This window comes from Sorangium sp. So ce406, from assembly GCF_051474675.1.
GTDB lineage: Bacteria > Myxococcota_A > Polyangia > Polyangiales > Polyangiaceae > Sorangium > Sorangium cellulosum_G.
In genome coordinates this window covers 7,472,567-7,530,237 of sequence record NZ_CP150340.1, presented here as the reverse complement: position 1 = coordinate 7,530,237, position 57,671 = coordinate 7,472,567, and the positions used below count along the sequence as shown (strand labels likewise).

Genomic DNA, 57,671 nt, shown 5'->3' with positions numbered 1-57,671 from the left:
ACCGATCGGCCTGGATCGCGACCGACGGCACCTCGACCATCACGCCGAGCTCCACCGGGGGCGACCCGGCGCGCCGGCGCTCCTCCTCGAGCACCTGCTTCGCCTCCAGGAGCTCGTCGAGGCTCGAGACCATGGGCAGGAGGACGCGGTGCGCGCCCCGGGCCCGGGCCGCGAGGATCGCGCGGAGCTGGCTGCGCAGGATCGTCGGGTGGAGCGCGCCGATGCGCAGGCCGCGGATGCCGAGGAGCGGGTTGTCCTCGGCGGGCAGCGGCATGTACGAGAGCGGCTTGTCGCCGCCGACGTCGAGCGTGCGGATGGTGAGCGGGCGATCGCCCAGCGCGTCGGCGATCGCCTGGTACGCGGCGGTCTGGTCGGCCTCGGTCGGCGCGGTGGCGCGATCGAAGAACATCAGCTCGGTGCGCAGGAGGCCCACGCCCTCGGCCCCGAGCCGGACGGCCGTGCGCGCGTCGTCGGCGCTCGCGATGTTGGCGAGCACCGCGACGTGGACGCCGTCGCGGGTCACCGCGCGCTCCGCCGCGGCCGCCTCCTGCCGCGCGCGCAGGGCCCGGCGCGCCCCGAGCCGGTCGCGGTAGGTGTCGAGCTCGGCGTCGGTCGGGCGGAGCAGCAGCGCCGCCTCGTCGGCGTCGAGCGTGTCGAGCACGGCCGTCGCGCCCGCCTCGAGATCGAGCAGCGCCCCCGGGGCGCCGACGAGGTACGGCACGCCGAGCGAGCGCGCCAGGATCGCCGCGTGCGAGGTGGTGCCGCCGAGCACGCTGACGAGGCCGGCGACCCCCTGGTCCGCGAGCCGCACGACCTCGGAGGGCGTCAGGGTCTCCGCGACGACGACGCTGCCCGCCGGCGCGGCCTGCGCCTCGTCGCCGCCGGCGAGGTGCCGCAGCGCGCGGCCGCCCACGTCGCGCAGATCGTTGGCGCGCGCGGCGAGCAGGGGGTTCGACTGGCCCGCGAGCTCCCGGTACGACGACATCACCGCCTCGCGCCACGCGAACGCGGCCGACTTGCCCTCCACGATGGCGACCTCGGCGCGCGTGATCACGTCCGGATCGTCGAGCATCGTGAGGTGCGCGCTGAAGATCTCGGCCTGCTCGGCGCGCTTGCCCGACCCGGCGACGAGCTGCTTCAGCTCGAGCCGGGTGTGCGAGAGCGCCTTCTGCAGGCGCGCGAGCTCCGCCTCCGTGTCGGTCGCGTGCTCCTCGACCTCGACGGCGAGCGGGTCGATCTTGCAGACCGGGCCGATGGCGAGGCCGGGCGCGGCGCTCACGCCGTGGAAGCGCCGCGGGTCGTCGGTAGAGCGTGGCGCGCGCGGCGCGGGGGCAGGGGAGGCGGGGGCGGCGCGCTCGGGCGCGGTCGGGGCGGCGGAGAGGTCCTCGCCGAGCCCGCTGCGGACGAGCTCGACGAGGCGCGCCACGGCCCGGGCCGCCTCGCTGCCGCTCGCGACGATGCGCAGCTCGGCGCCCGGGCCCGCGCCCAGGTTCAGCAGCGCGACGACGCTCTTCGCGTTCGCGTTGCGGCCGGCGAGCTCCACGCTGATGGCGGCGGCGAACGACCTCGCCTCGCTGGCGAGCACCGCGGCCGGCCGCGCGTGCAGCCCGTGCGGGTTGGGCACCGCGACGACGGCGGACGTGACGCCGACCGTGGCCCGCGGCGGCGGCCTGGACGCGCCGGCCTCGCCCGCGCTCGACGCCCGCTGCGCGTCGTCCGCGGCCTTGCGCCGGGGCCCCACGCTCATGAGGCGGCTCGCGCCGGCCGTGGCCACGCCGCTCGCGCGCTCGACGATCGCGCTCGTCTCGCCGCTCAGGAGGATGATCTGCGTGAGCAGGCTGGGCGCGTTGCGGAGGATGTGATCGGCGTCGAACTCGAGGAGCGCCTGGCCCGCGGACACCCTGTCCCCTTGGCTCACCAGCGCCGTGAAGCCCTCGCCCTTCAGGCCGACGGTGTCGATCCCCACGTGGATCATGATCTCGACGCCGCCCGCGGCGCTCAGGGTGATCGCGTGCCGCGCCGCGTGGAGCTGGGTCACCGTCGCGTCGCAGGGGGCGAGCAACGTGCGGGTGGTCGGATCGATCGAGATGCCGTCGCCGACCACCTTGTCGGCGAAGACAGGGTCGGGGACCGACTCGATGGGCACGATGGGACCGGAGAGCGGTGCGAGGAGCGTCAGGAATTCGCCGGGGTGCATTTCGGCGGCGATCCTACCCCGATGCGCCTCGGTCGGTTCCTGGCTGGGGAGCACGATGGTTCCGTCCACGGATCCGCAGAAGAGCAAGCGTCGTGCCCCGGATCTCGATCGCGCGCCGCTGGCGGGATGACCGAGGAAGAGCGCTGAACCGGGCCGTCGCCGCGCGATCGTCGGGATCGCTGGGGGGCGATCCGGCGGCTCTCCCGCGATCGGGGCGATCGCACGGTGATCTCCGGGATCGCCCCCCTTGCTGGCCGGGGTGGCCGGGCGCGATCGCGGCGCGCCTCCTCATGGCGGCGCTCGAAACGGGGGTGCCGCGGGGCCGTGGCGCCGAGCGTCGGTGTCACCGCCAGGACCGGTACGCCAGTTGCTCATCACGTTTGCAACGTTTGCAACAACCGGAGACCGGGACACCGGCACACCCAAGGAGATCAGCCATGAAGCTTTCCTCGCTCACGACCCTGCCGATCTTTGCTGTCATGGCCCTGGCCGCCTGCGGCGGACTCGATGGCGGAGATGGCCTTGGCCCCGATGGAGCCGAGATCGACGCGACGGAGCAGGCCGCTACTGCCGCCTGGGCGCCGTACACCGCGTATGCGGTCAATTCCCAGGTGACCTACGGCGGTGTCACCTATAGCTGCATCCAGGCGCACACCTCTCTTCCGGGGTGGGAGCCGCCGATCGTCCCGGCGCTCTGGAAGGTGGTCAGTGGTGGCACCAGCACGAGCGCCAGCACGACCAGCGCTGGCGCTGGCGGCAGCGGCGGTTCGGGCGGCAGCGGCGGCTCGGGCGGCAGCGGCGGCTCGGGAGGCAGCGGCGGTTCGGGCGGCGGCGGCGGCGCGGGCGGCGGCGGCGGCGCGGGCGGCGGCGGCGGCGCGGGCGGCGGCGGCGGCTCGGGCGGCGGCGACAGCGGCGGCAAGAAGGTGATCGGCTACTTCGCGGAGTGGGGCGTCTACGGCCGCAACTACCACGTCAAGAACATCGACACGAGCGGGTCGGCCGCCAAGCTCACGCACATCAACTACGCGTTCGGCAACGTGGTGGGCAACCGCTGCCAGCTCGGCGACACCTACGCTGATTACGACAAGGCCTACAGCGCCGCCGACAGCGTCGACGGCGTCGCCGACACCTGGGACGCGGGCGCGCTCCGCGGCAGCTTCAACCAGCTGCGCAAGCTGAAGCGGAAGCACCCGCACCTCAAGGTGCTGATCTCGCTCGGCGGCTGGACCTGGTCGGCCGGCTTCTCCGACGCGGCCCTGCCCGCGAACCGCGCCGCGTTCGTCTCGTCCTGCGTCGATCTCTTCATCAAGGATCCCCGCTGGGCCGGCGTGTTCGACGGCATCGACATCGACTGGGAGTACCCGGCCGCCTGCGGCAGCACCTGCAACCAGCGCCCCGAGGACACCCAGAACTTCACGGCGCTGCTCGGCGAGTTCCGCAATCAGCTCAACGCGGTGCGCCCCGGGCTGCTGCTCACCATCGCGGCGCCCGCTGGCATCGACAAGATCGACAAGATCCAGGTCGGCGAGATCCACCGGCACCTCGATTTCATCAACCTGATGACGTACGACATGCACGGCGCCTGGGAGAGCACGACGAACTTCCATTCGCCGCTGTTCAACTCCGGCTCGAACCCCGCGAAGGCGCTGAAGTACAGCACCGATGAGGCGGTCGCGGCGTGGCTGAACGGCGGGACGCCGGCGAGCAAGCTGGTGGTCGGGGTGCCCTTCTACGGTCGCGGCTGGACCGGCGTCGCCAACGTGAACCAGGGCGTGTGGCAGTCGGCCGCCGGCGCGGCCCCGGGCACGTACGAGGCGGGCATCGAGGACTACAAGGTCCTGAAGGCCAAGGGCCACCCCGGCTTCACCCACCCGGACACGAAGGCTTTCTACACCTTCAACGGGACGGAGTTCTGGAGCTACGACAACCCGGCGTCGCTCGGGGTCAAGATGCGCTACATCAAGGACAAGGGGCTCGGCGGCGCGATGTTCTGGGAGCTGAGCGGCGACACCTCGAACGGCGAGCTCATCTCCGCGGTGAAGAGCGGCCTGCGCTGACGGCCGGCGCCGCGCCCGGCAGCGGGCCCGGCGCGCGCTGAAGCCAGCTCACCCCCGCCGGCGCGCCCTGCGCCGGCGGCCGGCGGGGAGCAAGCGACGATCTGCCGCTCGCCCGGAATTTAACGCCAAGGCGCGAAGGCGCAAAGACGCAAAAAGGCAAGGGAGAGGGTCAATCGCCTCTTCGTGGACGGTTTCGAGGAGCCCCGGACCTCCAAGGCTGCGATGCACCTCGATCGCCGCGTCGACGACGAGCTTGGTTATCTCATTCTCATTCATTTCTCCTCCGTGGTTTTGCGCCTTTGCGCCTTTGCGCCTTTGCGTTGAATTCTCCCTGCTCCGCAGGGTATGTGTCGTACGCTCCGGAACCTGCCGGAGCCCGACTGGCTCACCCACAAATTCTTCTGAGGAGGCACAAAGACGGGCTCATTCAACCAGCGCGTGCAGCATGGCTGTACGGTGAGACGGCCACCACGAGGAGATTGACTTCAGGATCGCGTTTGGATTTCCTGGCCCGCCATGGGAAGCATGGTCGAGGCCGCGGTGAAGACCTACATCGACGCGGCGAGCGAGCGGGATCCAGAAAAGCGGGCAGCGATGCTCGAGGCATGCTTTGCGGCGGACGGGCGCGTCGTTTCACGCAGTCGCGAGATCCGAGGGCGAGCAGCGGTCGCTGACGAGATCGCGAAGCTGCTTGCGGACCCGCTGCTGGTGCGCATCCGCATGCTCAGCGTCATCGAGACGGGGAACACCACATTTCGATTCCGCTCGGTCGTCGAGCGTCGTGATGGCAAGAATTTCGAGTTCTTCGACGCTGGTGAGGTAGACGCTACCGGCCAGATCTCGCTCCTGCTCACGTTCGCCGGCCCTCTACATGAAGCCGCTGACCCCTGACGACGGGTCGGCAGGAACGCTGCTGGCAGCCGTACCACGACGATTCATCCCACGTCGCGCTGAGTTGTTGATACAGTCTCACTTATCCCGCGGGCCGGTCGATCGGAGTCAGGGCGCTCCCGCGCTGCCTCGCAGCCAGAGCCCGACCGTCAGCGCGGCGGCGGCCAGGAGCGCGGCGGCGGTCCGCACGTGGTTCCCTGCGGTCCAGCTCGTGATGTAGTCCGCCCATAGCCTCGCGCTCTCGGCGCTCGCCGGGTCGACCGCGGCGAGCGCGTTGTTGCGCGGCACATGGAACGTGAGCGTCTCGATGAACGTGCCGCACACATAGAGCAGGCCGCCGGCGAGCGCCCAGCCGGCGCCTGGCTTCGCCCACGTCAGGAGCGCCGCGATCGCGAGGAGGACGCATATCGCGGCGGTCCCCGTGAACACGCCGAGGAAGACGGGGTTGAGCACCACGACGTTGATGGATTGCATCGCGGCGATGCCCTGCGCGGGCGGCAGGCGGGCCAGCGCGCCCATGACGAAAGTCGAGAAGGCGAAGAAGGTGCCGGCGATCAGGCCGCTGCCGAGCGCCGAGACGAGGGTCAACGTGAAGAAGATGCTGTCCGGCATGAATCCTCCCGCGCGAAGCTTTGGTGCCGTCGGACGCCAGGGGCCAGGCACGCGCTCTTACGCTCGCTCGCCGCGATGGTGACGCACGCCGCCGGGGCGGGGATCGCGCGGATCGGCGTACCGCGCGTGGGCGCCGGCTCTCCTTGCTGCAATCGCAATTGCCGCATCAGGGGACGGGACGCTGGCGATTCCCCTCGCCCGAGTCGAAGAGGACCGCGAACCCGCCCCAGATCATGCGCTTGCCGTCGAACGGCGCGTTGTCCATCTTCATGCGCGGGTCGTTCTGCATCTTCGCGTTCGCCTGGTCGCGCACCTCCTTCGATGGCCACTCGATCCAGGAGAACACGATGGTCTCACCGGGCTCGGCCTTCACTGCGCCCTTGAAGTCGGTGATCTTGCCGTCCGGGACATCATCGCCCCAGCACTCGACCACGCGCGTCGCGCCATACTCCCTGAAGAGATCGGCGGCCTGCGAGCAGACCTCGCGATAGGCTGCCTTGTTGCCCGCGGGGACCGGAACCACGAATCCGTCGATGTAGCTCATGGGCGCGATTATGCGGATTGGTCGCGAGCGACGTCAAGGAGGAGGCGCGGGGCCCCGCCGCTGGAACCTCGCCAACGCACGCGGGCACACGTCTACAGCCGCCCGCCCCCGAAGCTCCGCGAGCAGCACGGGCGCGCGCCAGGAACGATGGAAATCGCGCGTTGCAAAATGCAATGCGAGCATGGTTGTCTCTCTGTGCTAGCCGCTGCCGGGTATGCATTTCCGCTTCGATCAGCTCGGCAAGAACATCCTCCGTGATTTCTTCGGGCTCGTCGGCGCTGCCGAGACCGAGGTGGAGGTCCCGGCCGGCGATGCGCAGCGGATCGACGTCTGGCACGTCCCCGATCCCGCGCTGCTGGTGGCCCACCCGGAGATCGAGCCGGGGCTGTTGCGCGCGATGGCGGTCGAGCCCGGGATGGTGGAGGTCTTCAGTCAGGCCCTCGACGCGGCCGAGCTGCACGAGTGCCTGCGCAAGCGCTACCAGTGGCATCACACGCTCGAGCTGCGGGCGGAGCGGCGGCTGCCGCTTCCGGCCGCGTGGCTGCTGAGCGCCGGGCGGCCGGACAGCGTGCTGCGCGGCTTCGGGTTCGCGCCGGATGCTGCCGGCCGGGCGGGCCTGTACGCCCCGGCGGCGGAGTGGCGGGTGCAGGTCGTGGTGATCGGCGAGCTGCCGCGCGAGCGCGGCACGGTGCTGTTGCGCCTGCTCGGCGCGCCGCGGGTGCGCCGGATGGCGCTCCGGGACCTGACCGAGCTGCCGGGGGACGCGTGGGAGCGGCGGGTGGCGCTGCCGTGGCTGGTCCGGCTAAGCTTCGAGGTGCCGGCGGAGCTGCTTGCGGGGCTGCCGTCCGAGGAGAGGGATTTCATCATGGAAACCCGGGAGTGGTACGAGCAAACGCTGAAGCAAGCGGAGGAACGCGGGATCGAGCGCGGGATCGAGCGTGGAATCGAGCGCGGGATCGAGCGCGGGATCGAGCGCGGGCAGCTCCGGATGACGGCTCGGCTGTGCGCGCTGCGCCTCGGGCGGCCGCTCGCCGAGGCGGAGCAGGCGGCGCTCGCGGCGCTGCTGGATCGGCTCGGGGAGGAGAGGGTGGGTGAGGCGGTGCTCTCCTTCTCCGCCGAAGCCCTGGCTGCGTGGCTGGCGAATCCGAACGCGCGATGAGTAGCGCGCGCGACGCTCGCTTCGATCGTCGCGTCAGGACCGCCGACGCGCAGACCCGGAGGGACTGCACGCCGCGGCGGCGGAGCGGGAGGCGGCGGAGCGGGAGATAGAGAGCGTCGTGCACTTCCCGGCACTCGCTCGGGCCTCGCGCGCGCCGCGAGCCCGAAGGGACCACCTGGGAGGCGCTCCGGGGCCAGCCCTCGTGCGCGTGGAGGCCTGTCGAGCGCGAGGTGGCCTCAGCGTCCCGTGCTGGCGGCCTCGAGCACGCCCCGGTACACCTCGTCCACGGCGATGTCGCACCCCACCGACGACAGCGCAGCGCGATCGCCGGGGCCGTAGACCCGGAGCACCCAGCTCCCGTCGGCCTGGCGCGCGAAGACCTCGACGCGAGGCGCCTTCTGCGACGCCAGGACGACCTCCCGGATCGACGCCACGGTCTGGTAATGCGCAAACCTGTCGCCGCGATCGTACGCCTCGCTCGAATCGGAGAGCACCTCGAGCACGAGGACCGGGTTCAGGAGCGTGTCGCGCCGCTCATCCTCGAACTCGGGGCGGCCGCAGACGATCGAGCCGTCCGGGTAGACGTAGCGATCCGCGGAGGGGATCTTGATGCGCATGTCGGAGTTCAGCGCCATGCACCCGCGCTCGCCGAGCGCGTTGCCGAGCAGCCGGCCGATGTTCGCGGCGATGGCGCTGTGCTCGAACGTGCCGCCGGACATCGCGAAGAGCTCGCCGCCAGCGTACTCGTGCCTCACCTCCGATGCGCGCTCGAGCTCGAGATACTCCCCTGGCGAGAGCTTCCGTCGCGGTGCCGCCACGCCCATGCGCGACAGTGTCGCGCGCCGGGCTGGAGATGTCCACGCGCAGGCAGGCGAGGTGCCGCGAGCGCGCGTGGCGCGCCCGCGTCGGGGGCGCACGGGGCCGCGTGGCGGGAGAGGGGAGAGATGCGACCGGGCGCTCCTGCCGCTGTCTCGGCCGGTCGATGCCGCACGGCAGCGGCCATGGTACCTTCGACAGCAGGCCATGTCAGCCATCGAGCCCACGGTCCGCCCGCCCGCCGCACCTCGCCGGCCGACGCGGCCCCATGTCTACAGCCGCCCGCCCGAGCCGGTGTACTTCCCGGAGTCCGAAGAAGTGCCCGAGACGAATCGCCACCTGGAGCTCCGCACCGCGCTGTACCTGATCCTCAAGCGCGAGCTCGCGCACACGGCGACGCTCGGCTCCGATCAGTTCGTCTACTGGGACCCGCGTACCTCGAAGAAGCGCCTCGCCCCCGACGCCTTCGTCCGCCTGGGCGTTCCGCATCGGACCTTCCGCACGTGGAAGACCTGGCTGCACGGGGCGCCTGACCTCGGGGTCGAGATCGTGAGCGACTCGGACGAGGGGGAGCCCGACTGGGACGAGAAGCTCGAGCGCTACCGCGCCGCGGGCATCCGCGAGATCGTGCGCTTTCATCCCGAGGATCGCGAGCGACAGATCCGCATCTGGGACGCCCTGGATGGCGATCTCGTGGAGCGGGCGCCCGATGACCCGGATCTCCGCGCGTGCGAGACGCTCGGCCTCTGGTGGACCGTCGTGGAAGACCGAGCGCTCGGCCCGATGCTCCGGCTGGCGCGCGACCGCGAAGGCCGTGACCTGCTGCCGACACCGGACGAGGCGGAGGCCAAGGTACGCAAGGCGAACGAGAAGCTGGAGGCGGCGAACGAGAAGCTGGAGGCCGAGGTGCAGGCGCTGCGGGCGGAGCTGGCGCAGGCCAAAGGGAAGCGGCGGCCGCGGCGACGATCACCGGGGTGAGCCCGGGAGCGCCGGGAGCGCTGCTGGCGCCGCAGCGGTGGACGCGCGCGGGTCAGCGGCCCGTCCTGTCGTTCGCCCTCGCGCCAGGGCGCAGCGCGCCCGGCAGGGAGGCCGCGGTCCGAAAGGACGACGGACGGACCGCCCACCTCTCCCCGCGCCGGTGATACCGTCGTCCCGCGATGGATCGCACGCTCGTCGACGAGGGCAGCTCCTCCCGCGACCCGGGCGCGGTGCCGCTCCCCCCGGGCGGCCTCGGGCACGCGTCCGGCGACGTGCTCGACCGCCGCTATCGCCTGCGCGTGCGCCTCGGCCGCGGCGGCTTCGGCGACGTGTGGCGCGCCGAGGAGCTCCTGCCCGACGGCGCCCCGTTCCGCGAGGTCGCCCTCAAGCTCCTCTGCTCCGACTTCGCGAACGCCGCGGACTGGGCCGACGAGGCCAAGCTCCTCGCCTCGTTCCGCCACCCCTCGCTCGTCACGATCTACGCCGCCGGCATCCTCCACGGCGCCCCGAGGACCCCGTTCGTCTCGATGGAGCTCCTCGAGGGCCGGAACCTCGCCGACCTGATCCGCTACCGGCGCCGCATCCCCTGGCGCCGCGTCGTGGCCTGGGCCCGCGACGTCGCCGGCGCGCTCGACGTCATCCACGCGCGCGGCGTCGTCCACCTCGACCTCAAGCCCGCCAACCTGTTCCTCACCCAGGACGGCGCCCTCAAGGTCCTCGACTTCGGCATCTCCCGGCGCGCCGGCGGCCCGCCCGGCGGCCCCGTCTCGCGCGCCCCCGGCGCGCCCCCGGCCGTCAGCCTCGGCGCCGGCAGCGGCGACGCCGGCAGCGGCAGCGGCCTCGCCGCCGGCAGCGGCGACGCCGGCAGCGCCAGCGGCCCCGCCGCCGCCAGCAACGACCTCGGCACCGCCGCCTTCCTCGCCGAGCGCGACGTCTACGCCTCCACCCGCCGCGCCTTCGCCGGCGCGGACAGCCCCGCCGCCGCGCGCAACGTCATCGGCACCCCCGGCTTCATGGCCCCCGAGGTGCTCGAGATGGCCGAGCCCACCGCCGCCACCGACGCCTACGCGCTCGCCGTCTGCATCGCGCAGCTCACCACCGGTCGCCTCCCGCACGACGTCCCCGACGAGCCCGACGACTGCTCCGACCCCTCGAGCGTCACCGCCTGGTGGACCGAGCTCCGCAGCGCCACCCTGCGCGGCGCCATGCGCGACCTCGGGCGCGACCCCGCGCGCCTCCCGCGCGGCCTCGTCGCCCTCCTCACCCGCCTGCTCTCCGTCGACCCCGCGCACCGCCGCGTGGCCCCGGGGCGGCTCAAGCAGCTCCTCGACGAGGTCTGGGAGCGCCCCCACGGCGTCCCCGACCGCCCGTACCGCGGCCTCGCCCCGCTCTCGTCCACCGACGAGGGCCTCCTGTTCGCGCGCGACGACGACACGGCGCGCCTCGGGCGCGAGCTCGAGTTCGAGCCGTGCGTCATCCTCCAGGGGCCGCGCGGCTCCGGCAAATCCTCGCTCGCCTCCGCCGGCCTCGTCCCCCACCTCGCGCGCCGCCACGCCGACCACAAGGACGACTGGATCGAGGCGCGCCTCACCCCGGGGGACGACCCCGACCGCGCCCTCGCCCGCGCGCTCGCCGCCGTCTCGCCCGACCTCGAGACAGCCGACCTCGACGCCCTCACCCGGTTCTGCATGGCGTCCGCCGTCGGCGTCGCGCTCGTCGTCGACCCCATCGCCCCCCTCGGCGGCGGCCGGCTCGCCGCCCTCGTGGGCGCGCTCGCCACCGGCGAGGCGCGCCGGGGGCTCCGCCTCATCGGCGTGCTCGACGAGGCCGACGAGCGCGCCGCCGCGCTGCTCGCCACGCCCGCCGGCGAGGGCCTCCGCGCCGCGCTGCGCTACGTCGGCCTCCCCGCCGCCGCCGCCGTGAAGGACCTCGTCGCCGGCCCCGCCCGGCTCGCCGGCGTCGAGGTCCGCGGCCTCGCCCAGGTCGCCGCCGAGGTGCAGCGCGAGCTCCGGGGCGGCGGCGCCGCGCTCTCGTTCGTGGCGCTCGCCCTCGCCGACTGGTGGCAGGCGCGCTCCAGCGACGCGCGCGGCGCGCTGCGCGGCGAGGTCTGGCAGGAGCTCGGCGGCGTGCGCGGCGCCCTCGCGCGGCACGCCGACGCCGCGCTCGCCGCCCTCGCCCCGGACGACCGCCCCATCGCCGACGAGGCGCTCCTCCGCCTCGCCGCCGTCGACGGCTCGCGCGTCCGCTGGGTCGAGGCCGAGCTCGTCGAGGCCGTCGCCGCCCCGCCCGCCGACGTCGAGCGCGTCCTCGGCGCCCTCGAGCGCGCGCGCCTCCTGAGCCGCCGCGACGGCGCCGTCGAGCTCGCCCACGAGGCGCTCGCCTCGAGCTGGCCCCACCTCGCGTCCACCCGCGCGCGGCACATGGACCGGCTCATCCTGCTCGAGCGGCTCCGCGAGGCCGCCGACGTCTGGGACCGCTCCGGCGAGCACCCCGACTTCCTCCTGCGGCGCGACCTGCTCGATCAGATCAGCGCCGGCGCGACCGACGTCGCGCGGCTGCCCCGGCGCGAGCAGGCCCTCGTCCGCGAGAGCCTCCGGCGCGCCCGCGCCCAGCGCGCCCGCAAGCTCGGCGCCGCCGCGGCGCTCGGCCTCGCTGTCGGCGCGGCGTTCGCGGCGGAGCGGTGGGTCGCCGCGCGCCAGGCCAGCGCCGAGGCGGCGCGCCGCGCGGCCGAGGAGCGCGCCGACCTCGCGGAGCTCACCGGCAAGGCGCGCCGCACCGAGGACCCGTACCACCGCGCCGCGTGGATCACCGCGGCCCTCGCGCGGCGCGCCGACGACGCCGCGCTGCCGCTCGACCTCGCGACCGCGGTCCTCGACCTGCCGCGCGCGCACTTCCTGACCGTCGACAGCGTGGTGGGCCCGGCGCTGCCGTGGGACGACCGCTGGGTCATCGCGGGCGGCCCCGGCGGCGCCCTGCTCGTCGCCGACCTGCGCCCGCCCGATCCGCAGGTCATCGACGACGTCCCCCTCGACGCCGACCCCGACAGCGTGACGCGCGCCAGGTCCCCGCGCGTGCTCGCCCTCCGGCCCCACGACGCCCCGCACGTCGAGCGGGTGCCGTTCGCGTTCGACACGGCGCTGGCCACGCGCTCGGTCACGGGCGAGGTCCGCGTCTTCCGGCTGCGGGAGGGCGGCACCGTCGCGCTGGCCGCTGTCGCGCCCGTGCGCTGCAGCAGCGCCGTGCACGCGGCCGAGGCCGCGCCCGTCCTCGCCTGCTCGACCGACGGCGGCATCGCGCGCTGGGACATGCGCCGCGGCGCCGGCGCCGATGCCGTCGACAGGCACCCCTTCCGCGGCAACGTGCTCGGCGTCTCCCCCGACGGCGCGCGCGTCGCGGCGGTCCTCGGCCGCCGGGCGCTGCTCTGGGGGCCGGACGCGGGCGCGGGCGCCGAGATCACCCTCGCCGTGCCCGCCGTGCTCGGGCGCTTCAGCCCGCGCGACCCCGTGATCGCGCTCGTCCAGCAGGGCAGGACGTCGATCTACGCCTTCGACCGGCCCGACGCGCCGCTGTTCGAGCTCGACACCGACCCGGCGCCCGCCTCCGCGCGCTGGGACGCGGGCGGCCTCGATCTCGGCGTCTGCGGCGGCGGCGCCGGCGCCGGCGGCGTCTGGCACTACCTCCGCAAGGGCGGGCGCGCCGCGGCCGACCCGCCGCCCGAGGGCTCGCCGTGCGCGCCGCCCCCGGCCCAGCGCGCGCCGCGGACGCTGCGCGCGCGCGGCGAGGCGTCCGACGTCGCCGAGCGCGACGTCGGCCCGCACGTCCTCCTCGGCGCGTGGCGGCTCCCCGACCGCCGCGTGCTCACGCGCGACCTCGTCCTGTTCAACCCGGGCCCGCCCGCCGCCGAGCGCCTCCTCCGGTTCGAGGGGCTCGATCCGCAGGGCGGACCGGAGATCCGCGACGCGAGCGCCTCGGCCGCCGCCGTGCTGCGCAGCGGCGACACGGTCGCCGTCCAGCTCGGCGCCGAGGTGCGCCTCTACAGCGAGGCCTCGCGGCGCCGCACCGCCGCGCGGCGCGGTCATCTCCTGCGCGCCTGCGACGACGGCCGCCTCCTCTCGTACCGCCGCGACCAGGGCATCTGGGCGCTGTTCGACGCGGCGACCGACCAGCTCGTCGAGGCGGTGCCGAGGGCGCCCGCGTTCGTGCTCGGCGTCGACGCGGCCTGCCGCACGCTGTTCACGCAGGAGCTCGACGGCAACCTGCTCGCCACGTCGCTCCGCGACCTCTCGTCGCGCACCATCGCGGTGACCGACGGCTACGTCTACGAGGCGCGCCCGAGCCCCGCGCGCGGCGACGTCGGGCCCGGGCTGCTCCTCGCGTTCAGCTCGGGCGCGGTGGCGCGCATCGACGAGGCGCGCGGCGAGGTGCGCGTCCTCGGGTACGCCACGCCGCGCGCGACCGCGATCGCGGACGGCCCCCTGCCGGGCGACGTCGCCTTCGCCGACGCGACGGGCGTCGTCGTGGTCCGCCGCGCCGGCGTCGCCGAGCGGGTGCTCGACGGCGTGACCGGGGCCGAGTGGGAGGACATCGCCGCCGCGCCCGACGGCGAGACCCTGCTGCTCTCGTCGGCCGACCGGCTCGCCGTGCTCGACCTGGAGCGGCGCGAGATCGTCGGCGCCATGCCGTCCGAGGGCCGCGAGCGGCTCGCCCCCTGGGACGCCGAGGGCTCGGCGCTCTCGTGGTCGTTCGGCCGCGTGGGCGGGCCGAGCGGCCTCGTCGTCCCCCGCGGCCTGCCGCTCGCGCAGCGGGTCGGAGAGGCCGTGTCGAACCTGAGGGCCGACGGCAAGCGGCTCGTCGCGCGCCAGTGAGCTCAACGCGGATTGTTGTAGGGCGCCCGCTCACCTGCGCGATCGCGGGCGGGTCGAGGGGATTGGATCCGCCCGCGAAACGCCGTACGCTGCTTCAATCGTGTCAGCGCCTGAACCGAGCCAGAATGCCTCATTGTTCTTGTGCATCACGTTCTTCCCGAGCGAGCGGCTGGCCACCGCGGTGCTGCGGCTCGTCTCCAGCTTCTGCGGGATGGTGCTGGACGACGCGAACGTGAGCTCGAGGTTCTACATGGCCGCGCACGAGCTCGCCGAGAATATCACCAAGTATTCGGCCGGCCCCAAGGTCAGCCTGGAGCTCGCGCTCGAGGAGGGCGAGAGCTCCTGTATCATGAAGATCCGCGCCCGGAACGAGGCGTCTCCGGAGCGGCTGCGCGAGGTGGAGCGGCGCCTCCTCGAGCTGAAGACGGCGGCCGATCCGGTGAAGCATTACGACGATCTCATCACCGAGACGGCGATGGTAGAGGGGGTGTCCGGGCTCGGCCTCGCGCGGGTGCGCGCCGAGGGCGGGCTCGACGTGGACTACAAGATCGAGGGAAACGAGCTGACGATCATCGCGCACGCGCCGGTTGGGAGGTGGAGGGTAGATGAGAAGCTTGAGGGTTGAGCCCGTCGTCACGGAGAGCTTCGGGATCGAGCCGGCCCTGAGGGACGACTCCCTCGGCGTCAAGCTCACCGGCACGGGCGACATGTCGGCGGTCGCGCCGCTCGGCCTGTTCCTCAAGGACCTTCAGGCCGAGGCGGCGCGCCTGCGCGTGAGCGCCATCGAGTTCGACGTGAGGGCTCTTTACTTCCTGAACTCGAGCTGCCTGAAGGCGTTCATCAGCTTCATCTGCGGCCTGCCGGGCCTCGGGCTGCGGTGCAAGGTCCAGTTCGTGACGGACGCGCGGCTCGGCTGGCAGCGGCGGAGCCTGACGGCGCTCGAGCGCATGTCTCCGGATCTCGTCTCGATCACCGAAAGTTGACCCGAGAGCCGCAGGCCATGACGAAGAAGCGCCGGACGATCGCCCTCCTGATGGACTACGTACGAGGCGAGTACCAGTCCGAGGTGCGCTTCGGGGTCGAGCGCGCCGCCGAGACGCACGACGTCAATCTCCTCGTCGCCTTCGGAGAGACGCTCGCGCTCCCCGGATCGAACGCGTCGGCGCAGAACAGCATCTATCACCTCATCGGCCCGGAGACGGTCGACGGCGTGATCGTCGCCTCGACGACCCTCTGCCATCACGTCGGCATCGAGGGCATGCAGCGGTTTTGCCGCGCCTACGCTCCGCTGCCCGTCTGCAGCGTCGGGATGGCGATCGACGGCATCCCGAGCCTCGTCGTCGACAACGCCCTCGGGATCGAGATCTCCCTCAGGCACCTGGTCGACGATCACGGGCGCCGGCGCGTCGCGTACATCGGCGGGCCGGCCAACAACGAGGAGGCGGACGCGCGCGCCACCGCGTACTGGCGGGCGCTCGCGGAGCGATCTCTGCCCTTCGACGAGCGGCTCTTCGCGTTCGGCGCGTTCACCCTCGACACAGGGCGCATCGCGATGCGCGAGATCCTCGAGCGCGGGGTCGAGTTCGACGCCGTGGTCGCCGCGAGCGACACCATGGCCCTCGGGGCGATCGAGGTGCTGGAGGCGCGCGGCATCAGCGTCCCGAAGGACGTCCTCGTGTGCGGCTTCGACGACGTGGCCATCGCGCGCTTCACGAAGCCGTCCTTGACGACCATCTGCCAGCCCATCAAGCGGCTCGGCGCGCGCGCCATGGACACGATCCTGCGCATGATCGACGGCGCCCCCGTCGCGGAGCGCAGCCTGTTCCCTGTCGAGCTCGCGCTGCGCGAGTCCTGCGGCTGCGGCTACCAGGCCGAGACCGCGGGCGCGCCCTCCAGCATGGCGCGGCGCGCGCCGCTCCCGCCCCCGGGCCAGCGGGCCGACCTCGAGCGCCTCCTCGAGAAGAGCGTCGCGATCCCGGCCGGCTCGCTCCGCGGCTGGGCCGGCGCGCTCCTGTCGGCGCTCGAGGAGGAGCTCGCCGGCGGAGAGGCGGCCGAGGGCACTTTCCTGCGCGCGCTCGAGGCGCTCCTCGACGCGGCGGGGCGCGAGGGCGCGACCCTCGAGCACTTCCAGGTCGTGATCACGCTGCTGCGCGAGCGGTTCCACCCCGGGCCCGGGGAGCGGCGGGACGCCGCGCTGGACGAGGCGCTCGAGCGGATCTGGCACGGGGCGCGCGTCGTCATCGGCGGCGCGTCCGTGCGCGCCGAGGGGCAGAAGCGGCTCAACGTGGAGCTCGCGTCGCTCTACCTGAGCTGGAGCGCGCGGAGCTTCTCGACCTGCCTGAGCCTGCCCATCCTGCGGCGCATGATGGCGTCGGAGCTGCCGAGGATGCAGTTCTCGCGCGTCGCGGTGTCGCTCTACGACGACGCGCAACGCGCCGTGCTGAAGCCCCTCTTCCTCCTCGAGGACGGCCTCGAGGTGGATCCCCCTTCGGTCCGCTTCCCGGCGCGCTGCCTCGCGCCCCCGGGGTTCCTGGAGGACGGCGAGCGCTGGAGCATGATCGCGCTCCCGGTCGCCTTCGGCGACACGGAGAAGTTCGGCGTCGGGGTGCTCAACAGCGGCGCGAACGAGCTTGTCTATGACGCGCTCCGCCTCCAGCTCGGCTCCGCGGTCAAGGCCGCGGCGCTGCACTGGGAGGTCGTGCGGCAGGTGGAGCTGCGCGAGCGGCTCGAGCAGGAGAAGGTCCGCCAGGAGAGCGTCGTCGCGGCGCGCATCCAGACGACGCTGGTGCCGCCGCTGCTCTCGGTCGAGGGCCTCGAGCTCTGCGCGGTCATGAGGCCGGCCGCCGAGGTGGGCGGCGACTACTACGATGTGCTCGCGACCCCCCGGGGCGGGTGGCTCGGGATCGGCGACGTCGCGGGGCACGGCCTCGCCGCGGGGCTCGTGATGCTGATGATCCAGAGCATGATCTCGGCCCTCACGCGCAGCGATCCGGACGCCAGCCCGGGCGAGCTCGTCTCCGCCGTCAACGCGGCGGTGTACGAGAACGTGCGCAGCCGCCTGAAGCGGGACGAGCACGCGACGCTGCTGCTCCTTCGGTACGAGCGCAGCGGCCGCGTGACGTTCGCGGGGGCGCACGACGACATCATCGTATGTCGCGCGCGCACGCGGCGTTGCGTGTGCATCCAGAGCTCCGGCGTCTGGATCGGCGCGCTGCCCGTCATCGACGCGATGACGCGAGACGCCGAGTTCCTCCTCGAGGACGGAGACGTGCTCGTGCTGTACAGCGACGGTGTCACCGAAGCGCGTAACGCGCACCGCGAGCAGTTCGGCCTCGAGCGGCTCTGCGCCACGATCGAGTCCGCGCAGGCGTCGCCCGTCGAGGCGATCCGCGACCGCATCCTGAGGGACGTCGACGGCTGGTGCCCGAGCCCCGATGACGACATCACGGTCGTCGTGGCGAGGTACAGCGCCCCGCGCCCGTTGTAATGCGGCGCCGCCAGCTCTCCTACATGAGCGCCATGTTCCGTCCCGCGCGCAGAAGGGATTGGATCCGGATCGAGAAAGCCGTACGCTGATCCAATCGTGCCAGCGTCCGAACCGAGTCAGAACGGCTCACTCTTCTTGTGTATCACGTTCTATCCGACCGAGCGGATGGCCAACAGCGTGCTTCGGCTGGTGTCCAGCTTCTGTAGCATGGTGCTGGACGACGCGAATGTGAGCTCGAGGTTCTACATGGCCGCGCACGAGCTCGCGGAGAACATCATCAAATATTCCAGCGGCCCCAGGGTCAGCCTCGAGCTCGCGCTCGAGGAGCGCGATAGCTCGTGCGTCATGAAGATCTGCGCGCGGAACGAGGCGTCTCCGGAGCGGCTTCGCGAGGTGGAGCGGCGCCTCTTCGAGCTGAAGACGGCGTCCGATCCGGTGAAGCACTACGACGATCTCATCATCGAGACGGCGATGGTAGAGGGGGTGTCGGGGCTCGGCCTCGCGCGGGTGCGCGCCGAGGGCGGGCTCGACGTGGACTACAAGATCGAGGGCAACGAGCTCACGATCATCGCGCACGCGCCGGTCGGGAGATGGAGGGTAGATGAACAGCTTGAGGGTTGAGCCGGTCGTCACGGAGAGCTTCGGGATCGAGCCGGCGCTGAGGGAAGACGCCCTCAGCGTCAAGCTCACCGGCACGGGCGACATGGCGGCGGTCGCGCCGCTCGGCAGCCTCCTCAAGGAACTGCAGTGGGAGGCGGTGCGCCTGCGCGTGAGCGCCGTCGAGTTCGACGTGAGGGCCCTTTACTTCCTGAACTCGAGCTGCCTGAAGGCGTTCATCAGCTTCATCTGCGGCCTCGCGGGCCAGGGGCTGAAGTGCAAGGTCCAGTTCGTGACGGACGCGCGGCTCGGCTGGCAGCGGCGGAGCCTGACGGCGCTCGAGCGCATGTCGCCGGAGCTCGTCTCGATCACCGACACCTGACCCGAGAGCCGCAGGCCATGACGAAGAAGCGCCGGACGATCGCCCTCCTGATGGACTACGTGGGAGGAGACTACCAGTCCGACCTGCGGTTCGGGGTGGAGCGGGCCGCCGAGGCGCACGACGTCAATCTACTCATCGCCTTCGGCGAGACGCTCGCGCTCCCCGGGACGACCGCGTCGGCGCAGAACAGCATCTATCACCTCATCGGCTCGGAGACGGTCGACGGCGTCATCGTCGCTGCGGCCACGCTCTGCCACCATGTCGGCGTCGAGGGCATGCGGGAGTTCTTCCGCGCTTACCCGCCGCTGCCCGTCTTCAGCATCGGGATGGCGATCCCGGGGATCCCGTGCGTCATCGTCGACAACGCCCTCGGGATCGAGCTCGCGGTCGGCCACATGGTCGATGTCCACGGGCGCCAGCGCGTCGCGTACATCGGCGGGCCGGCCAACAACGAGGAGGCGAAGGCGCGCGCCGACGCCTACTGGAGGGCGCTCGCGCAGCGATCTCTCCCGCTCGACGAGCGGCTCTTCGCGTTCGGCGCGTTCTCGATCGACTCGGGCCGCCTCGGGGTGCGCGAGTTGCTCGACCGCGGCGTCGAGTTCGACGCGCTGGTCGCCGCCAACGACAAGATGGCGCTCGGCGCGATGGAGGAGCTCGCGGAGCGGGGGCTCCGCGTCCCGGACGACATCCTCATCGCCGGCTTCGACGACGCCGCCATCGCGCGCTTCTCCAGGCCGTCGCTGACCACCGTCCGCCAGCCCATCAAGCGGCTCGGGTCGATGGCGGCGGACGTGATGATCCGCATGCTCGACGGGGAGCACGTCGACGGGACGACGCTCCTCGGGGTCGAGCTCACCTGCCGCGAGTCCTGCGGCTGCGGGACCCAGGCGAGCGCCTCGCTCGCGCCCCCGGGCCCGCCGACGCGGGGCGGGGCGCTCTACCTCGCCGGACAGCGCGAGTCGCTGGAGCGCGCGCTCAGGAGGAGCGTGATGATCCCGACCAGCATGCTCGACGGCTGGCCGGGCAAGCTCCTGTCGGCGCTCGAGGAGGAGCTGTCGGGAGAGGCGGCCGCGGGCCGCTTCCTGCGCACGCTCGAGGCCATCCTCGACGCGGCGAGGCGCGAGGGCGCGATCGTCGAGCACTTCCAGGGCGCGATCTCGCTGCTCCGCGAGCGGCTCCGCCGGCCGCCCGAGGACGGCAAGGACAGGGAGCTCCAGGACGCCCTCGAGCGGATCTGGCACGCGGCGCGCGTCGTCGTCGGCAGCGCGTCCGTGCGCACCGAGGGCGAGAAGCGGCTGAGCGTGGAGCTCGCGTCGCTCTACCTGAGCTGGAGCGCGCGGAGCTTCTCGACCTGCCTGAGCTTGCCTGTCCTGAAGCGCGTGATGACGTCGACGCTGCCGGCGCTCGAGCTCTCCCGCGCCGCGGTGTCGCTCTACGACGACGCCGACGCGGAGCGCGCCACGATGAAGCCGCTCTTCGTGATGGAGAGCGGCCGCGAGGTGGAGGCGCCGCCGCTGAGCTTCCCGGCGCGCCTCCTCGCGCCCCCGGGGTTCATGGACAGCCCGGAGCGCCAGACCCTGATCGCGCTCCCTGTCGCGTTCGGCGACGCGGAGAAGTTCGGCGTCGCCGTGCTCGACAGCGGCGCGAACGAGCTTGTCTATGACGCGCTCCGCCTCCAGCTCGGCTCCGCGGTGAAGGCCGCCGAGCTGCACCGGGAGATGATCCGGCAGGTGGAGCTGCGCGAGCGGCTCGAGCAGGAGAAGGTCCGCCAGGAGAGCGTCGTCGCGGCGCGCATCCAGACGACGCTCGCCCCGGAGCAGCTCTCGGTCGAGGGGCTCGATCTCTGCGCCGTCATGCGGCCGGCCGCCGACGTGGGCGGCGACTACTACGACGTGCTCGCGACGCCCGGGGGCGGGTGGCTCGGCATCGGCGACGTCGCGGGGCACGGGCTCGCGGCGGGGCTCGTGATGCTGATGATCCAGAGCATGGTGTCGGCGCTGACCCGCAGGGATCCGGGCGCCAGCCCCGGCAAGGTGCTCTCGGCGATCAACGCGGCGGTGTACGAGAACGTCCGCAGCCGCCTGCAGCGGGACGAGCACGCGACGCTGCTGCTCCTGCGGTACGAGCGCGGCGGCCGCGTGACGTTCGCGGGGGCGCACGACGACATCATCGTGTGTCGCGCGCGGACGCGGCGCTGCGTCTGCATCCCGAGCACGGGCGTCTGGATCGGCGCGCTGCCCGTCATCGACGCGATGACGCGAGACGCCGAGTTCGTCCTCGAGGACGGAGACCTCCTCGTGCTGTACAGCGACGGTGTCACTGAGGCGCGCAACGCGCATCACGAGCAGTTCGGCCTCGAGCGGCTCTGCTCCACGATCGAGTCCGCCCAGTCCGCATCCGTCTATGACATCCGCGATCGCGTCCTGAGGGAGGTCGATGGCTGGTGCGCGAGCCCCGACGACGACATCACCCTCGTCGTGGCGAGATACCGCGCCCCCCGGCGGCCTTGATCGCGCCCCGCGCGCGGTCGGCACGCGCCGCGTGCCCATCGAAGCCGCTCGCTGGCCGACATGTCGCACACCGGGGCAAGGGGGATTGGCTCCGGGTCGAGAACCACGTACGCTGGCCAACGCGTGTTAGCTTTCGAACCGACCCAGGACGCGTCACCGTTCTTGTGGGCCACGCTTTCTCGTGTGAGCGGACGATTGCCGTGGTGTTGCGACGGACGAGGCGGGCTCGTGCGGGCTCGCGCGGAGGGCGGTCTCGACGTGGAGGACACGACCGACGGGAGCGAGCCGAGGATCCTCGCGGGGGCGCGGGTGGCGGAGGTGAAGGGGAGATGAGCAGCTTGCGGGTTGAGCCTGTCGTCACGGAGAGCTTCGGGATCGAGCCGACCCTGAGGGACGACGCCCTCAGCGTCAAGCTCAGCGGGACAGGCGACATGGCGGCGGCGCCCTCGCTCGGTCTCTGCCTCAAGGCGCTCCAGGCGGAGGTGCTGCGCCTCTCCATCAACCGCGTCGCGTTCGACATCAGGGCGCTTTATTTCCTGAACTCGAGCTGTCTGAAGGCGTTCATCAGCTTCATCTGTGGCCTCCCGGGTCAGGGCATGAAGTGCAAGGTCGAGTTCATCACGGACGCGCGGCTCGGCTGGCAGCGGCGGAGCCTGACGGCGCTCGAGCGCATGGCGCCGGACGTCGTGTCGATCTCCGACGTCTGATCCCGAGAGCCGCAGCACATGACGAAGAAGCGCCGTACGATCGCCCTCTTGATGGATTATGTGCGTGGCGAGTATCAGTCCGCGGTGCGGATCGGGGTGGAGCGCGCCGCCGAGGCGCACGACGTCCACCTCGTCATCGCGGTCGGGGAGACGCTCGCCGGCCACGGCCCCTCGGAGATCGCCCAGAACAGCGTCTACCGCCTCGTCGGCGCCGAGGCGGTCGAGGGCATCGTCATCGCCGCGGCGACGCTCTGCAATCACGTGGGGGTCGAGGGGGTGGAGCGCTTCTGCCGGGACTACGCGCCGCTGCCCATGTGCAGCATCGGGATCCCGCTGCAGGGCATCCCCAGCGTCGTCGTCGACAACGCGCTCGGGATCGAGATGGCCGCCGGCCACCTGCTCGACGACCACGCCTGCCGGCGCGTCGCGTACATCGGCGGTCCGACGAACAACGGCGAGGCGAGGCTCCGCGCCGAGGCGTACCGCAAGGCGCTCGCCGCGCGCGAGCTCCCCTACGACGAGCGCCTCGTCGCGAGCGGCGAGTTCACCATCGACACCGGCCGCGCCGCGATGGCCGAGATCCTGGCCCGCGGGGTCGAGATCGACGCCGTTGTCGCCGCCAACGACAACATGGCCCTCGGCGCCATCGAGCTCCTGAAGGCGCAGGGCCGCGGCGTCCCCCGGGACATCCTCGTGTGCGGCTTCGACGACGTCGGCGTGGCGCGCTACACGAAGCCGTCCCTGACCACGGTGCGCCAGCCGATCAAGCGGCTGGGGGAGATCGCGCTCGAGACCGTGCTGCGCATGCTCGACGGCGCGCCGGTGCCGCTGCGCAACCTGCAGCAGGTCGAGCTCACGCGGCGCGAGTCCTGCGGCTGCGCGTACCAGGCCGCCGCCGCGGGGCCGCTCACGATCCCGCCGCCGGCTCGCGCCGGGGCGATCTCGCTCGCCGGCCGGCGAGACGAGCTGGAGCGCGCGCTCGAGCATGTCGTGGGCATCCCGGCCGCCTCGCTCCATGGCTGGGCCGGTGAGCTCCTGTCGGCGCTGGAGCAGGAGCTCGCCGGGGGCGAGGGGCGCTTCGTGCGCGTGCTGGAGCGCCTGCTCGACGCGGCCGGGCGCGAGGGGGTGTTCCTCGACCTGTTCCAGGGCGTGATCACGCTGCTGCGCGCCCGGCTCCGCCGCCCCGTCGGCGATCCGGCCGGGGCCGCCGTGAACGAGTCCCTCGAGCAGCTCTGGCACGCGTGCCGCGTCCTCATCGGGAGCGCGTCCGTGCGCGCCGAGGGGCGGCAGCGCCTCGACGTCGAGCTCTCCGCGATCGGCCTGGCCTGGAGCGGCCGGTGGTTCTCGACGTGCCTGAGCCTGCCGCTCTTCAAGCGCATGCTGGCCTCGGAGCTGCCCCGGCTGGGCTTCACGCGCGTCGCCATCTCGCTCTACGACGACCCGACCCGCGCCACCCTGAAGGCGCTCTTCCTGATGGAGGACGGCCGCGAGGTGGAGCCGCCCGCGGAGAGCTTCCCCTCGCGCCTGCTCGCGCCGCCCGGGTTCCTGAGCTCGAGCGAGCGCAGGAGCGTGGTCGTCATGCCGCTCACGTTCGGCGACACGGAGTATTTCGGGCTGATGGCGCTCAACAGCGGCGTGAACGAGATGGTGTACGACGCGCTGCGCCTCCAGGTCGGCTCCGCGGTGAAGACGGTGACGCTGCACCGCGAGATGGTCCGGCAGGTGGAGCTGCGCGAGCGGCTGGAGCAGGAGCGGGGGCGCGAGGAGACCGTCGTCGCGGCGCGCATCCAGACGACGCTGGTGCCGGAGCAGCTCGAGGTGGAGGGGCTCGAGCTCTGCGCGTCGATGACGCCGGCGGCGGAGGTCGGCGGCGACTACTACGACGTCATCGCGACGCCCGGGGGCGGGTGGCTGGGGATCGGCGACGTCGCGGGGCACGGGCTCGCGGCGGGGCTCGTGATGCTGATGATCCAGAGCATGGTCTCCGCGCTGACGAGCAAGGACCCGAGCGTCAGCCCGAGCGAGCTCCTCGCCGCGCTCAACAAGGCCATCTACAAGAACGTGCGCGGCCGCCTGAGGCGGGACGAGCACGCGACGCTGCTGCTCCTGCGGTACGAGCGCGACGGGCGCGTGACGTTCGCGGGGGCGCACGATGACATCATCGTGTGCTCGGCGCGCACGCGGCGTTGCGTGTGCATCCCGAGCACGGGCGTCTGGATCGGCGTGCTGCCCGTCATCGACGCGGCGACGCGGGACGCCGAGTTCGTCCTGGAGGACGGGGACGTGCTCGTCCTGTACAGCGACGGCGTGACCGAGGCCCGCAACGCGCACCGCGAGCAGTTCGGCCTCGAGCGGCTCTGCGCCGCGATCGAGGCCGCGCAGGCGTCGCCCGTCGAGGCGATCCGCGACCGGATCCTGAGGGAGGTCGAGGGCTGGTGTCCGAGCCCCGACGACGACATCACGGTCGTGGTGGCGCGGTACCGCGCGCCCGCGTAGCGCGCCTGGCGTTGCGGCGCGCCGCGGCGGGTGAGAGCATCCGCGCGCACCCTGGAGGCCGCGCCATGACCTGTCCTGATCCGCACACGATCGAGCAAGCGCTGACCGCCGTCGGGGCGCTGCGCGGGAGCGCCGTCGAGCACGAGGAGCGTCACCGGGCGCTGATCGACGCGGCGCACCCGGCGCACCGCGCGGGCGCGGCGAACCTGCTCCACTACCTCGCGGTCCGGCAGCGCGACATCCGCGATCTCCAGCGCCAGCTCGCCTCGTTCGGCCTGAGCTCGCTGGGCCGGATCGAGCGCTGCGCGCTGGCGTCGCTCGACGCCGTGCTCGGCGCGCTCGACGCGCTCGCGGGGCGCCCCGGGACGCGGCCTCCGGGCGAGCACCCCACCACGTTCGACTCGGGGGAGTCGCTGCTCGAGGACCACGCGCGGGCGCTGCTCGGCGAGGGGAGGCCGGGGCGTCAGACGCGGGTGATGGTCACGCTGCCCGGGGACGCGCGGAAGCGCGACCTGAAGCGGCTGCTCGAGGCGGGCATGGACGTCGCGCGGATCAACTGCTCGAAGGGCGACGCGGCGGAGTGGACCGGGCTCGTCGAGCGGCTCCGGAAGGCGTCGCAGGAGACCGGCTTCGCGTGCAAGATCCTGTGCGACGTCGCCGGGCCGAACCCGCGCGTGAGCAAGGTCGACGGGGGCTCGGCGCGCCTCGCGCTCCCGGAGTCGGGGGGGCGGCCGCAGTTCTGGCTGTGCAAGGAGCTGAAGGACGTGAAGCGGGCGCGCGCGGCGGCGGCCGGCGCCGAGGGGGGCGACGCGCTCGCGGTCGGCTGCACCATCCCGGAGGTCGTCGACGATCTCCGGCCCGGGCACCGGGTGTTCTACGACGACGGGCGGCTCGGCGGCACGGTCAAGCTCGTCACCGACGGCGCCGCGCTCGTCGAGGTGGATTTCGCGCGCCAGGGCTCCGTCAAGCTGAAGCCGGGCAAGGGCCTGAACTTCCCGGACACCGAGCTCGGGATCCCGCCGCTCACGCCGAAGGATCTCGAGGATCTCGACTTCATCGCGCGCCACGCGGACATGGTGGGGCTGTCGTTCGTCAGGTCTCCTTCCGATGTGGAGCGCCTCCAGGCGGAGCTCGCGGCGCGCGAGGCCGCGCACCTCGGGCTCGTGCTCAAGATCGAGACGACGCCCGCGTTCCGGCAGCTCCCGCGGCTCCTGCTCACGGCGATGCGCAGCGAGAACGTCGGCGTGATGGTCGCGCGCGGCGACATGGCCGTCGAGATGGGGTTCGTGCGGCTGGCCGAGGTGCAGGAGGAGCTCCTGTGGCTCTGCGAGGCCGCGCTGGTCCCGGCGATCTGGGCGACGCAGGTGCTCGAGAGCCTGAACAAGACCGGCGTGCCGACGCGCGGGGAGGTGACGGACGCGGCGATGAGCTCGCGGGCCGAGTGCGTGATGCTCAACCGGGGCGAGAACATCGTCGCGACGGTCGACTTCGTGGTCGACGTGCTCCAGCGCATGCACGAGCACCAGGACAAGAAGCGGGCGCTCATGCGGCCGCTCAGCGTCTCGCGCCTCGACTGAGGCGCAGCTCCGGATCAGTCGACGGACGGCACGGTCGCGTCCACCCGGGTGGGCAGCCCGCGCGCCCCCGCCGGCGCGCGGAACGTCGCGGCGGACAGCTCCCGCCGCATGCAGGTGGCCGCGTCGTCGTAGCGCGGGTCGGACGCGCTCCCGATGATCGTCGGCGCCACGATGTAGCCGTCGGCGTCGACGTTGAACTCCACCCGGATGACGTCGGGCGGCAGGATCTTCCCGTCCGGGCCGCGGCAGCGCTGCACGAGGTCCCAGTAGAGCTGCGCGCGCGCGGCCTTCTCGATGGCGGGGCTCGACATGTCGACCTGCACCGTGGGCGCGCCGATCTCGACGCGCGATCGCGGCGCGGGCTCGGGCGGCGGCGCCGACGCAGCCGGGCGCGCGGAGGGCTCCGGGACGCCGGTGCTCGTGCCGATCTTCGCGATCGTCCCGCCGTCGTTCGCCCTGGGCGCGGCCTGCCGCGCGGCGGCGAGGATCTCCTCGAGCGCCTCCGGCTCGGCGGAGCTCACCGCCGCCGCCCCGGTCGTCCGGAGGCTTGCGCTGCGGTGGTCGAGGGGCGCCGCGCTGTCGCGCGTCCAGGGGGTGTGGGTCCCGGCGTCGGCCTGCGCCGGCGGCGCGGGCTCCGGGCGCTCGCAGGCCGCGAGCAGCGGGAGCAGGACCACGAGCGCGGTGCGCACGCGGAGAGGGTCGATCGGATGCGCGTCGCGCGCAACCGCGCCCGCGGTGTAGCGTGGACGCGCACGTCGATGCGCGCGCTCCTCGCGATCTTGCGGCTCGGTCTCCGCTCGCTGCACGCGGGGCGCGTGTCGCACATGTCGGCGGGGCCACAGGGGTCGCGGGGAGCCGGCGCGCGTCTCGCGCTCGTCGTGGCGCTCTCGTCGCTCGCGGGCGCCCTGTCCGGCGTCCTGCCGGCGGTGGCCGGCGCGGCCATCGGCGCCGTGGCCGGGCGCGCCGCGCGGCCCTCCGGCGGCTTCGGCGGCGCGATCGCCCGGCTGCTCGACGGCGCGCCGGCGGCCGTCGTGGTCCTCGCCGCGCTGGCCGCCACGCTCGCGTCCGCCTCCCTGGCGGTGGTGTCCGGCCGGAAGAGCTCCGAGCTCGCCGGCGATCTCACCGCCGCGCTCCGCGTCGCGCTCTTCCGCGCGGCGCTGTCCGCCTCGCCCCGGGACGTCGACGCCGCGGGTCGCGCGCTCCTGGACGCGCAGGCGGCGGGGCCCGCGGCGCCCCGGCCGCCGGCCGGCGCCGGCGCGCGGCCCGCGCCGCCCGCGCGGGGCGCCGAGGTCGTGCGGCTCGCGATCGTGCGCGACGCCGGCCTCGTCGCCGATTTCGGCCTCGCCGTCGCCGCCGGCCTCCCGCAGGCGGTCGCGACGCTCGCGGTGCTCGCCGCGGGGCTCGTCTCGAGCGGCATGGCGCTCGTTCTCGCCGGCGGCGCGGCGCTCTTCGCGGCGTCGCGGCTCGCGGCCGACCGGGCGTCCGGGCGCGTGGCGCGCGCGATGCGGGAGATGCAGCACGCCGACACGGCCGTCTTCGGCGCGGTCGGCGAGGCGCTCGCGGGCGCCGAGGACCTGCGCCTGCTCGGCGCCCGCGAGCAGGCCGTCCGCGAGCTCGCCGGGGCCGCGTACCGGGTCGCCGACGCGCGCCGCCGCTTCGGCCAGGCGCTCGCGGTGTCCGGCCAGATCAAGGGCGTGTTCGCGGCGCTCTCGCCGCTCGTCATCGTGGCCGCGATCGCGGTCTCCCGCGGCGACGTCGGCGCGGGCGAGGTCGGCGAGCTCCTGCTCGTGGTGCCGCTCCTGATGGCGCGCCTCGAGGCGCTCGACGCGCTCCGCGCCGGCTTCATCGAGCGCGCCCCGCTGCTGCGCGCGACGCTCGCCTTGCTCCGCCTGCCGGAGCACCCGCCGCGCGTGGAGGGCGGCCACGCGGCGGGTCTGGACGGCGAGCCGAGGCGCCCGCTGGCGATCGTGTTCGACCGCGTCACCTTCACGCCGCCGGGCGCGGGCCGCCCGGTCCTCGACGACGTGTCGCTCTCGATCCCGGCCGGCGCGGTGGTCGGCATCTGCGGCCGATCCGGCAGCGGCAAGTCGATGCTGCTGCGCCTGCTGCTGCGGCTCGACGAGCCGTCGTCGGGCGCGATCACCGTGGGCGGCGTGGACCTGCGGCAGATCCCGCCCGAGGCGCTCCCGCGGCTCTTCGGTGTGGTGGGCCAGTCGGCGCGGCTGTTCGAGCGCAGCCTCGGGGACAACCTTGCGCTCGGCCTCGACCCTCGCCCGTCGGAGGACCGCATGCGGGAGGCGCTCCGCCTGGTGGAGCTCGACGAGCTCGCGGGCGCGCCGGGCGCACCCCCGGACGCGGGGCCCGCGGGCGTCGTCCGGGCGGCGGCGCGCGGCCTCGCGACCGAGGTGCGCGCCGCGCCGCCGAGCCTGTCGGGCGGCGAGGCGCGGCGGCTGCTGCTCGCGCGGGTGCTGCTGCGTGAGCCGCGCGTCTTCGTGCTGGACGAGCCCGAGGCGGGCCTGCCGGGCGCGACCGCCGAGGCGCTCCTCCGCGCCGCGTGCGAGGTCGCCGGCGGGCGCACGACGGTCGTGGTGACCCACGCGCCGCACCTCCTCCGGTCGACCTTCAACGTGCTGCTCGACGGCGGCAGGGTCGCGGCGGTGGGCACGCACGCGTCGCTGCGCGAGAGCTCGCCGCTCTACCGCTCGCTCCTGGCCGAGGCGCTGCAGCGGTCCGCGGCGGGGCCGGCGCTCTAGCTTCGCGCGCCTCATGAAATTCAATGTGGGTGCACACGATTGCACATTTTATTTTGCAAAATATTGTTTGCGATCCACGCTCACGCCGTGGACCTGACGACCATCACCCCGACGCTGCAGGCGCTGCGCGCGCTGAGCCACCCCGTCCGCCTGCGGATGCTCGGCCTGCTGCGCAGCGAGGGGCCGGCCACCGCGACGACGCTGGCGGCCCGCCTCGGCCTCAACACCGGCGCGACGTCGTACCACCTGCGCCAGCTCGCCCAGCATGGCTTCATCGTCGACGACGAGGAGCGCGGGAACGCCCGGGATCGGTGGTGGAAGGCCGCCCACCGGTCGACGCGCACGTTGCCGGCCGACGACCCCGACACCCAGGCCGCGCAGGACGCCTTTCTGCGGGCGGTCGCGGTCGTGCACGCCGAGCAGATGCAGCGCGCGGTCGAGGAGGTCGAGCTCCTCCCGGCGCCGTGGCGGCGCGCGTCGACCGCCAGCGACTGGGCCCTGCGCCTCACGCCGCGGCGGGCCCAGGCCCTCGTCGAGGCGCTCGAGGCGATGGTCGACGGCGCCGAGGAGGACGACGGCGATCCCGACGCCGGGGAGTTCGTCGTGATGCTGCACGCCTTCCCGCGGCCGGGCACGGTGACGGGTGAGCCGCGACGATGAGCGCCGTCCCGACCCCGCGCGCGTCGACCCGGAGGCCGCTCTACGGCTGGCTCACCGCCGAGGCCCTCTCGCTCACCGGCACCCGCGTTTCGCTGATCGCGCTGCCGCTCTTCGTGCTCGAGACGACCGGCAGCGCGACCCGGACCGGCCTCGTGGCGCTCGCGGAGACGCTGCCCCTGGTCCTGTTCAAGGTGCTCGGCGGTCCCGTCATCGACCGGGTGGGCGCGCGCCGGGTCGCGATCGGCTGCGACCTCGCCTCGACGCTCGTCGTCGCCTCGATCCCGCTGCTGTACGACGCTGGCCTGCTGGGCTTCCCCCTGTTTCTGGCCCTCGTCGCCGTCGCCGGCGCGCTGCGTGGACCGGGCGACGCCGCCAAGCAGGCGCTCGTGCCGGCGCTCGTGGCCAGCGCCGGGGTGCCCATGGAGCGGGCGACCGGCCTCGCGTCCACGGTCGAGCGGACCGCGAGCATGCTGGGCGCGGGCGCCGCGGGCCTGCTCGTGGCCGGGATCGGCGCCGCCCGCGCGCTGTACGTCGACGCCCTCAGCTTCGCCCTGTCCGCGCTGGTGCTGGCATGGGCGACCCGGCGGATGGTGGCGACAGGCTCGATCGACGCCGCCCCGGCGCGCGCGCCGGCCGACGCCGCCCCGGCGCGCGAGCCGGCCGGCGCCGCCCGCTACCTCGCCCAGCTCCGCGAGGGATGGGACTTCCTGCGCCGCGACCGGGTGCTGCTCGGCATCGCGGGGATGGTGGCCCTCACCAACCTGCTCGATATCGCCTATGCGACGGTGCTGATGCCGGTCTGGTCGGTGGATTCCGGCAGCGGCGCCAGGGCGCTCGGGCTTGTCTTCGCTGTGTTCAGCGGGGCGTCCGCGCTCGGCGCCGTCACCGCCGCGGCCTGGGCGTCGAGGCTGCCGCGCTACACGACGTACCTGACCGCGTTCCTTGTCTGCGGCGCCCCGCGCTTCGTCGTGATGGCGCTCGACGCGCCGCTGGCGGCGATCCTGGCGGTGTCGGTCGCGGGCGGGTTCGCGGCCGGGTTCATCAACCCGGTGCTGGGCGCGGTGATCTTCGAGCGCATTCCCGAGCCCCTGGTCGGCCGGGTCTCGTCGCTGACCTCGGCGATGTCGTTCGCGCTGATGCCGTTCGGCGGCCTCGTGGGCGGCCTCCTCATCCGCGCCGACGGGCTTTCGTTCGCGATGGTGGTGTGCGGCGCGGCGTACCTCCTCGTGACGATGCTGCCCGCCGTGGACCCGCGCTGGCGGGAGATGGACCGGCGGCCGTCGCCCGCGGCGGCGCCCGACCCGGCCTGCCTGTAACCGGCCCCGCCGGCACGGACCGTCAGGGCGGGGGCGGCGCCGCTGCCGAGCCCGCCGCGGTCGCGAAGGCGATCCCGCTCTGCAGATCGCGTCGGGTCACGATGCCGGCGAGGTCGATGTCGAGGCCGACCATGGCCCGGGACACCTCGGGCCGGATGCCGGTCATGACGACCTGCGCCCCGAGCAGCCGGACCGCCCGCGCCACCTGCAGGAGGGCGCTCGCCGAGCTCGAGTCGATGTGCGGCACGCCCGTGACGTCGATGATCGCCACCCGCGCCTGGCGCTCGACCACCTTGCTCAGCAAGCTGTCCATCATCTGCTGCGCCCGCGCCGCGTCCAGCACGCCCACCAGCGGCAGCACGAGGACGCCGTGGCTCATGGGCACGATGGGCGTCGACAGCTCCACGAGCGTCCTCGCCTGCATCCGGAGCGTATCCTCGAGCCGCTTTCGCTCGGTGATCACCTCCGTGAACAGCATGATCCCGCCGATCTCGCCGCTCGCCGTGTGCCACGGGAAGATCTTCCAGCGCACCCAGTCGACGCGCCCGTCGGCCCGCGGGAAGGGCTCCTCATCATTCCCCTCCGAGGCGCCTGCGAGGCAGCGCCGGTGGATCGCCCTCCAGTGCTCGGGGATCTCGGGGAATAGCTCGTAATGGTTCCGGCCGGTGATATCCGTGTCCTTCAAGCCGAAATCCGCGATCCACTGGTGACTGGCCAGGACGTAGCACATGTTCCGATCGAACATGGCCACCGCGGCCGGCGTGTAGGTGACAAAGACGCGCGCGTGCTCCTCGCTCCGGCGCAGCGCCGCCTGGAGGCGATTCCGCTCCGCCTCGACCTGCTCCAGCTCCTGGACGCGCTGCCTCAGGCGCTGGATCTCCGGAACGCCATCTGTGTGATCGATTGGACGTGTCATCGCTTGGTCCGGCTCCATCGCGCCATGCATATCAAAGAAGCGCAGCGCATGGCGAACGGAACGGAACGGCGCGGCGCCTGCGGTGCCCACGGTCGGCCGCTCCGCCGCTCCGGCCAGCCGGACGACCCCGCGCCCGTCGCGAGGGAAATTGACACCCGTCGTGTGAACGTTCACAGTGGGCCCGCGTTCGCCCTTTGGATCTGAAAGGCTGCACGGGTCGTCATGCGCACCCGCCAGAGGTCCTCGTGGCCGGGATTGGCGGCCAGAGCGACTCAGGACATGACCATGAGAAAACACAACGCTTTCATCACGGCGATGATCTTGATCGGGGCCCTGCCCATGTCCTGCGGAGGGGACGAGCACGTGTCGCCGCTGGAATATCCCCTGACGATCGAGGCGAAGGGGGACGGGACGACCGATCCTCCGCCTGGGACCTACCTGCACAGGGCCGGCGCCGTGGTCACAGTGACCGCCAGACCCGCGCCGAGCGCCGACTTCACGGGGTGGAGCGGGGCCGCGAGCGAGGCGGACGACGTCGTGGAGATCACGGTGGACGGGGACAAGACGCTGACCGCCGCCTTCGAGACAGCGAGCTGGCCGGGCGAGCCCCAGTCCACCTACCTCAACCCGGTCCTGCCCGGCGATCACCCGGACATGAACATCTACATCGAGGGGGACGATTTCTACATCACCGGCTCCAGCTTCAACATCTCACCCTACGTCGAGATCCTGCACTCGCGGGATCTCATCCGCTGGGAGCGCGTGTCGCGCGTCGTCGATCCGGCGTGGTCCGGCCTGGAGGCCTCGACCTCGGCGGGGGGCGGGACGTGGGGTGGCTTCATCGTCAAGGTCGCTTCCGGGTACAGGGTCTACTTCGCCGTCAACTTCAACCAGTACTTCGCGGAGGCCGAGAGCCTGGCAGGGCCCTGGGGAGAGCCCGTCCACGTGGAGCCCGTGGGCCCCTACACGCCGCCCGGAGAGGACCCGGAGCTCGTATCGTTCGATCGCGGGACCGGCTATGACGACTCGGTCTTCGTCGACGACGACGGGACCACGTACCTGGTCGTGAAGGCGGGGCAGTGCAAATGGAATGGAGTGACGGGCGGCGAGGTGAACAACTTCGGCGTCAACCTGCTCCAGAAGATCGATCCCGAGACCGGGCAGCTCAGCGGCGAGTCGATCGATCTCAGCTTCGTCAACTGGGACGTGGAGAACGGGGGGTGCGGTGATCCCGCGGCCGACCCTGACAGCGCGGTCGAGGAGAACTGGGCCGAGGGGCCCACCATGACGAAGCGAAATGGCTTCTACTATTACTTCGACTCGACCCACACGGGGTGCGGCGGCGAGCAGTATGGGTGGCGCTCGGCCACGCTGAGCAGCAACCCCGAGGACTGGACGCCGCTGGGCAGCGTCCTCAAGGGAGAGGCCCCGTTCAGCGGCGCGCAGCACAGCACCGCGCCGTTCCAGATCGCAGACGGCACGTGGTGGGTCTTCTCCCACTCGTACGAGTGCGACAACAACCGGCGTGGCCTGGGCCGGCAGGGGTTGCTCAGCCAGGTGACCTGGATCGACGACGCGAGCGGCGCCGGGGTCCCGGTCGTGAACGGTCGCCTGGGCGAGCCGGCGCCGGCGCCGGCGCTGCCGCCGAGCGACATCCCGTTCCTGCTGCCCGTCAACGACGAGTTCACCGGGGACAAGCTCTCACCGGCCTGGACTTTCTACGGCAACATGCCGGCCGATCGCGCCTCGGTCACCGACCGCGCCGGGTGGCTCCGGCTCAAGCCGGCGGCGGGCGAGACGCGGTGGGCGATCCAGAAGGACGCGCTGCACGCCAAGGCGATGGTCGTGAGGATGGACTTCGCTCCGGAAGCGGAGGGCGACGCGGCTGGCGTTCGCCTGGGCAACGCCGTCCCGGAGCAGGATCTCACGACGTTCCCGACGTGGATGCACCCCATCAGCCAGGAGGTGTCGGTGGCGCGCGTCCGGGAGGACGCAGAAGACCGGATCCGCTTCTCGTTCCGGTCGGTCGTCCCCGTCCTCAACGCCGACGAGAGCGCTTATGACGCGGTGGACGCGACCGAGATCAGCTTCGATGCCCCGGCGCCGGCCGAGCGCACCCTCTGGCTGAAGCTGGTGCACGGCAACGACCACGAGGCCACCGGCTGGTTCAGCACGGACCGCCTGACCTGGACCCAGGTGGGCGAGCCGATCGACATCAGCGCGCTCGAGGACTACGACACAGTCAACAACGGCTGGGTCGGCAGCCAGGCCGGCGTCTTTGCCAGGAGCGCGAGCGCCGACTTCGACCTGTTCACGTACCGCGACGGATTCACCGCGATCGCGGCCGCGGATCCGGACCAGGAGTCCGGCACCGAGGTCGTGTCGAGCCAGTCGGCGGGGCCGGTGCTGGGCGGCCTGGAGGACGGCGACTGGGCCATGTACGGCAGCGTCGATCTGGGCAGCGGCGGTGTGGCGTCGGCCGAGATCGAGCTGCAGGCCTCCAGCGCGAAGGGCGGCGCCGTCGAGGTATGGCTCGACCCGCTGGCGGACGGCCGCCGCGTCGCGACCTGCGATGTCCCCGCCACCGGCGGCTGGGAGACCTGGACGACCGTGACGTGCAAGGTGAGCGCCGCCGGCTCCCACGAGGTCTACCTGAGGGTCAAGGGCGGCTCGGGTGAGCTGCTGCGCCTCGCGTCGCTCCGCTTCGTGCCCGCGAAGAACGAATGAGCGGCCCATGCCCTGGGCACCCTGGAGACGCCGGAAGGCGCCGAGAGCAACGAGCCCACGGCGCCTCCTGTCTGCTCGGTCCCGTTCGCGCGGAGCGCGGCGGAGGACCGCCGCCCTAGGCCTTGCCGGAGACCTTGTCCCAGGCGTGGCGCACCGCCGACTTCATCTGCTCCCAGGTGCCGGGGTTGCGCTCTTCCCACGCCTTGCCCGCTTCCATCTCGATGGTCGACCAGTCGTGTCCCTTGAAGTTCTGGGACGTCCCGAGCTGGTAGCCGAACAGGTAGGCCGGGGCGACCTGCTCGTAGGCATAGCCGTGCTTCGAGTACGCGCCGGCCTGGTAGTGATTCCGGAACTCGGCGTCGTACTGCTCGTAGCCCCTCGTCCCGTTGCCGCGCTGGGTCGCGCTGACCGGCTCGACGTGGACCTCCGTGTGGCGCAGCGTCTCGCGGATCTGCTCGGCCCTCTGCGTCACCGCCTTGCTGACGACGACCTCCTCGATGACGCGCGCCTTCTTCGCGACGACGGCCTCCTCGTCGGTCTCGACGAGCTCCACCGTGCCGGCCTGGAAGGTGTCGAGCGCCGCCGGCTGGACCGGCCGGTCCACGGGGTGCCGCTCGACGTGGACGTGCTCCTCGCGCAGCATGACGTCTTGCTCGACCGGCTGCTCGACCAGGCGGCTCGACACGCGGACGCCCCCGCGGTTCACCTCGCGCTTGCCGACCTGGAGCTCCTCCTCGATCACGGGGACGGCGACCTGCTCCTGCAGGACGTCGGCCCGGATCTCGTTGGTCTTCGCGGTCGAGGTGGCGGTCCTGCTCGTCTGCTGCGACTTGCTGATCTGCTGAGAACGCTGGGACGGGGACACGGATCGTTCGCTGTTGTTCATGATGTGACCTCCATGCCTTTCACGGCCTCATCGGCCATGTTCCCCTCGCGCCGCGCGCGAGGTGGGGTTTGCGGTTCAGGGCCCGTGACGCCGGGCCCGCGACAAGACGCTCACGCGCCGTCGCGCTCGCGTGGGGGCACGCGCTCGACCCGCGCGTCCTCGCTCCGGAGCGTGACGTGCTCCGGCGGGCTCATCTCGACCGAGCGGACCCGGGTGATGCGGAGCTCTTCCTTGAGCACCAGGCGCTTCTCGACGACGAGCACCTCCTCGACGACCGGGACGATCAGGGTGTCGCCCTCCTGACGGGTCGCGGGCGGTTCCGTCACCACCCGATCGATCGCGACGCGCTCCACGAAGACGCGCTCGCGCGCGAGCGGCTCCTCGACCTCCTCGACCCGCTCGCGGACCTCCTTGGTGATGCGGACGCGGCCGGATTCGACGGTGCGCTTCGTCACCTCCAGCTCCTGCGCGACGACAGGCACGACGAGCTCGTCGGTGAGTTCCGTTTTCATCTCGGAGAGTTCTTGTCGGCTGTTCGAGTTCTGCACGGTGCCCCGGTGCGCGCTCCGCGGAGCGCAGTCAGCGGCTCGCTGGAGTGCTCTCCGCGAGCGCAGGCTGTCAGAGCATGCTCCGGGCCAAGGGATGTTCAGGGGCGGCAGGCCGCCTGGCGAAGCGCGCTCGCTCACGCGTCGGCGCCCGTCACGCGAGGCAACGCGCCACAGGCGAGCTGCAAAGGGTGTTTACAAATAGCGTGTTGCCGCGGATCGAGGCAGCGGAGGTGATGGCCAGAAGGCCACACGTGAGACAGCAACGCGGTTCGGCTCAGGGCATATCGCGCGGACGCTCATCCGCTCGGAGCGCGCTGGGCGGCGTTGCGGTTGGGGCCGGCTCTGCAGCGCAGGGGCTGTTCGCTCGTCTGCTGAGCTGCTCTGCTCGTGGAGGTTGCCCGCTCGCATGGACATCATGTCATGCAGGGACAGATCGCTATTCTGTGTGGGTCTCAGGCGCCGCGGAGGGAGCGCGGTTGCCTGTCGGGTCTCACGGCTCGAAGGGGCCGCTCGCCTGGACTGCCTGGCGGGCGAGCTCCTCCGCGTCGCCCGTGGGCCGGGACGCAGCTTCCGGTACGTCCGGCGTGATGCCGAGCGGGCGGCCGGCGAGCCCCCGCGCGAGGTACACGAGGATGGAGACGGTCCCCCAGGCGAGCGCGAGCGCGACGCCCGCGTCGACGATCGCGCGGTACGGCGCGGGCATCTGCCGCACGAGCAGGATGAGCGCCACGATGCCCGCGATGAGCGCCCACGTCGCGATCAGCCGGCGGCGCGTCGCGTGGAGGAGCGCCATGCAGTAGAGCGGCGCGAGCGCGACGTGAAGCGGCCGTCGGTGCTCCGCGAGGTGGAGCGCGCGCGCGACGACCCGCGGCGAGAAGCGCTGCTGAAAGCCCCGGTATCCCTCGAAATAGACGATCACGACCGTCCACGCGGCCAGCAGGATGAGCTGGCCCGTGGTGAATGCATGCGTTGTCAGGATGCGAACAGCCAACGTCCCGAGGCGATAGATGGCCTCGACCAGGACGGCCACGACGCCGAGGACGCCCCACAGCACGACGGCGAGGCGGCGCCGCCGCTCCCGGAGAGGCGGGCTCATCGCGCCCGCGCCGGGGCGAGGGGCCTCACGGCCGTGGACCGCGGCCGTTGCGCCGCGCGCGCGGACAATCGCCTCGGACGGTGCGCGGGGCAGCCGGAAAGCCGCATGCCCTTGCATGCTAGGAGAGGGGCGCAGCACGTCAACCGGAACCTCGCGCCGCGGCCGGAGGGCGTCTTGCGGGCGGGCGCCGATCGTCGCGGCTCGCGGCGGCGCGGCTCGCGGCTCGCGGCGGCGCGGCTCGCGGCTCGCGGCTCGCGGCTCGCGGCTCGCGGCTCGCGGCGGAGGTCTGGCATTCGGCGGGCCGGCGGGCGTCATGGCGGTTCGCTCCGGCGCCCTCCGGAGGTAGCATCGCCGACCCATGCCGCTCGCCGATCGCTCCGCGCCGGGCGTACCGCCTGCCCCGGGGCGGGCCGTCGCGCCCCTCCCGCACGCGCTGCGCTCGCCGCTCGCCCCGTTCACCGCGCGCCTGCGCGACCTGCTCTCGACCGTCGAGTCGGCGGCGCTGCTCGGCGCGGTCGAGGCGCGCGTGCGCGGGCTCGGCGAGCACCTGCGCTTCGCCTGCCTCGCGGTGCCGTGCTCGGAGGCGCTCGTGGCGCTCGAGATGGAGGCGCTCGGGCGGCTCACGATCCCCGTCGTCGCCGACGCGGCCAGCTTCCGCCCCTCGGGCGCGGAGTTCCCGCCGAGCGGCACCCCGTTCGCGTACCTGCTCGGCGGCGGCGGCGGGCACGCGGTGGCGCTGTCCGACGGCGATCCGATGATCGCGCCGCTCCGGCCGCTCCTGGCCTCCACGCCGGCGGCCGCGATCTTCGTGCCGATCCGCGTCGGCGCGGCGACGGTGGGCGGCGCCGCGCTCTTCTCCTGGGACGCGCCGCTCGGAGGGCGGGAGCTCGACATGGCCGAGCGGCTCGCCGAGGTCCTCGCGCTCACCGTGGAGTCGTTCCGCACCGAGCGCGTCGTCTTCGAGCTCTTCGCGCGCGCGATGCCCGACCTGCTCGCGCAGGCGCCAGGTCAGGCGGCGGCGAGCGCAGGCGAGCCGGCCCGGGAAGAGGCCGGTCCGGCGGCGCGAGGAGGAGCGGCCTCGCCGGCCCCGGGAGGGGCGGCCCCGCCGGCCTCGGAATGGGGGGCCCCGCCGGTCCCGGGAGGAGCGGCCCCGCCGGCCTCGGGATGGGGGGCCCCGCCGGTCCCGGGAGGAGCGGCCCCGCCGCCGACCTCGCTCCGCGCCGCGCTCGAGCGGCACATCCATGCGCTCCGCCTCACGCCCGAGTACCGCCGGCGCCTGGAGCTCGCGGCGGTGGTGGGGCGGCTCGCCGAGCGCGGCGAGGCCGAGGCCCGCCTCGCGCTCGACCTGCTCGCGCGGATCGACGCCTACGCAGGCGGCGCGCAGGGGCTGCTCGGGGAGGGGGAGGGGAGCGCGGCGTGACCGCGGCCTCTCCGGCAGGACCGGGCGGCGCGCGAGGCGAGGCCGCGCGCCCGATGGATCGCCGCGGCGACGGCGTGCGGGTCGCGCTGGTCGACTCCGGCGTCGACGCGTCGCACCCGGCGCTGCGGGCCGCGGCGCTGCGGCACGTCGCGCTGATCCGGCGCGGCGCCGCGCACGAGGTGGCGCCGTGCGCGCCGGGGGACGTCAGCGGGCACGGGACCGCGTGCGCGGGCATCGTCCACCGCATGGCGCTCGGGGCGGAGATCACGAGCGTCCGCGCGCTCGGCGACGACGGGCGGTGCTCGCGCGACGGGCTGATCGCCGCGCTGCGCTTCTGCGTCCGCGAGCGCTTCTCCGTGGTCAACCTGAGCCTCGGCATCGATATCCCGAAGGGCGCGCCGCTCCGCCCCGGCGACCACCGGTCCCTGGTCGAGCTCTACGAGGTCGCGGACGCCGCCTACACGGCGGAGGTCGTGCTCGTGGCCGCCGGCCCGAACGCGGCGGCGTTCCGCACGTATCCAGGGCGCTTCAAGTCGCTGATCGGCGTCGGCCGGGGGCCTTTCCGTGACCCCGAGGCGCTCCGGAGCGAGCTCACGCTGGACCACGAGATCCTCGCGCCCGGCGACGAGGTGCTCGCGCCCGCGCCGGGCGGCGGCGAGCGGCGCTGGACCGGCACGTCGTTCGCGGCGCCCCACGTGACCGCGCACGTCGCCCGGATCCGCGCCGCGCGGCCGGAGCTGTCGATCGAGGCGGTGAAGGCCGCGCTGCACGAGCTCGCGCGCGGGGCGGGGAGGAGCGCGGGCGAGGGCGTGAAAGAGGCCGATGAGGCGGCGGGGGAGCCGGAGGCGCGCGGTGCTCCCGCTTGAGCCGCTCGAGAGCGCGTCGCCTCTGCCACGGCTGCTCCGCAGCGCGCCGGCCGCCGAGGTGCGCGCGGAGCTCGACCGCCTCGAGGCGCTGCTCGGCGCCGCCGGCGATGCTGCGGCGGCGCCTGGCGGGGGCGCGCAGGCGGCGCCTGGCGGGGGCGCGCAGGCGGCGCCTGGCGGGGGCGCGCAGGCGGCGCCTGGCGGGGGCGCGCAGGCAGCGCCTGGCGGAGGCGCGCTCCTCGCGGCGGCGCTCGGGTTCGGGCGCGGCGCGCTCGCGCTGCGCGAGGGCGCGCTCGACGCCGCGGTCGTGCACCTCGACGACGCCGCGGCCGCGTTCAACCGTGAAGGCGAGGCGGAGGCCCGGGACCTCGCGCGGTGCGAGGCGGCGCTCGCGCGCATGCGCCGGGACGCGCGGTCGGCCTGCGGCACCGCCGTCGTGGAGCTCGGCGCCATGGCGGCCGCGGGCGATCCCGGCCGGCGCGTCGCCGTCGTCGCCGACCATTACCGCGGGACGGCCGAGCGGCTCCTCGGCGACGCCGCGGCCGCGCAGCGCACGCTGCTGTCGGCGCTGCGCCGCTCGGAGCCGTTCCTCGGCGAGCGGGCGCAGATCCTGAACTCGCTCGGCACGCTGTACGTGGCCCTCGGCGCGTACGGCGCGGCCGAGGCGCTGCTCGAGCACGCCGCCGAGCTCCACCGGCGCCGCGGCGACGCCGTGGGCGAGGCGATCGCGTGCGGCCAGCTCGGCGCGGCGGCGCTCGGGCTCGGCGCCCTCGAGCGCGCCCGCGCCCCGCTCCAGCGGCAGGAGTGGCTCTGCGCGCGCCTCGGCGATGCGTTCGGCCGCGCCCGCGCGCTCACGTTCCTCTCGGAGCTCGCCCTCGAGCTCGGCCGCGCCGACGACGCGCTCGCGCTGGCGACCTCCGCCCGCGACGTCGCCGAGCGCGCGGCGCCGCCGCTCCGGACCTGGGTCGCCTATGCCGCGCGGGCGATCGGACGCGCGCTGCGGGACCTCGGCGATCCTGCGGCCGCGGCGGCGCTCGACGAGGCGGGCGCGATCTTTCGCGAGCTCGGGCATCCGCTCGGGGTGGCGCTCGCCGCCTGGGATCGCGCCACGGCCGAGGCGCTCGCGCTCGGGGGGCCGGCGGTGCTGGTCGACTGGTTCTCCGCCGCCTGGGCGCTCGGCTCACTGGGGTTGCCCGCGCGGGTGGCCCAGCTCCTCCGCGAGCGCCTGGAGATCGAGGAGACCGCGCCGCGTCCGGAGAGGAGCGGCGGGCCGGCGCCGGACGGCGAGGCGCACGAGCGGGCGCTCGCCGCGGCGGCGCAGACGTCGCCGCACGTCGCGGTGCAGCGCGAGGTCGAGCTCGTCTACGACCGGCCCGACGAGCTGGCCGGGATTGCCGTGCGGCGGAGCGCGGCGAACCGCAACCTGGGTCGCCTCGCGGCGCTGACGCTCGCCCCACCGGGGCTCGCTGTCGCAGCGGTGGCGGCATCGCGCCTCGGTACCCGCGGCCTCGCGCTGCCGCCCGAGTGCGCGGCGGCGGCCTGCGTCGCCGACCTGCCGGGGATCGCGGTCTGGATCTGGCCGGCGGACACCGCGCCCGGCGTCATCGGCCGCGACCTCGCCGCTCTCGGCGTCGCGCTCGGTGAGCTACCGCGCGCCGCGCTTGCGCTCGCGCCGGCCGGGCGGGTGCTCTGCCCGCCCTTCGCGGGCGACGCTGGTGCCGAGCTCGAGGCGGTCGAGGTCGGCGCGTTGATGGCGCTGTCCGCCCGACTCGCGGCGGGCGAGGTGCGCCTGGATTCGCGGCTCGGCTGGGACGGCGAGGCCTGCGCGAGCGTGGAGGCGCTGGGATTCACCGTCACCCCGACCCAGGTTGAGCAGCCGCCCCGACCCGGGTCAGTCGAGCCGCCCAGCCGCCCACCGACCCGGGTTGAGGAGCCGGAGGAGCCGCCGACCTGATCGTGGTTGGATTTATCAGGTTGGGCCGTCCGACCGGTGGCGACCGGAACCGGGACCCGGGGTCAGGGGCCCGCTCGATCAAATTGCGCTTACAGCAACTCGCTCATACGCCCCTTCGTTCGCGCTCGACTCATCCTTCGCGCTGCCGCGTGAAGGATCTGCCGCCCGCTCCGCGCTTTGAAGACGAACGTTCCCCATGACGACGCGTCGAATCCGTCGCTCGCGGTTGCCCACCTGACTGTGTCGCGCCCCCGCGAAGCGCCTACGTCGTGGGCACGATCTCGGTCACGTTCACGCCATGGAACGTGCGCATCCACCACGTCCCCCATGGGAATACAACGCTGCGCACGCCGGCGCGCCACCGCTCGAGCGCCGCGCGATACGACGCGCGAAATGCTCGTACAGCGGCACCAGCGACTCGCCATGCATCACCCTGCTCACGACCGACCGCGAACGTCGGATTGCGATCGCGCAGTGTTTCGAAGCTCGTGGCACGCTCGTAAGGGGAGACCGTGCTGGCTCGCTCGGCTCCCAAGAAACGGAGTCCCTGCCGCTGCATCTCCGCATGCGCCTGAGCTTCCTGTCTCTCGAGCTCGGCGGCGACATCACGACGAAAGCGCTCCGCGCCGTCATGCTCGATGCCAGGCGGTAGCATGAGCGGGAGCGTCACTTGGTCCGGCCACTGTGGGTTCTCCGGATCGAGGTACGTCGCGGGGCGCGCCGCGCGGAGCAGGCCGTGACCGATCTCGCCCGCATCCACCTTGGCGCCCGGCCACTCGCGCGCATGTCGGACAAGGCCGGCGGCTACAGGGTTCGCGATGACATACGCGATCTTTTCCACCACTGCCGCTCGTGTAAGCAACCGTACTACGCTGGTGGCTTCGTGATCCCATACCGGCCCTTCCCATTTGCGGAGCACCTTCGTGCCGAGCGCGACGATGCGATGGAAAAATTGCAGGAAGCGAGGCAGGACGCCATTCACATCGGTCACTACGAGGTGCAGATGCGTCGACATCGCGCAGAGCGCGTGGACTTCGATACCGTAGCGGCGGGTCGAGACTGCGAGTGCGTAAACCAGGAGCTGGGTGATGGCTGCATCGGGCCGGAGGAGGAGATGTCGTCGCAGGACGCGACGGGTGATGAGGTAGGTAGCGCCTGGAGCGATCTCGCGGGGTTGGCTCATGGCTGGCGTACACTGACAAATGCCGTGCCAGGGGTTGTGGCAAGTAATTCCGAGGAGTTGCCATGCGCCAGGGGTGGCGGCCACCAGCTGATCCGTCACGGCCTTTGCTCCTCCTGCTACCCGAACTTGGGTAGCTGCCCCTGCGACCCGAACTTGAGTCGCGTCGCCGACAGACGCCCTGCTGGGGTCACGACGAATTATTTCGAGGATTTATCACGCTCCGTGGGTGGCGGCCGCCAGGTGATCCGCCTGTCCAGTGCTACCCTCCTGCCCCGACCTGAGGTGTGTCGTGTCGTGGGTGGCGGCCGCCAGGCGCCACGTGGTCCGCCAGTCCCGGAGCGGCCCGGTGACCTCAACCTGCGGTGACCTCAACCTGCGGTGACCTCAACCTGGGTCGGTGACCTCAACCTGGGTCGGGTCGCCCCACCTCAACCTGGGTCGGGTCGCCCCACAACCTGGGTCGGTGACCTCAACCTGGGTCGGGTCGCCACAATCTTCCGCCTGAGCTACCGGCCCAGTGATCGCCCTCAGCAGCGAATTGACCCCTGGCCTCGCCGGTGAGAGGGCGATGGCGCGGCTTCGCCGGCTGCGGGCGAGCGCGCGCGGCCACGGCGCCCTTCGGGCCTGGACCGATGATGCAAGCTTCCCTGGAAGGAGTACGAGACATGCTGAGGCAACTGGCGACGAACATCCTTTTCCTCGCGTTCGCGGTGGCCGGTCCCGTCGCGTGCACGGGCTCGGGCGACAGCCCTGCGGACCCTGGCGGCAGCAGCGTCGCGAGCGGGAGCGGCGGCGCTGCTGCCGCCGGCGGACAGACCTCGGCCAGCGGCGGCGCTGGCGGCGACGTCGCTGCGGGCGGCAACCCGGAGGGGAGCGGCGGTGCGGATCCCGGCGGCACCGGCGGCGCGGATCCCGGCGGCACCGGCGGCGCGGATCCCGGCGGCACCGGCGGCGCGGATCCCGGCGGCACCGGCGGCGCGGATCCCGGCGGCACCGGCGGCGCAGGCACCGGCGGCGGCGAGACCGGCTGCGTGGGGATGGGCGGAATCACCTACACGCTCGCGACGGTGCCCACGCCGACGGCAGAGCAGCAGTCCGCGTACGACATGATCACGAGCGCCATGGATGAAGCGCTCTCGTACTACAACTGCCACACGAGCATCGAGAAGAGCCTGCGGGTCTCCTACGAGCCGTCGGTCGCGACGGCCGACGGCAACGTCAACGGATCCATCCGGTTCGGCGCGCCCAGCTCCATGAACCACATCACCGCCATGCACGAGATCGGGCACACCGTGGGGGTCGGCAGCAGGGAGTTCGGCGCCCTGGTGGTGGACGGCATCTTCACGGGCCCGGCGGCGACCCGCCAGCTCAGGGCCATCACCGGGAACGACGCCGACGTGGTGCACGCGGACGCCCAGCATTTCTGGCCCTACGGCCTCAACTACACGAGCGAGGTCAAGACCACGGACGACCTCGTGAACCACTGCAAGATCGTCGCCGCCATCCGCGAGGACATCGGCCTCTGAGGCCGCCCCGCGGGCGCGGCCTCACTCGACGAGGTACGCCGCCAGGCCGATCGCCTGATCGCGAACGGCCTCGGCCACGAGCCCCGCGATCTGCGCCGCGCCGGAGCGCGCGAAGTGCGTGTGATCATCGCAGAAGAACTCGCCGACGGGCCCGCTCGTCGTCGCGCTCACGTCGCCCCCCGGGACCGGGCAGAAGCCCAGGGCGTTGTACAGCGCGACGCTGCGCTCGTGCAGATCGATCACCGGCACGCCGTACTCCGCGCCCGCCTCCTGCGTCGCCGTCACGTAGCCGCCCCGCGTCCCCCGGGCCGTGCTGCCGCTGCAGGAGATCGCGCTCACGGGCGTCACGAACACGGGCTTCGCGCCCCGCTCCTCGGCCGCGCGGGCCATCATTCCATAGCTACTCTTGAAGGCGTCGAGCCCCACGTGCCGGTCGCAGGTGCGCGAGCCGTCGTTGATGCCGAACTGGATGAACAGGTAGTCGCCCGCCTTCATGCCGTCGAGCATCCGGACCCACCGGTCCTGCAGCACCGGCTCGCCGCTCGCGTCGCGCTCGAGCTCGCACTCCCCGTCGCTGTCCATCACGGTCTTCACCTGGTACAGCCAGGTGCGCACGCTCCGGCCGCCGACGGCGCTGTTCGCCACGGTGACGCGATCGTCGAAGAGCGCGTCGAACGGACCGCCCCACCCGGCCGGACAGGGGGTCTGCCCGTTGGCGACCGTCGAGTCGCCCGCGATCCAGATCGTGATGTCCTGCAGCGGCCCCATCCCGCCCGACCCGCCACCACCGCTGCCAGCCACGCTGGCCGACCCCGCCGAGCCCCCCGCTCCGCCGTCGTCCCCCTCGTCCTCACCCCCGGCAGCGCCCGACGACGTCGAGGCGCCGCCCGCCCCCGCCCTCGAGCTGCTCGGCCCAGGCCCCGCGTCTCCGCCCGTTCCCCCCGCTCCGCCGGCTCCCCCCGCTCCGCCGCCGACACCGCTCCCGGGCGCCTCCGGACCTGCGTTGCAGGCCACCGTGAGCGCCGCGATCTGGGCCACCCGGGCGACGACCCGATGCGCGGAAAAGTTGGCGGTGAATCGAGGGTGCCAGGGCATGTGCATGGGGGGTTCTCCGGTCGCGAGGGCAGCACGAGATCATCCGTCAGGCGCAAGGAACCACGAACGCGAGAGCGATGGCGAGGCCCAGCGGGCGTGCCGACGGTGAGTGAGCGCGGCTCACATCCCTAGTGTCGGCTCGGCGTCCAGATCAATCACGACAGGCGCCTTTTTTGATCCACGGCCGCCGGCCGGGGGACGCCCCGATGCGCTCGCCGAACTTTTGAAACGCCAGCGAAACGGCGCAGCGTGGTCGGCGCGGCGTCAGCCTCCGCGCGCCTCGGAGCGCGATGCGTGATCAGTTCGACAGGGGGCGGGAATTCCTCGGCGCCGTACGTAAGACGTTGTGCGTGCGAGCTTGTTGAAATTTTACAGCCACCGCTCGGGTCTCTGCGAGGCGCAGCCGATCGAGCGGTGACGGGCCGGGGCACGTGGTCGCTGCCGATCGGGATGCATTTGTCGATGCACACAGGAGAGCTGAAGACGGGCTGATGCCCTGACGGGAGAGCCTGTCGCCGGGGCGCATCCACAGGAGAAGGTCGCCGCCCATCCGTCGGTGGCTCATGCAGTGATGATTGCAATTCCGAGCGATTGATGTCTTTGGTGGTCCGCGAAGGCCGGTCGTTCCACACCGGCAGCCCGAGATCCCTGGAGTGCCGTCCTGCATGAGAATCGTTGATATCCGCGCCACCACCGTCACCGTGCCGCTCGAGGCGCCCCTGCGCCACGCGAACGGCTGTCACTGGGGCCGCTTCGTGCGCACGATCGTCGAGGTCGAGGCCGATAACGGCCTCATCGGCCTCGGCGAGATGGGCGGCGGCGGCGAGTCGGCCGAGGCCGTGTTCCGCGCGATGAAGGCCTACCTCGTCGGCCACGACCCCGCCCGCCTCGAGGAGATGCGGTTCAAGATCGCGAACCCGACGGCCTCTCTCTACAACAACCGCACCCAGATCCTCGCCGCCCTCGAGTTCGCCTGCCTCGACCTGATCGGACAGGCCTGGGGCGTGCCGGTCCACGACATCCTCGGCGGCAAGCTCCAGGACGAGGTCCCGTTTGCGTCCTACCTCTTCTTCCGCTATCCGAACGCCGACGGCTCGGGCGAGGTGCGCACGCCGAAGCAGCTCGCCGACGAGGCGAGAGCGCTGAAGAAGAAGCACGGGTTCACCTCCCACAAGCTCAAGGGCGGCGTGTTCCACCCAGATTACGAGCTCGAGTGTTACCGCGCCGTGGCCGAGGCCGTCGGGGGTGACCGCATTCGCTTCGATCCGAACGCCGTCTGGTCGACGGAGCAGGGCATCCGCTTCGGACAGGCGATCGAGGACCTCAACAACGATTACCTGGAAGATCCCGTCTTCGGCCTGCACGCGATGCGGCGCACCCGCGAGAAGGTGCGGATGCCGCTCGCCACCAACACCGTCGTCGTCAACTTCGAGCAGCTCGCCGCCAACGTGCTGGACACGGCCGTGGACGTCATCCTGCTCGACACGACGTTCTGGGGCGGCATCCGGCCCTGCGTGAAGGCGGCCGGCATCTGCGAGACGTTCGGCCTCGGCGTCGCTGTCCACTCCTCGGGCGAGCTCGGCGTGCAGCTCGCGACGATGCTCCACCTCGGCGCCGTCATCCCGAACCTCTCGTTCGCCGCCGACGCGCACTACCACCACCTGAAAGACGACGTGATCCGCGGCGGCCCGCTCCCCTACAAGAACGGCCGGATCCGCGTCCCCGAGGGCCCCGGCCTGGGCGTCCGCCTCGATCGCGACAAGCTCGCCCACTACGCCGAGGAGTACCGGCGCCTGGGCTCGTATCCCTACGACAAGGACCCGCTTCGCCCGGCCTGGTGCGCCACCGTGCCGAACGAGCGCTGGGCCGATCCGAACGACGACCGTACCCCCGAGGTGCCGAGATGACCCTCGCCGAGCGCGTGGCCAAGGCGGTCGACGCCGCGCCCATCATCGATCTGCACACCCACCTGTTCGCGCCCGGGTTCGGCGCGCTGAACCTCTGGGGCGTCGACGAGCTCCTGACCTACCATTACCTCGTCGCGGAGACCCTGCGCGCCGAGCCGAAGGTCACGCCCGAGGCGTTCTTCGCCCGCGACAAGGCCGCGCAGGCCGACCTCGTGTGGGACGCGCTCTTCGTCCGCCGTTCGCCGCTGTCCGAGGCCGCCGCGGGGGTCGCGACCGTCCTCGACGCGTTCGGCCTCGACCCCGCCGCGCCGGACCTGCGCGACGCGCGCGCCTTCTTCGCCGCGCGCCGGGTCGAGGATCACGTGGACGACGTGCTGCGCCTCGCGGGGGTGAGCGCGCTCGCGATGACGAACGACCCGACCGACGCCGCCGAGCGCGCCGTCTGGGAGGCGGGCGCCGGGGCCGATCCGCGGTTCCACGCGGCGCTGCGCCTCGACCGCCTCGTCTCGTCGAACGATCTCGCCTCCGAGCTCGACCGGTGGATCGCCCGCATGCGGCCTCGCTACCTCGCGATCTCCGTCAACGAGGTCTCGGCCCCGCCCCGGGCCGTGCTGGACGCGTGCCGCGAGCACGACCTGCCGTTCGCGATGATGATCGGCGTCCGGCGCGCGGTGAACCCCCGCCTCGGCGTGGCCGGCGACGGCGTGAGCACCGCCGATCTGGTCCCGCTCGAGCGGCTCGCCGCCGAGAACCCCGACGTCCGCTTCCTCGTCACGACGCTCGCGCGCGAGAACGCGCACGGCCTCTGCGTCGTGGCGCGCAAGTTCGCCAACGTCCTCCCGTTCGGCTGCTGGTGGTTCATGAACAACCCGAGCCTGATCGAGGAGACCACCATGATGCGCCTGGAGATGCTCGGGCCGACCTTCGTGCCGCAGCACTCCGACGCGCGCGTCCTCGATCAGCTCATCTACAAGTGGCGCCACTCGCGGCGATCGATCGCCCGCGCGCTGACGCGACGTTATGAGGCGATGCCCGTCTCGCCGACCGACGCGCAGATCCAGCGCGACGCGCGGGCGCTCATGGGCGGCATCGCCGGGGAGTGGCTGGGAGCATGACTTCCCTCTTCGATATCGCGGGCCGCACGGCCGTCGTGGTCGGCGGCACCTCCGGGATCGGGCGCGCGATCGCCCTCGGCCTCGCCGAGGCCGGGGTCCACACCGTCGCCTCCGGCACCCGCGCGGACCGGGCGAACGCGGTCGCCAAGGAGATCCGCGCCCGGGGCGTCCGCTCGGTCGAGGCGACGTGCGACGTCGGTGACCGCGCGTCGCTCGACGCCCTGCGCGATAGCGTCGTCCAGGCGCTCGGCGGCGTCGACATCCTCGTCAACTGCGCCGGCCGTACCTTCCGCAAGCCGACGGCGGAGGTCGCCGACGCGGAGTGGAGCAGCCTGCTCGACACGAACGTCACCGGCATGCTGCGCGCCTGCCAGTCGTTCCACGGCCCCCTCAAGGAGAGCGGCCGGGGCCGCATCGTCAACATCGCCTCGCTGTCGAGCTTCGTCGCGTTCCACGAGGTCGCGGCCTACGGCGCGTCGAAGGCGGCCGTGCTGGCGCTGACGAGGAGCCTCGGGGCCGAGTGGGCCAGGGACGGCATCCGCACGAACGCGATCGTGCCGGGCGTCTTCGTGACCGACCTCAACCGCGCCCTCCTCGAGGGCACCCCGCGCGGGCAGGAGCTGCTCACCCGCACGCCCCTCGGCCGCTTCGGCGAGACCGCCGAGCTGATCGGCGCCGCCCTCTTCCTCTGCTCCGACGCGGTCAGCTTCATCACCGGCACCAGCATCGCCGTCGACGGCGGCTTCCTCGCCTCCGGAGTCAACCAATGACCGCCGCATCCCCCGCAGCCCCCGCGAACGCCGGCACCATGACCCGCGTCCGCTGGACGGTCTGCGCGCTCCTCTTCTTCGCGACGACGATCAACTACCTCGACCGGCAGCTCTTCTCGCTGCTCGTCCCGTTCTTCGAGAACGACCTGCGCCTCGGGCCGACGGACCTCGCGCTCATCAACGTGAGCTTCCTGCTCGCCTACGGCTTCGGCATGGTGTTCGTGGGGCGCTGGATCGACCGCGTCGGCACCCGCAAGGGGCTCGGCCTGACGTTCCTGCTCTGGAACATCGCCTCCGCGGGCCACGCCTTCGTCGCCAGCTTCGGCGGCTTCGCCGCGATCCGCTTCCTGCTCGGGGTCGGCGAGGCGGGCAACTTCCCGTCCGCCGTGCGCACCGTCGCCGAGTGGTTCCCCAAGAAGGAGCGGGCGCTCGCGACCGGGCTGTTCAACTGCGGGTCGAACGTGGGCGCCATCCTCGCCCCGCTGCTCGCGGTGCGCATCGCGGAGGCGTACGGCTGGCGCGCCTGCTTCCTCACCCTCGGCGGGGTCGGCGTCGTGTGGATCTTCTTCTGGACGCGCTTCTACCGGCGCCCCGAGGAGCACCCGAAGGTCTCGCCCGAGGAGCTCGCGCACATCCGCTCCGACGCGAAGGAGTCGACCGAGGCCCTCGGCGTCGGCGAGGTGTTCGGGATGCGGCCCGTCTACGCGGTCGCGATGGCGAAGTTCTTCACCGACGCGCCGTGGTGGTTCTACCTCACCTGGCTGCCGAAGTTCCTCGTCAGCGAGTTCAAGCTGACCCCGACGTTCATGGCCTACGCGATCCCCGTCGTGTTCATCGTCGCCGATGTCGGCGCGATCGGCGGCGGCTGGCTCTCCTCCAGGCTCATCGCGAGCGGCCGCTCCGTCGGCACGTCGCGCAAGCTCGCGATGCTCGCCTGCGCGCTCTGCGCGGTGCCCGTCATGGCCGTCGGGCAGCTCGTTGATCTACCGAGCGTCGGGGGCATCCCGTCGGTGTACGTCGCGGTCGCAATCATCTCGCTCGCCGCGGCGGCGCACCAGGGCTGGAGCAGCAACCTCTACACGCTCGTCTCGGACACCCTCCCTCGCCCCGCCATGGCGACGGTGGTCGGCATCAAGACCGCGTTCGGCGTCGTCGGCGGCGCGCTCTTCCAGATCTTCGTGGCCCGGTCGCTCACGCTCACCGGCTCGTACGCCCTGCCGTTCATGCTCGCCGGCAGCCTGTACCTCGTCGGGCTGCTCGTGCTGCACCTCCTCTTGCCGCGGGTCGAGCCGGTCACGCCGAAGCGGCGCGTGCCGCAGGCGCTCATCGTCGCCGGCGGCCTGGCGATGCTCGCGGGCATCGCGGCGACGCAGTTCACCCTCAACGCCCCCCCGTACGCCTCCGTCGCCGGCTACCGCGAGACGCGGCCCGCCCAGCTCGGCGCGACGGGCGCGCCGACCGAGGGCCCGGCCGCCCGCGTGGGCTGGATGGAGGCCCGCTGGTACTTCTGGCCGACGGCCGCCGGGCCCAGGGCCGAGCTCGTCAAGTTCGACCGCGACGGCCGGCCGATCGTCGAGACCAAGGGCGCCGCCGCCAAGGGCTACACGGGCCCGTCCGCCGCCGAGGTCGAGGCGGCCCGCGCCTCCGGAGATGCCCGGTGATCATCGCCCCCGGCGCGCCTTATCATCCCTCCAGGGCCCCCGCGGCCCCCGGACCTCTCTCGTGGAACAAGCCTCTCCGCGCGCTCAGCGCCCCTGTCGATAAGCCATGTCCTTCACTCTCCGCGATCCTGCCACGTGCCGCTGGGACCTCGTGTCCCTCGGCGAGGTCATGCTGCGCCTCGATCCCGGCGACGGCCGCATCTCGACGACCCGCACCTTCAACGCGTGGGAGGGCGGCGGCGAGTACAACGTCGCCCGCGGGCTCCGCCGCTGCTTCCGGCTCCGGTCGGCCGTCGTGACCGCCCTCGCCGACAACCCGGTCGGCCGCCTCATCGAGGATCTCATGATGCAGGGCGGGGTGGACCTCTCGCTCGTGCGCTGGGTGCCGCACGACGGCGTGGGGCGGACCGTGCGCAACGGCCTGAACTTCACCGAGCGGGGCTTCGGCATCCGCGGCGCGGTCGGCACCTCCGATCGCGGCCACACCGCCGCGTCGCAGCTCAAGCCCGGCGACGTCGACTGGGACGCGATCTTCGGCCGCGACGGCGCGCGGTGGTTCCACACCGGCGGCATCTTCGCCGCCCTCTCCGAGACGACGCCGGGCGTGGCGAAGGAGGCCATGGAGGCGGCGCGCCGGCACGGCGCCGTCGTCTCCTACGACCTCAACTACCGCCCGTCGCTCTGGAAGTCGATCGGGGGCCAGGCCCGCGCGCGGGAGGTCAACCGCGCGCTCGCGCCGTACGTCGACGTGATGCTGGGCAACGAGGAGGACTTCACCGCGGCCCTCGGCTTCGAGGTGGAGGACCTCGACGACGCGCACGCCAACCTCAGCGTCGGCGCGTTCGAGGCGATGATCCAGCGCGTCATCGCGGCGTTCCCGAACATCCAGGCCGTCGCGACCACCTTGCGCGTGGCGACCTCGGCGACGCGCAACGACTGGGGCGCGGTGCTGTACCAGGGCGGCCAGCTCTACCAGGCGCCGCAGCGCAAGGACCTGGAGATCTACGACCGCGTGGGCGGCGGCGACTCGTTCGCCTCGGGCCTGATCTACGGCTTTCTCACGGGCAAGGGGCCGCAGTGGGCGGTCGACTGCGGCGCGGCGCACGGCGCGCTCGCGATGACGACGCCCGGCGACACGACGATGGCGACCCTCGACGAGGTCCTCAAGGCGATGAAGATGGGAACGGCGCGGGTGGATCGATGAGCGGAACCGTGAGTGGACAGGCGAGCGGACAGGCGCTTGGAACGATGAGCAAGCAGGACGTGCTCGGCTGGATCGAGCGCACGCGGATCGTCCCTGTCGTGCGCGCCGGCTCGGCCGAGGAGGCGCTGCAGGCGGTCGAGGCGCTCCTCGAGGGCGGCATCGACGTGCTCGAGATCACGATGACCGTGCCCGGCGCGGTGGAGGTCGTCCGCGAGATCGCCCGGCTCCACGGGGCGCGGGCGCTCGTCGGCGCGGGCACCGTGCTCGACGCCCGCACCGCCGAGGCGTGCGTCGAGGCCGGGGCGCGCTTCGTCGTCAGCCCCGCGCTGGACGTGCCGACGGCGCAGGCGTGCCGCGCGATGAACGTCGTCCACGCCCCCGGCGCGCTCACGCCCACCGAGGTCGTGGCGGCGCACCGGGCGGGCGGCGACGTCGTGAAGGTGTTCCCGTGCGACGCGCTCGGCGGCCCCTCGTACCTCAAGGCGCTCAAGGCGCCCCTGCCGCACATCCCGCTCATGCCCACCGGCGGCGCCACGCTGCAGAACATCGGCGCCTTCCTCGCCGCGGGTGCGGTGGCGGTCGGCGTCGGCGGCAACCTCGTGGATCTCAAGCTCCTGCGCGAGGGGCGGCGCGAGGAGCTCGTCGCCCGCGCCCGCGCGTTCCGCGACGCGTGCCGCCCGACGTGAAGCGCGCGTAGGAGGCGCGATCACCGATCGTCGTTCCCACCCCGGCGCGCGCCGCCGGGGAAGCCTGACCTGCGCCCGCGGCACGCCCCGCGCGGCGTGACGTAAAACCGTAATTAAATCAATGCCTTACGGCGCTCACGGGGCATCCCGGGCGCCATTGCACACCCAGGGGCTTCGAACATGAATCAATCGCAGGTTGCGAACCTATTCGGTGCGTCGATCTTCCTCGTGGCCGCGGCCGCGCACGCCCAGGCCCCCGCGCCCGCCGGCGGGCAGGCGCCGCCCGCCGCGGCGCCGCCCGCCGCGGCGCCGCCGCCGGCCGCCGCTGCGCCGGCCGAGCCGGCGGCGACGCCCGCCCCGGCGGACGCCGGCATGACGCAGCTGCCGACGGGCACGCAGGCGCCGGCCACGCCGCCGCCGCCCCCGGGCGCCCCGCTCGCGGCCGCGGCGCCGCCGCCGGCTCCTCCCGCCGAGGTGACGAAGCCCGCCGGTCCGGCCGCCGTCCCCGTGACCTCCAAGTGGAAGGCCACGGTGTACGGCATGGCGGAGTTCAACATCATGCACGACTCCACCCAGAGCTTCGGCGAGTCGGTGGGGGCCACGGTGATCCAGCGCGAGGACACCTACGCCGGCTCGCACGGCCGCACGCACTTCACGACGCGGAACTCCAGGTTCGGCATCAGGGCGAGCGCGCCCGAGTTCGCGGGGATGAAGACGACCGCCAACCTGGAGCTCGACTTCTTCGGCAACCAGCCGCCCACCGTCTCCGAGGCGTCGCTCGTCAGCAGCGGCACCTTCCGCCTGCGTCAGGCCAACATCAAGGTGGAGTCGGACTACGTCGATCTGATGATCGGCCAGTTCTATCACCTGTTCGGGTGGCAGCCGTTCTTCTTCCCGGCCACCGTGTCCTTCTTCCCGGTGATGAACCAGGTCTTCGGTCGGATGCCGCAGCTCCGCGTCGGCCACACCTTCAAGACCGATCCCATCAACCTCGAGATCGCCGCGGCCGCCGTCAAGCCGCCGCAGCGCGACGCCGAGGTGCCGGATATCCAGGCGGCCCTGCGCTTCGGCATCAACGACTGGAAGGGGATCCACACGCTCGGCGCCGCCGGCATGTTGTTCGACCCGCTGACGATCGGCGTCTCGGGCATCTACCGCCGCTTCCGGGTCCCCGAGCTCTCCGCCGCCCCGGTCGAGTCGAGGTCGGCCGACGGCTACGGGATCTCGGTCGACGCGGTGGTCCCCATCATCCCGGTCACCGCGCTGGAGGAGCCTGGCAATGCGCTGACCTTGACCGGCTCGTTCTTCGCCGGCACGGGCATCGCGGACATCGTCGGCGTCGCGAGCAACGTGCCGCAGCCGGCGCTCCCTGACGGCGCGACCTACACGCCGGGCATCGACAACGGCCTCGTGGTCTACGACGCGAACGGCAACCTGAAGACCATCGGCTGGAAGGGGTTCGTGGTCGGGCTCCAGTACTACCTGCCTCCCTCGGGGCGCATCTCCATCTCTGGCAACTACACCCAGGGCTGGAACGACCGCGTGACGGAGGAGAACGGCTACGGCGCGCTCCGCACCGCCTACCACGAGTCGCGCTACATCGACGGCAACGTGTTCATCGACGTCACGCCGGCCGTCCGCACGGGGCTCTCGTTCCAGCACTCGGAGCAGACCTTCGCCGACGGCGTGACAGCGACCAACGAGCGCCTCGAGCTGGCCATCTACTCGTTCTTCTGAGCGGCAGCGGCGCGGGCGCCCTGCGCCGCTGTCCCCGGGGCGACCCGGGCGGGGCAGGGGGCCTCGCCGGGTCGCGCCCACGCGTCCACCACGTTCGTCCACGACGAACCTCCAGCACGCCCCGCGACGGCCTTCTCGCCGACCTACGCTTTGGCTACGGATCGTCGCCATGCGTCGTCAGCACCCCGTCTTCTCCCTCGCCCTGTGCGCTGCGCTCCAGTCGGCCTGCTCCGCGGCCCCGCCGTCGGCCGAGCCGCCCCCGTCCGCGGCCCCGGCCCCTGGCAGCGCGGCGGCGGCGCCGGCGCCCGGCAGCGCGGCGGCGCCCGGCGGCGCGGCGCCCGCGCCCGGGAGCGCCGTCCAGGTGCTCGAGGAGGTCAGCGGCGTGACCACGGCCTCGTACGCGCCCCGCGGCTTCGACCGGCTCACGGCCGGGCAGCGCGCGCTCGCCTACCACCTCGTGCAGGCGGCGCTCGCGGGCGATCCGCTGTACACGATGCAGACCTCCAGGTACGGCTGGCCGGCGACGGAGCTCATGATCAGGCTCCTCGCGCAGAAGGACAGGCTCGATCCCGCGCTGCGCGACAGGCTCTCGCTCTTCCGGAAGATGCTCTTTCTGCATCACGGGATCCACGACGCGCGCACGGGGCAGAAGCTCGTCCCGCCCTTCTCGCAGCAAGAGCTGGAGGGCGCGGCCAGGGCGCTGAACATCACGATACCGAAGGATATGCTCGCGGGGCTCTTCGACCCCAAGGTGGCGCCCGTGGTCACCAACAAGACCCCGGACAAGGGCAAGGACCCGATCCTCGAGTCCGCGGCCAACCACTATGAAGGGGTGAGCAGCAAGGACCTCGAGAACTTCAAGGAGAAGTACGAGCTCAACGGCCGTATCGTGAAGAAGGGCGGCAAGCTCGTCGAGGAGGTCTATCGGGCCGGCGGCGGCGGCGCGCCGCCCGGCGTGGGCGCGAAGGAGCTCGGCCGGGTGGTGAAGCACCTCGAGGACGCCCTCGCGCTCGCGCCGCCCGCGCAGCAGGAGCCGCTCAGGCACCTCATCGGGTACCTGAGGACGGGCGAGCCGGCCGAGTTCACCGAGCACGACGTCGCGTGGCTCAAGCAGGTCTTCCCTGTCGACTACATCCTCGGCTTCATCGAGACGTACGACGATGTCCGCGCGCGCAAGGGCGGCTTCGAGGGCCTCGTCTTCATCGCCGATCCGGAGCGCGACCCGCCGCTCCAGGCGCTCGCGAGGAGCGCGCAGTACTTCGAGCAGAAGATGCCCTGGGAGGCGAAGTGGCGGCGCGACGCCTTCCAGGTGCCCGCGGCCGGGGCGGTCGTCGCCATCGCGGCCACGGGCGACGGCGGGCCGTTCACGTTCGGGGGCGTGAACCTGCCGAACGCCCAGCGGATCCGCGAGAAGCACGGCTCGAAGAACTTCGTCGTCCTCTCCACGATGGACACCCGTGCGGCGCTCACCTCGGACAGGACCATCGACGAGTTCGCGCCGGAGGAGGTGCGCGCCGAGATCCGCCGCTGCGCGCGGCACCTGAGCTTCGCGGGGACGGCCTTCCACGAGGTCACCGGCCACGGCTCGGGCAAGGTGAACCCGGACCTCCGGGCCGATCCGGCGGAGCTCCTCGCCCCCTACTACGCGGCCCTGGAAGAGAGCCGCGCCGAGCGCGTCGCTGACTGGCTGACCGGCGATCCGAAGACGGTGGAGATAGGCCTCCTGCCGGACGCCGGCTGCGCGCGGGTGTTCCCCGCGTATGCGGCGATGGCGCAGCTCACGATGCTCAAGTCGGTGCCCCAGGGCGACGTGGCCGAGGAGGATCACCTCCGGGCGGAGCTGATCGCCTTTGGCTGGGTCAAGGACAGGGGCGCCGTCGCCGTCGAGGTGCGCCAGGGCAAGACCTTCTTCGTGGTGAAGGACCCCGACGCCTGGCGCAAGGCCTCGGGCGAGCTGCTGGCGGAGCTCCACCGGATCAAGGCCACGGGCGACCGGGAGGCGCTGAAGGCGCTCGTGGAGAGGTACGCGACCCGGATCAACCCGGCGTGGCGCGACGAGGTGGTGGCCCGGCTGAAGGCGCTGAACCTGCCGCGCACGATCGCCGTCATCCCGCCGATGATCACGCCCGTCCGCGACGCGGCCGGCAAGGTCGTGGACGCGAAGGCCGAGCAGACCACCTCGCTCGACGCCTACATCGCGGCGCTGGAGCAGGCCTGGGCCGGCTGAGCCCCGGACGCGCGGGGGCGCCCCGTCCGCCAGGCGAGCGGGGCGCGCGACGGGCGGCGCATCGCGCGTGGCCTGTCCTCCTCACGGAGCCGCCGTGGGGCCGAGCAACACGTGCTGACACCATCGGTGCAGGCTCACATCGTCGCGCGCGAACGACCAGCGGGCGGCGAGCCATCGCTCCGCCGGTTCCAGCAGCGCGTCCAGGTGCTGCCCCTCCAGCCACTCCCGGGCGAGGCATCGATCGCGAGCCGTGGCGGTCGGGGTGATGAACGGCGTCAGGTAGCAGACGGCCGACAGCGGCTCGAGCCGGGCATCTCCCAGGACGCAGGGGCCGCCGAAATCGACGACGGCGCTCACCTCCTGGTCCTCGACGAGCACGTTGCCCGGGAAGAGATCCAGGTGCACGAAGCTCGGCCGGGCCGGCTCGGGCAGCGCGGCCGCCAGCCGCGCCGGATCGACGCCCGCGAAGGCGTCCCCGGCGCAGGCGAGGCTCTTCCTCGCGCGTTGATCGAGGTACGAGCGGTGACAGCTCGCCCGGATCGGCTCCGGCTCGCACAGGTCGCCGTACCAGGCGTGGTCCAGGCGCAGGGCGCAGAGGCGCGTCGAGGCGTCGAGGAAGCGCACGAGGAGGCGGTCGCGCTCGGCCCCCGCCACCTCCCCGAGCACGTGCAGCAGCGGCCGCCCTGCGAGGCGCGGCTCGATCGTGAGGACGCGCCCGTGAGCCTCGGTGATCTCCAGGACGCGCGGGATCGAGAACGGCACCGCGCCCGCGCTCCGGTGGAGGTCATCGAGCAACTGGGCCCGTCGAGCGACCGTCTCCCGCGCGGTCCCGGGATGGTGGACGCGCGCGATCCTGTCCTCGCCGAGCGCAAAGACGCAGGCCTCACCGCCGATGCCGAGCAGCGCATCCTGGTCGATGCCGAGGTGGCTCATCACCTGGAGGAGCGGGGCGTCGTCCTGGATGCTCACGGCGTCGTTATCTGCACTGCCCACGAGGGAAGACAATCCTTCTCCGCGCCGACGCGCCCGAACTGGCGTTGCACGGGGTGCGTGCTTATGACGCTATGCGTCATCATCGACGGCGGTTCATCGCGTCGGCCGCGTTCTCGGAAAGCGCGAATCGACTGAACGATCCGCGGGCGTCCGGGCACGGAGGTCTGTTCGGTCGCGCAGCGGCGAACCCGTGACGGGATGCCCGCAGCGCGCCCAAGGAGTCCCAGATGACGCTCGTCTCCTCCGCCCGTGCGGCGCGGAGCTCTGCGCCGCGGTCGGTCCGGCGCCGGCTCGTCAAGCCGCTCCTCGGCCTCACGGCCTTCGCGGCGCTCTTCTTCGCGCTCGCGTGGCACCTCGACGCGCCTTCCTCGGCCGCGGGGCCCCTCGGCGTGATCGCCGCGAGCCCGCTCGGCCAGCTCTCCCGCTCCGCCGCCGATCGCGCGCCCATCGCGGGGCGCGTCGAGGAGCGCCTCCCGGCCGGCTCGTACACCTATGTCGCGGTGCGCGCCGGCGAGGCCCTGACGTGGGCAGTCACGCTGGGAGACGCGCCGCC

Annotated in this window: 43 protein-coding genes (2 of these 43 running past the window's edge); 31 read left to right on the top strand and 12 right to left on the bottom strand. The window is 72.8% G+C overall.

Annotated features, from left to right (window positions below; translation table 11 throughout):
* Window positions 1–2,197, bottom strand: partial view of a phosphoenolpyruvate--protein phosphotransferase gene (gene ptsP / locus WME96_RS27840; RefSeq protein WP_437284616.1) — the 5' portion only. It extends 395 nt beyond the left edge of the window; only the first 2,197 of its 2,592 coding nucleotides appear in the window; it begins with the start codon at window positions 2,195–2,197; its stop codon lies off the left edge, out of view.
* Between the two features lie 437 nt (window positions 2,198–2,634).
* Here ptsP and WME96_RS27835 point away from each other — a divergent pair, with 437 nt between their 5' ends.
* Both WME96_RS27835 and WME96_RS27830 read left to right on the top strand, forming a co-directional pair.
* Entirely contained in the window at window positions 2,635–4,254 is a 1,620-nt protein-coding gene (locus tag WME96_RS27835; RefSeq protein WP_437284615.1) for a glycosyl hydrolase family 18 protein, read from the top strand.
* Between the two features lie 516 nt (window positions 4,255–4,770).
* The gene (locus tag WME96_RS27830) at window positions 4,771–5,145 is read left to right on the top strand and encodes a nuclear transport factor 2 family protein (protein WP_437284614.1); all 375 of its coding nucleotides are present in this window, start codon (window positions 4,771–4,773) and stop codon (window positions 5,143–5,145) included.
* Between the two features lie 108 nt (window positions 5,146–5,253).
* On the opposite strand, the gene WME96_RS27825 is transcribed toward WME96_RS27830, so the two are convergent.
* Window positions 5,254–5,757: an anthrone oxygenase family protein gene (locus WME96_RS27825; RefSeq protein ID WP_437284613.1), complete on the bottom strand. Its 504-nt coding sequence runs from the start codon at window positions 5,755–5,757 to the stop codon at window positions 5,254–5,256.
* Window positions 5,758–5,923: 166 nt separating this feature from the next.
* On the bottom strand, window positions 5,924–6,301 hold the full coding sequence (locus WME96_RS27820) for a DUF1428 domain-containing protein (protein WP_437284612.1): 378 nt from the start codon (window positions 6,299–6,301) through the stop codon (window positions 5,924–5,926).
* A 214-nt stretch (window positions 6,302–6,515) separates the two neighbouring features.
* Between WME96_RS27820 and WME96_RS27815 the strand changes: the two genes are divergently transcribed.
* On the top strand, window positions 6,516–7,460 hold the full coding sequence (locus tag WME96_RS27815; RefSeq protein ID WP_437284611.1) for a hypothetical protein: 945 nt from the start codon (window positions 6,516–6,518) through the stop codon (window positions 7,458–7,460).
* A gap of 236 nt (window positions 7,461–7,696) precedes the next feature.
* Here the strand turns inward: WME96_RS27815 and WME96_RS27810 are convergent, their stop codons facing one another.
* Window positions 7,697–8,284: a Uma2 family endonuclease gene (locus tag WME96_RS27810; protein ID WP_437284610.1), complete on the bottom strand. Its 588-nt coding sequence runs from the start codon at window positions 8,282–8,284 to the stop codon at window positions 7,697–7,699.
* A gap of 199 nt (window positions 8,285–8,483) precedes the next feature.
* On the opposite strand from WME96_RS27810, the gene WME96_RS27805 reads away from it, so the two are divergent.
* The 11 genes from WME96_RS27805 (at window position 8,484) to WME96_RS27755 (ending at window position 25,875) form a co-directional block, all read left to right on the top strand.
* Entirely contained in the window at window positions 8,484–9,254 is a 771-nt protein-coding gene (locus WME96_RS27805; protein ID WP_437284609.1) for a Uma2 family endonuclease, read from the top strand.
* A 179-nt stretch (window positions 9,255–9,433) separates the two neighbouring features.
* The gene (locus tag WME96_RS27800) at window positions 9,434–14,119 is read left to right on the top strand and encodes an nSTAND1 domain-containing NTPase (RefSeq protein ID WP_437284608.1); all 4,686 of its coding nucleotides are present in this window, start codon (window positions 9,434–9,436) and stop codon (window positions 14,117–14,119) included.
* A 100-nt stretch (window positions 14,120–14,219) separates the two neighbouring features.
* Window positions 14,220–14,744 carry a hypothetical protein gene (locus WME96_RS27795; RefSeq protein ID WP_433926964.1) on the top strand — a complete coding sequence of 175 codons (525 nt, stop codon included), beginning with the start codon at window positions 14,220–14,222 and terminating at the stop codon, window positions 14,742–14,744.
* Window positions 14,725–15,102, top strand: a complete 378-nt coding sequence (locus WME96_RS27790; RefSeq protein WP_437284607.1) for a hypothetical protein — start codon at window positions 14,725–14,727, stop codon at window positions 15,100–15,102. The genes WME96_RS27795 and WME96_RS27790 overlap by 20 nt, the downstream gene beginning before the upstream one ends.
* Window positions 15,103–15,119: 17 nt before the next feature.
* Complete coding sequence (locus WME96_RS27785) at window positions 15,120–17,606, top strand: SpoIIE family protein phosphatase (protein WP_437284606.1); 2,487 nt, start codon at window positions 15,120–15,122, stop codon at window positions 17,604–17,606.
* Between the two features lie 165 nt (window positions 17,607–17,771).
* Window positions 17,772–18,227, top strand: a complete 456-nt coding sequence (locus WME96_RS27780; protein WP_437292369.1) for a hypothetical protein — start codon at window positions 17,772–17,774, stop codon at window positions 18,225–18,227.
* On the top strand, window positions 18,208–18,585 hold the full coding sequence (locus WME96_RS27775; protein WP_437284605.1) for a hypothetical protein: 378 nt from the start codon (window positions 18,208–18,210) through the stop codon (window positions 18,583–18,585). Before WME96_RS27780 ends, WME96_RS27775 begins: the two co-directional genes overlap by 20 nt.
* 17 nt (window positions 18,586–18,602) lie before the next feature.
* Window positions 18,603–21,095 carry a SpoIIE family protein phosphatase gene (locus tag WME96_RS27770; protein WP_437284604.1) on the top strand — a complete coding sequence of 831 codons (2,493 nt, stop codon included), beginning with the start codon at window positions 18,603–18,605 and terminating at the stop codon, window positions 21,093–21,095.
* A 329-nt stretch (window positions 21,096–21,424) separates the two neighbouring features.
* Complete coding sequence (locus tag WME96_RS27765; RefSeq protein ID WP_437284603.1) at window positions 21,425–21,802, top strand: hypothetical protein; 378 nt, start codon at window positions 21,425–21,427, stop codon at window positions 21,800–21,802.
* 18 nt (window positions 21,803–21,820) lie between these two features.
* On the top strand, window positions 21,821–24,298 hold the full coding sequence (locus tag WME96_RS27760; RefSeq protein ID WP_437284602.1) for a SpoIIE family protein phosphatase: 2,478 nt from the start codon (window positions 21,821–21,823) through the stop codon (window positions 24,296–24,298).
* 65 nt (window positions 24,299–24,363) lie between these two features.
* Window positions 24,364–25,875 (top strand): pyruvate kinase, encoded by a 1,512-nt coding sequence (locus WME96_RS27755; protein ID WP_437284601.1) that lies wholly within the window; start codon window positions 24,364–24,366, stop codon window positions 25,873–25,875.
* A gap of 14 nt (window positions 25,876–25,889) precedes the next feature.
* Here WME96_RS27755 and WME96_RS27750 read toward each other — a convergent pair whose 3' ends face one another.
* Entirely contained in the window at window positions 25,890–26,564 is a 675-nt protein-coding gene (locus WME96_RS27750) for an energy transducer TonB (protein ID WP_437284600.1), read from the bottom strand.
* 69 nt (window positions 26,565–26,633) lie between these two features.
* On the opposite strand from WME96_RS27750, the gene WME96_RS27745 reads away from it, so the two are divergent.
* The 3 genes from WME96_RS27745 to WME96_RS27735 all read left to right on the top strand — a co-directional run bounded on the left by WME96_RS27745 (window position 26,634) and on the right by WME96_RS27735 (window position 30,604).
* On the top strand, window positions 26,634–28,628 hold the full coding sequence (locus WME96_RS27745; RefSeq protein WP_437284599.1) for an ATP-binding cassette domain-containing protein: 1,995 nt from the start codon (window positions 26,634–26,636) through the stop codon (window positions 28,626–28,628).
* An 87-nt stretch (window positions 28,629–28,715) separates the two neighbouring features.
* Window positions 28,716–29,288, top strand: coding sequence for an ArsR/SmtB family transcription factor (locus WME96_RS27740; protein WP_437284598.1), 573 nt, complete (start codon window positions 28,716–28,718; stop codon window positions 29,286–29,288).
* Complete coding sequence (locus WME96_RS27735) at window positions 29,285–30,604, top strand: MFS transporter (protein WP_437284597.1); 1,320 nt, start codon at window positions 29,285–29,287, stop codon at window positions 30,602–30,604. Before WME96_RS27740 ends, WME96_RS27735 begins: the two co-directional genes overlap by 4 nt.
* Before the next feature lie 22 nt (window positions 30,605–30,626).
* Here WME96_RS27735 and WME96_RS27730 read toward each other — a convergent pair whose 3' ends face one another.
* Window positions 30,627–31,520: an STAS domain-containing protein gene (locus tag WME96_RS27730; RefSeq protein WP_437284596.1), complete on the bottom strand. Its 894-nt coding sequence runs from the start codon at window positions 31,518–31,520 to the stop codon at window positions 30,627–30,629.
* A 285-nt stretch (window positions 31,521–31,805) separates the two neighbouring features.
* On the opposite strand from WME96_RS27730, the gene WME96_RS27725 reads away from it, so the two are divergent.
* Window positions 31,806–34,247: a family 43 glycosylhydrolase gene (locus WME96_RS27725; protein WP_437284595.1), complete on the top strand. Its 2,442-nt coding sequence runs from the start codon at window positions 31,806–31,808 to the stop codon at window positions 34,245–34,247.
* A gap of 115 nt (window positions 34,248–34,362) precedes the next feature.
* Here the strand turns inward: WME96_RS27725 and WME96_RS27720 are convergent, their stop codons facing one another.
* From WME96_RS27720 to WME96_RS27710, 3 genes are all read right to left on the bottom strand, one after another.
* The gene (locus WME96_RS27720; RefSeq protein ID WP_437284594.1) at window positions 34,363–35,133 is read right to left on the bottom strand and encodes a YsnF/AvaK domain-containing protein; all 771 of its coding nucleotides are present in this window, start codon (window positions 35,131–35,133) and stop codon (window positions 34,363–34,365) included.
* A gap of 110 nt (window positions 35,134–35,243) precedes the next feature.
* Complete coding sequence (locus WME96_RS27715) at window positions 35,244–35,645, bottom strand: DUF2382 domain-containing protein (RefSeq protein WP_437284593.1); 402 nt, start codon at window positions 35,643–35,645, stop codon at window positions 35,244–35,246.
* Window positions 35,646–36,171: 526 nt separating this feature from the next.
* Entirely contained in the window at window positions 36,172–36,777 is a 606-nt protein-coding gene (locus tag WME96_RS27710) for a hypothetical protein (protein WP_437284592.1), read from the bottom strand.
* Window positions 36,778–37,135: 358 nt separating this feature from the next.
* Here WME96_RS27710 and WME96_RS27705 point away from each other — a divergent pair, with 358 nt between their 5' ends.
* Genes WME96_RS27705 through WME96_RS27695 form a run of 3 tightly spaced genes read left to right on the top strand, consistent with a single transcriptional unit; the run spans window position 37,136 to window position 41,014 of the window.
* A complete protein-coding gene (locus tag WME96_RS27705; RefSeq protein WP_437284591.1) occupies window positions 37,136–38,197 on the top strand; it encodes a hypothetical protein in 1,062 nt (353 codons plus the stop codon).
* Entirely contained in the window at window positions 38,194–39,063 is an 870-nt protein-coding gene (locus WME96_RS27700) for a S8 family peptidase (RefSeq protein WP_437284590.1), read from the top strand. Before WME96_RS27705 ends, WME96_RS27700 begins: the two co-directional genes overlap by 4 nt.
* Window positions 39,050–41,014: a hypothetical protein gene (locus WME96_RS27695; RefSeq protein WP_437284589.1), complete on the top strand. Its 1,965-nt coding sequence runs from the start codon at window positions 39,050–39,052 to the stop codon at window positions 41,012–41,014. Before WME96_RS27700 ends, WME96_RS27695 begins: the two co-directional genes overlap by 14 nt.
* A 262-nt stretch (window positions 41,015–41,276) precedes the next feature.
* Here WME96_RS27695 and WME96_RS27690 read toward each other — a convergent pair whose 3' ends face one another.
* On the bottom strand, window positions 41,277–42,197 hold the full coding sequence (locus tag WME96_RS27690; protein ID WP_437292368.1) for a transposase: 921 nt from the start codon (window positions 42,195–42,197) through the stop codon (window positions 41,277–41,279).
* A 665-nt stretch (window positions 42,198–42,862) separates the two neighbouring features.
* Here WME96_RS27690 and WME96_RS27685 point away from each other — a divergent pair.
* Window positions 42,863–43,723 (top strand): hypothetical protein, encoded by an 861-nt coding sequence (locus WME96_RS27685; RefSeq protein WP_437284588.1) that lies wholly within the window; start codon window positions 42,863–42,865, stop codon window positions 43,721–43,723.
* Between the two features lie 21 nt (window positions 43,724–43,744).
* Here the strand turns inward: WME96_RS27685 and WME96_RS27680 are convergent, their stop codons facing one another.
* Window positions 43,745–44,824, bottom strand: coding sequence for a GDSL-type esterase/lipase family protein (locus tag WME96_RS27680; protein ID WP_437284587.1), 1,080 nt, complete (start codon window positions 44,822–44,824; stop codon window positions 43,745–43,747).
* Window positions 44,825–45,483: 659 nt separating this feature from the next.
* Between WME96_RS27680 and WME96_RS27675 the strand changes: the two genes are divergently transcribed.
* From WME96_RS27675 to WME96_RS27640, 8 genes are all read left to right on the top strand, one after another.
* Window positions 45,484–46,725, top strand: a complete 1,242-nt coding sequence (locus WME96_RS27675; protein ID WP_437284586.1) for an enolase C-terminal domain-like protein — start codon at window positions 45,484–45,486, stop codon at window positions 46,723–46,725.
* The gene (locus WME96_RS27670) at window positions 46,722–47,840 is read left to right on the top strand and encodes a hypothetical protein (protein WP_437284585.1); all 1,119 of its coding nucleotides are present in this window, start codon (window positions 46,722–46,724) and stop codon (window positions 47,838–47,840) included. The genes WME96_RS27675 and WME96_RS27670 overlap by 4 nt, the downstream gene beginning before the upstream one ends.
* Window positions 47,837–48,610, top strand: a complete 774-nt coding sequence (locus WME96_RS27665) for an SDR family NAD(P)-dependent oxidoreductase (RefSeq protein WP_437284584.1) — start codon at window positions 47,837–47,839, stop codon at window positions 48,608–48,610. The genes WME96_RS27670 and WME96_RS27665 overlap by 4 nt, the downstream gene beginning before the upstream one ends.
* On the top strand, window positions 48,607–50,271 hold the full coding sequence (locus WME96_RS27660) for an MFS transporter (protein ID WP_437284583.1): 1,665 nt from the start codon (window positions 48,607–48,609) through the stop codon (window positions 50,269–50,271). Before WME96_RS27665 ends, WME96_RS27660 begins: the two co-directional genes overlap by 4 nt.
* Before the next feature lie 106 nt (window positions 50,272–50,377).
* Window positions 50,378–51,475, top strand: a complete 1,098-nt coding sequence (locus WME96_RS27655) for a PfkB family carbohydrate kinase (RefSeq protein ID WP_437284582.1) — start codon at window positions 50,378–50,380, stop codon at window positions 51,473–51,475.
* Window positions 51,476–51,519: 44 nt separating this feature from the next.
* Window positions 51,520–52,161: a bifunctional 4-hydroxy-2-oxoglutarate aldolase/2-dehydro-3-deoxy-phosphogluconate aldolase gene (locus WME96_RS27650; RefSeq protein ID WP_437284581.1), complete on the top strand. Its 642-nt coding sequence runs from the start codon at window positions 51,520–51,522 to the stop codon at window positions 52,159–52,161.
* A gap of 180 nt (window positions 52,162–52,341) precedes the next feature.
* Window positions 52,342–53,898: a hypothetical protein gene (locus WME96_RS27645; RefSeq protein ID WP_437284580.1), complete on the top strand. Its 1,557-nt coding sequence runs from the start codon at window positions 52,342–52,344 to the stop codon at window positions 53,896–53,898.
* Window positions 53,899–54,067: 169 nt separating this feature from the next.
* Window positions 54,068–56,125 carry a dipeptidyl-peptidase 3 family protein gene (locus WME96_RS27640; protein WP_437284579.1) on the top strand — a complete coding sequence of 686 codons (2,058 nt, stop codon included), beginning with the start codon at window positions 54,068–54,070 and terminating at the stop codon, window positions 56,123–56,125.
* Window positions 56,126–56,206: 81 nt separating this feature from the next.
* Here the strand turns inward: WME96_RS27640 and WME96_RS27635 are convergent, their stop codons facing one another.
* Complete coding sequence (locus WME96_RS27635) at window positions 56,207–57,118, bottom strand: phosphotransferase family protein (RefSeq protein ID WP_437284578.1); 912 nt, start codon at window positions 57,116–57,118, stop codon at window positions 56,207–56,209.
* A gap of 227 nt (window positions 57,119–57,345) precedes the next feature.
* Between WME96_RS27635 and WME96_RS27630 the strand changes: the two genes are divergently transcribed.
* A protein-coding gene (locus tag WME96_RS27630) for a hypothetical protein (RefSeq protein ID WP_437284577.1) crosses the window boundary here: on the top strand, window positions 57,346–57,671 show its 5' portion. The gene runs 115 nt beyond the window's last position; only the first 326 of its 441 coding nucleotides appear in the window; it begins with the start codon at window positions 57,346–57,348; its stop codon lies beyond the right edge, outside the window.

What these genes read in the sequence shown, in the direction of transcription:
- WME96_RS27835 (WP_437284615.1), top strand. Translation starts at nt 2,635, where the DNA reads ATGAAGCTTTCCTCGCTCACGACCCTGCCGATCTTTGCTGTCATGGCC.
- WME96_RS27830 (WP_437284614.1), top strand. Translation starts at nt 4,771, where the DNA reads ATGGGAAGCATGGTCGAGGCCGCGGTGAAGACCTACATCGACGCGGCG.
- WME96_RS27825 (WP_437284613.1), bottom strand. Translation starts at nt 5,757, where the DNA reads ATGCCGGACAGCATCTTCTTCACGTTGACCCTCGTCTCGGCGCTCGGC.
- WME96_RS27820 (WP_437284612.1), bottom strand. Translation starts at nt 6,301, where the DNA reads ATGAGCTACATCGACGGATTCGTGGTTCCGGTCCCCGCGGGCAACAAG.
- WME96_RS27815 (WP_437284611.1), top strand. Translation starts at nt 6,516, where the DNA reads ATGCATTTCCGCTTCGATCAGCTCGGCAAGAACATCCTCCGTGATTTC.
- WME96_RS27810 (WP_437284610.1), bottom strand. Translation starts at nt 8,284, where the DNA reads ATGGGCGTGGCGGCACCGCGACGGAAGCTCTCGCCAGGGGAGTATCTC.
- WME96_RS27805 (WP_437284609.1), top strand. Translation starts at nt 8,484, where the DNA reads ATGTCAGCCATCGAGCCCACGGTCCGCCCGCCCGCCGCACCTCGCCGG.
- WME96_RS27800 (WP_437284608.1), top strand. Translation starts at nt 9,434, where the DNA reads ATGGATCGCACGCTCGTCGACGAGGGCAGCTCCTCCCGCGACCCGGGC.
- WME96_RS27790 (WP_437284607.1), top strand. Translation starts at nt 14,725, where the DNA reads ATGAGAAGCTTGAGGGTTGAGCCCGTCGTCACGGAGAGCTTCGGGATC.
- WME96_RS27785 (WP_437284606.1), top strand. Translation starts at nt 15,120, where the DNA reads ATGACGAAGAAGCGCCGGACGATCGCCCTCCTGATGGACTACGTACGA.
- WME96_RS27780 (WP_437292369.1), top strand. Translation starts at nt 17,772, where the DNA reads ATGGCCAACAGCGTGCTTCGGCTGGTGTCCAGCTTCTGTAGCATGGTG.
- WME96_RS27775 (WP_437284605.1), top strand. Translation starts at nt 18,208, where the DNA reads ATGAACAGCTTGAGGGTTGAGCCGGTCGTCACGGAGAGCTTCGGGATC.
- WME96_RS27770 (WP_437284604.1), top strand. Translation starts at nt 18,603, where the DNA reads ATGACGAAGAAGCGCCGGACGATCGCCCTCCTGATGGACTACGTGGGA.
- WME96_RS27765 (WP_437284603.1), top strand. Translation starts at nt 21,425, where the DNA reads ATGAGCAGCTTGCGGGTTGAGCCTGTCGTCACGGAGAGCTTCGGGATC.
- WME96_RS27760 (WP_437284602.1), top strand. Translation starts at nt 21,821, where the DNA reads ATGACGAAGAAGCGCCGTACGATCGCCCTCTTGATGGATTATGTGCGT.
- WME96_RS27755 (WP_437284601.1), top strand. Translation starts at nt 24,364, where the DNA reads ATGACCTGTCCTGATCCGCACACGATCGAGCAAGCGCTGACCGCCGTC.
- WME96_RS27745 (WP_437284599.1), top strand. Translation starts at nt 26,634, where the DNA reads ATGCGCGCGCTCCTCGCGATCTTGCGGCTCGGTCTCCGCTCGCTGCAC.
- WME96_RS27735 (WP_437284597.1), top strand. Translation starts at nt 29,285, where the DNA reads ATGAGCGCCGTCCCGACCCCGCGCGCGTCGACCCGGAGGCCGCTCTAC.
- WME96_RS27730 (WP_437284596.1), bottom strand. Translation starts at nt 31,520, where the DNA reads ATGACACGTCCAATCGATCACACAGATGGCGTTCCGGAGATCCAGCGC.
- WME96_RS27725 (WP_437284595.1), top strand. Translation starts at nt 31,806, where the DNA reads ATGAGAAAACACAACGCTTTCATCACGGCGATGATCTTGATCGGGGCC.
- WME96_RS27720 (WP_437284594.1), bottom strand. Translation starts at nt 35,133, where the DNA reads ATGAACAACAGCGAACGATCCGTGTCCCCGTCCCAGCGTTCTCAGCAG.
- WME96_RS27715 (WP_437284593.1), bottom strand. Translation starts at nt 35,645, where the DNA reads ATGAAAACGGAACTCACCGACGAGCTCGTCGTGCCTGTCGTCGCGCAG.
- WME96_RS27710 (WP_437284592.1), bottom strand. Translation starts at nt 36,777, where the DNA reads ATGAGCCCGCCTCTCCGGGAGCGGCGGCGCCGCCTCGCCGTCGTGCTG.
- WME96_RS27705 (WP_437284591.1), top strand. Translation starts at nt 37,136, where the DNA reads ATGCCGCTCGCCGATCGCTCCGCGCCGGGCGTACCGCCTGCCCCGGGG.
- WME96_RS27690 (WP_437292368.1), bottom strand. Translation starts at nt 42,197, where the DNA reads ATGAGCCAACCCCGCGAGATCGCTCCAGGCGCTACCTACCTCATCACC.
- WME96_RS27685 (WP_437284588.1), top strand. Translation starts at nt 42,863, where the DNA reads ATGCTGAGGCAACTGGCGACGAACATCCTTTTCCTCGCGTTCGCGGTG.
- WME96_RS27680 (WP_437284587.1), bottom strand. Translation starts at nt 44,824, where the DNA reads ATGCACATGCCCTGGCACCCTCGATTCACCGCCAACTTTTCCGCGCAT.
- WME96_RS27675 (WP_437284586.1), top strand. Translation starts at nt 45,484, where the DNA reads ATGAGAATCGTTGATATCCGCGCCACCACCGTCACCGTGCCGCTCGAG.
- WME96_RS27670 (WP_437284585.1), top strand. Translation starts at nt 46,722, where the DNA reads ATGACCCTCGCCGAGCGCGTGGCCAAGGCGGTCGACGCCGCGCCCATC.
- WME96_RS27665 (WP_437284584.1), top strand. Translation starts at nt 47,837, where the DNA reads ATGACTTCCCTCTTCGATATCGCGGGCCGCACGGCCGTCGTGGTCGGC.
- WME96_RS27660 (WP_437284583.1), top strand. Translation starts at nt 48,607, where the DNA reads ATGACCGCCGCATCCCCCGCAGCCCCCGCGAACGCCGGCACCATGACC.
- WME96_RS27655 (WP_437284582.1), top strand. Translation starts at nt 50,378, where the DNA reads ATGTCCTTCACTCTCCGCGATCCTGCCACGTGCCGCTGGGACCTCGTG.
- WME96_RS27650 (WP_437284581.1), top strand. Translation starts at nt 51,520, where the DNA reads ATGAGCAAGCAGGACGTGCTCGGCTGGATCGAGCGCACGCGGATCGTC.
- WME96_RS27645 (WP_437284580.1), top strand. Translation starts at nt 52,342, where the DNA reads ATGAATCAATCGCAGGTTGCGAACCTATTCGGTGCGTCGATCTTCCTC.
- WME96_RS27640 (WP_437284579.1), top strand. Translation starts at nt 54,068, where the DNA reads ATGCGTCGTCAGCACCCCGTCTTCTCCCTCGCCCTGTGCGCTGCGCTC.